The organism is uncultured Brachyspira sp. (genome assembly GCF_944390845.1).
Taxonomy (GTDB): Bacteria; Spirochaetota; Brachyspiria; order Brachyspirales; family Brachyspiraceae; genus Brachyspira; species Brachyspira pulli.
In genome coordinates, this window is the sequence record NZ_CALXRM010000012.1 from 1 (window position 1) to 57,671 (window position 57,671).

The window sequence follows — 57,671 nt, forward strand, 5'->3', positions numbered from 1 at the left end:
AGTTGAAAAACAATTAGAAATTATATATAATTTAGCACAAAAGGAGCTTTTTTAGTTATCTAGGACAGCCCCAAAAAATATATTAATAAGAAAGAGGGTGGGAATGAAAGTAAGTTTTAAAACTTTATTTACATTTGCCCGCCCTTTATTCTTTATAATACATTTAAAAATTTTTGTTCTAATTTTCTTTATATCTAAAATAAAAAAGCATGCCCGCCCAAATTTTTATTATATTTATAATTTCTTTAACGCACGGTTAATGGATTTTTATTTATAATTAGAATTGTATTATTGATTGATTTATATTTATAATTTTGTTTTACGTGCGGTTAAGAATATAAATAGGGAGGAACTTTAAAAAAATCCCTCCCCAAAGTGTTAATAAAACTCTACGGAATTTATTGAATTGGCAATATTATACAAAGAGTCATACTCATTGTCTAATGGAAATGTATAATTTAATACAAGATAATTTGAATGTTTCGATTCAAATATTACATAAAATAAAATGGTATCATCTAATTTTATCTTATATTGTATATTCTTATTTCCATTAACATAAAAATAGTCTTTTAATATATTGTTTTGATGCTCCATACTGTTTAAGTTTATAAGTTTTTTTAAAGAATCTTTTTCAGCTTTCATATAACCTACTAAACATGTTGTTTGAGTATTTTCTTCTAAAAATATACTTTCTATATTATATAAATCTTTAGCATATCCTGTATTTTCTATTATATAATTTTTTTCTTTTTCTGATAATTTGATAGCATTATTCAAAGGTATAAGTTTTGCTTTTATTAATTGTATATCATGTTTATTATTGTATGATATATTATTTCCAAAACTTAATTTCTTGAAATTTATATCTTTATCAGAAAATATATCATTATTAACATTATTGGAGCATGAAATTAAAAATAGTGTTAATATAAAATATAGTGTTTTCATTTTTGTGTTTTATTATTTTCTTACAGTTACAGTTCTGCTTGTAAAACCAAGTATTCCGGTAAGCAAGTTAATAAAGAAATCTCCAGCATTACTTCTAGTGTATATTTCATAATTTTCAGCATTGCCGGCTAGTCTTTCAATATCAACATCATTCATAGGTACTGCTCCCCAGAGGGCATACCATTGTTTTCTTGTTACAGTGACTCCTGTTTGCGGACCATTTCCGATTAAATGCCTATGCTGAGCACAGGATAAGGCAAATATTGAAACAGCCAACAGTAAAACTATAAATTTCATCATAAAAAGCTCCTTAAGTATTATTGATTTTCACCTACATAGTGAACATTGTTCAGTTTAACATAATAAGCATGTTTGTCAATGAAAAACACTAAAAATAAAACATGAATACTAATTTGTTCACTTTGCTTATTAGTAAATAATCTTAATAAAAATTAATTAATAATTTTGTAAAAATTGATTACATATTTTTATAAAATTATTATATTTTTAATATAAAGATGTGATAAACAGTTACAATAAAAATTGATTGTATCACATATAATCCAATATAATTTTTTATAATGGAGGTAAATTATGGCAAATTTTGTAAATTATAATTTTTATTTTTTCACAGATAAAGACTATGCATTGTTACTTAAAGAGTATAATGAAATCATTCGGAAAAGTTTTAAATCAGATGCAGGTAATAAAAATATTAGTACTTCATAATAGTTTTTATATGAAACAAAATCAATGATAATGGTAGCGTAGCATTTAAATTTACGATTAACTTTTCTATTATCTGTATTACAACTCATAACACTTTCAAAAGACATCATATTTATAAGTTTTAATAAAATGCTTCATTGATTTTGTTTCATAAAAAAGAGAAATATTATAAAAATACTTCTCTTTTATAAGCGAAAAAAATTATTGAAAATCAGATACGTATAAAATTATTTACCAAATACTGCTTCATAATCTTTTTTGAATTTTTCAATACCTTGATCAGTTAATGGGTGTTTAGTCATTTGAAGTATAACACTGTATGGAACAGTAGCAATATCAGCACCAGCTAAAGCACATTCAGTAACATGAATAGGGTGGCGTACACTTGCAGAAATAATTTCAGTTTCTATAGCATGAGTAGCAAAGATTTCAGAAATAGTTCTTATAAGTTCAAGTCCGTCCATTGATATATCGTCAAGTCTTCCTATGAAAGGTGAAACATAAGTAGCACCAGCTCTTGCAGCAAGTAATGCCTGATTAGCAGAGAATATTAAAGTAACATTAGTTTTAATTCCTTCTTTAGAAAGAACTTTTACAGCTTTTAATCCTTCATCAGTCATAGGAATTTTAACTACCATGTTTTTATGTATTTTAGCTATTTCTCTAGCTTCTGCTATCATATCTTCAGCTTTAACAGTAGTAGCTTTAACTTCACCAGATATAGGGCCGTCAACAATAGTAGTAATTTCTTCTATAGTTTTTTTAAAATCTCTTCCTTCTTTAGCTATTAAAGATGGATTAGTAGTAACACCGCAAATAACACCCATATCATTAGCTTTTCTAATTTCATCAACATTTGCTGTATCTATGAAAAATTTCATTTAAAAGTCTCCTTAAATAATTTATTTTTGAATGTTATTATATATCTTAGAGTATATTTTATCAATAAAAAATATGAATTACTTTTAAATATTATTTATTAGTTAAATCTTCTATTAAATCATAATAATGCTTTTTGCCTTGAAAAATATCCTGAGATAATATTTTTTGAGCATTTTCATATTTATATATTTCTGAATCTTTGCTAATATCATTTTCTAAAATTAATGTATCATTTGTAATTTTATAAAATTGATGATATGTACTTATTAGTCCGTCAATTTCTTCTTTATAAAGTAAAGATATAACACTATTTTGATAATTAGTAACTCCTGCATTTACAGCTATGAACATAGGTATATTTTCAGGGACAAAATTATTAGGTGCTTTATATGCTCCATTAGTACCGTCCCAAATTAATATAGGATTTGGAGTATTATCATTTAAAAAGCTATTTTTTATATCATTATCCATAGAAGAATTTTCTATTATTCCTCTTAAGTATGGATACAAATGGTCATGTTTAAATATGATCAATGCATTAGGAGAATAATCAAGTATAATGTCTCTTATTTTAATTATTTCCATTGCAGTAATAACAGAATTATCCATAGTTTCAATTAAATTATATACATTTTTCTTATCTATAAGAGAGAAGAAATTATTGTTATTTTTTATAATATTAAAGTCATTTTTTATATGTGATTCTGTATGTCCTAGTAATGTAAAACCATATAAAAATACAGGTTTATCAAAATTATTAATATTTGTACTTAGGTAAGCATCAATATTTGTTGTTCCAATATTAAATATGATATTTTCAAAGCCTATAGCAGGTAGAAAGTTAGCTAAATTATATGAATTTATAGCTTCTTCCAATGCTGTAGTGCTATATCCATTTTTTGAAAGTAAATCAGGTAATGTGTATTCTAGTAAATTATTTTTAGGCTGATTTTTTTGATATAGAGGACTTGATCCGGTGAGTCCTGCAAGTCTTGCATAAAAACTTCCGTTTCCAGTATTGGGACCAATTTTTCTAGAATTATTAGCCCAATCTCTATATTCTTTTGGAAAAGGGTCTTTATCAAAGAGATTAGTAAAGTGAGAATAATCATAAAAAGACTCTAGAAATATTATAAATATATCTCTTTTATCAAAATTGTTTTGCAATTTTAAATTTGAATAATTTCTTTTTTCTTCTTGACTTTTTAAGATATTTAAAGCATTTAGTACTTCATTTTTTGAATGTCTTTTGTTATTAGATCTATCATAATTGATTCTATAATTAATAGTATCTATAATTCCATTTTCATTTGCTTTATTTGCAAAATTATTCCAAGCGATATTAACATCGCCTTTTCTAAAAAATACACCATATATAATAATTATTATCATTACAATCATTACTATAGAAGTACTTTTTTTCATCTTTAATAAATTATAAATTGATAGTCCTATTAATAATATAATAACTGAAAAGTAAATTAAACTGCTTAATATTATTAATATTCTTATCCAAAAAGATGATACTGCTATCAATGAAGGATATAAAGTAGGTATATCTCTAAATAATAGTATACTATTTTGGAAAGTTAATCCTAATGGCTGTATAACAAAAAATGATAGTATATTTATTATTTCAAATAATAGTGTATATAATATTTTTTTATTTAAAAGATTAAAAGCTATAGTCAAAAATATATATGATAAAAGTATATCAGCATAATGATATCTTATTACCATAATTGAAAATTGTTTAAGTATTATTGGCAGTAACAAATAAATAGAACTATTTATTAAAAGCAGCAATATATAATATTTATAATTTCTTTTTATATTTGGTATTATATAAAGATATAAAACAGGGAATATAAATAAGAATAATATAGATAATATAATAACATTTTTTTTCAGTTTTAATTTGTATTGTATATCTATTTTGTCATCGGGTTTTAATTCATTATTGTCAGATGATAAAGTGGCAAAAGGTGTACCATTATCATCTTTAGCAGTGAATATATTTTCAGTTTCATTTTTAAAATATGGGTATACTCCATATATATCACTATGTCTGAATATTTTATTATTATAATAATTTATTTTGCAATTATAATAATTATCTAATATTTTATCAAATTCTGATAGGTATCCAGTTCTTTCTATATTTCCTAATAATGATAAAGATATTAATCCTAATAATATAACAGATACTACAATAGAATATATTATAATAAATTTTTTATGTTTTTGAAATATGGAATGCATTTTAACCTCTATTTTTATCGATAAAAAATAATTTTATAGGAATAATTATATTTGATATTTTTATTTATAAATTAAATATGTACGTACAATATTATAGCACAAAAGAGTATATAGTCAATTATATGTATTATTTATTAGTAATATCTTTGATCAAGTTATAATAATGCTTTTTGCCTTGAAAAATATCCTGGGATAAAATTCTTTGAGCATTCTCATATTCAAATATTGTGAGATTTGATACTTCACTTTGATCTATAGAGGAATCATTTGTAGTATAGTAGAATTTATTATAAGTGCTTATTGTATCTTCAATTTTTTCTTTATACAGTAAAGATATAACACTATTTGTATAATCAATATTTAAATTAACTGCTATAAATAATGGTATATTTTCCGGAGTGAAATTTTCATTTGCTTTATATGCTCCGTTAGTACCGTCCCAAATTAAAATAGGTGAAGGCTTATAATCATTTAAAAAGTTCTGTTTTATTTTTTCATCTAATTTTGAACGCTCTATTATAGCTTTTAAATAAGGGTATAAATGATCATGTTTAAATATTATAATAGCATTTGGAGAATGTTTTAATATTGTATCTCTTATTTCTATAATATTTAAAGCAGTCATTGCAGAGTTATCAAGAGTTTCTATTATATGAAGTTTATCATTTCCTTCAAAATTATCTAAAAACTTTTTATTATTATCAGCTATATTTAAATCATTCGATAAATGTGAATCAGTATGTCCTAATATTGTAAATCCGGCAGCAAATACAGGAGTTGCTAAATTTGAAATATTGGTGCTTAAATAGGTGTTGATATTAGTAGTACCAAGTCCGAATATTTGAGATTTAAATCCTATAGAAGGGTAGAATGTTTTTAAATTATAAGTGTTCAATGCTTCTTCTAAAGCTATAGTATAATATCCATTTTTTGAAAGTAAATCCGGAAGTGTATTTTCTATTTTTTCTGATTGAGTTTTTGGATAAAGAGGACTTGAGGCAGTAAGACCTGCAAGTCTTGCATAGAAGCTTCCATTGTTAACATTAGGTGCTATTTTCCTAGAATTATTTGCCCATTTTCTATATTCTTTAGTGAATGGATCTTTTTGAAATAGCTTTGAAAAATGTGAGTAATCATAGAAGGATTCTAAAAATATTAAGTATACATCTCGTTTAAAACTATTTTTAAGGTTTTCAATTTTTACTAAATTATTTGTTATAGTATTTTCAACATTGCTTGCTACATTAGGATAATTATTTTTTAATATATTTATATAATCATAATCTATTTTTTCATTGTTATATATAAAATTTGTATCCAATTGATTACTTAAAATTGAAATGTTTAATTTTTCAAGTTTTTCAATTTCATTAAAAATATTTTTTGTTGATTTTAAATAAAGTGCTGATACATCTCTTTTTAACTGATACTCTTTTAATAAATCGATAGAATTTGAAACGAGTTCTTTACTTGGTTTTATTTCGTTTAACCTATCATAATTTATTCTATAGTTAATAGTATTTATTATACCTTTCCTATTGGCATTTCTTACAAAATCAATGCTCCATATATCTATATTTTTTGGATTGAAAAATAAATAAAATGCTATAAATATAATAGAAGCACTCATAACTAAAGCTGCTATTTTGCTTTTCTCTTTAAACATCTTGTATATATTGTATATAAATAGTGCTATCAATAATATTATAACAGCGAAATATATTATACTTACAGTTATAGTTATGATTTTCAAATGTATAGGAAGTACTGTAATAAGTGAAGCATAAAGATTTGGAATATCAGAAAATAGTATAACCATATTAAGTACAGTTAAACTTATTGACTCTATTACAAAAAATGAAAATATTGATATAACACAAAATGAGACAGTTAATATCATTTTTATATTTTTATTCTTTATAATAGGATAATACTCAAGTAAATTATATGCTATCATTGTAAACATATAAGTATACAAGAAGTCGTATATATTAAATTGAAGCTTCATCATAGAACATGAAGGCATTATTAATTTTGTTACTAGAATATAAAGCAAGCTATTTAATATAAGAAATAATATATATGCTTTATAGTTTGATATTATATTTGGCATTATATATTGATAAAGTATAGGGAAAAGTATTATCAAAAATAATAAGAATAACAGCACTTCTTTTTTTATTTTTAATTTGTATTTTATATTTTCTATTTTATCATTTTCTTTTAATTGTATGCTGTTATCATCAAGCACTAAATTACCATAGAAACTTCCGCTCCATCTTATATTAGTAACATGATTCGGCATTTCATTTGTATTTGGAGTTACTCTATATATTTGATTATTTTTAAATATGCTGCTTTCAAATTTTAACTGGAAATAGTATTTATTTTCTAATATATGATTGAAATTTGATAAATATCCTTTTCTTTCAATATTTCCAAGTATTGTGAAAGTAATGAAAAAGATAATTATTAAACTTATAAATATTAAATATGATATTATAAAAGTTTTTTTATTTTGCTTCATTTTGATAATTTTACTTTTTGATTTTAATATTATAACAGTAATGTTTATTGAAAGTTAAATTAAATTTTGCGATGTACATTGGGCATAATATAAATATTTTAATAAATAGTATATACCTAAACAACTATATTTTGTCAAAAATAAATTTATATTTTTTTTGATATCTGGGGCTTTGCCCCAGACCCCACTTCTTTTGCGACCGAAGGGAGTACCTTTAGGTATGCCACAAAGAAGCTATATCCTCGACAGGCTCGGATACGCTTCGCGAAAGGCTACATTTTGGCTTTAATTTAATAAATTATTTTACATGTAAGACAATTTTAGTATGATTTAGTACTAATTTTATACTTGCACTTTTTGCAACTTTGACGAAGTCCGCAGAGCGTGTGCGGCGGGAAAAAGTTGAATAAAAAATTGACAAACTTAAAAATTCTTAGTATATACCTAGACAATTGCAATAAAAATATTTCAAATACTATATTTATAAATAATATAATACAAAAAGTAAAATACTATTTATAAATATAATTTTTTTTATTTTTTAATTATCTTTTAATTTAAAGAACTCTATCAATTTATTTAAATTTTGTGCTTCATTAAGAAGTAATTGAGAAGAAGAAGTAGCCTCTTCAACTAAGCTGGCATTTTGCTGAACAGAAGTATCCATTTGATTTATAGTTATATTAATTTGTCCTATTCCAATTTCTTCATCTTTTGCAACTGAGTTTATTTTTTGCATTAAAGTAGCAGCATGATCCATACTTTCAGATATTTTCAAGAATGTATCTTTTGATTCTTTAACACTTGCTGCTGCTATATTAATTTTATCATTACTGTCAGCAATTAATGCGGTAATATTTTTTACAGATTCCTGAGTATTCTGTGCTAGATTTCTAACTTCAGAAGCAACAACAGCAAATCCTCTTCCTTGATCTCCAGCTCTTGCTGCTTCTACAGAGGCATTAAGAGCAAGTATATTAGTTTGAAAAGCAATAGATTCTATTAATTTAGTAATATCCATAATTTTAGAACTTGCTTCATATACATCGTCCATTTTAGAAACACTTTCTTCTATTATCTGACTTGCTTTTTCAGTATATTCTTTTGACTGCATAACTATTTCAGTACCATTATTGATATCAGCAACAGCAAGTTTTACATTATTAGCCATTTCAGCCATAGTAGATGCTGTTTCTTCCAAACTTGAAGCCTGCATTTCTGTTCTGTTTGATAAATCATTGTTTCCGGCAAGTACCTCATTAGCAGCATTTTCAACTGATATTGAAGATTGTTTTACAGTATTCATTACATTATTTAAATTATCTAAAGTATTTTGAACAGCATTGGCTATGATACCCCATTCATCTTTTCTGCTTGTAAATCCTGGAGGTGTTGACCAAGATATATCTCCTTGTGATAATTTTGTTAAATCTTGAGCCAATAATTTTATTATAATAACAACTCTAGTTTTTATGATGAAAGGTGTGATTATAAATACTATTAATAATATAGCTATTGATACTATAATCATCATATTTCTTATATTATTGCTGTCTTTAAGTATTATATAATTAGGAACAAATATTTTCATTCCCCAATTCTGACCAGTTTGAAGTTTTATAGGAACGAAGATATATGTAGACATAGTTTTTAATGTTGCACTGTAATCTTCAAATATTACTGTTTGACCTGCTTTAATTTTATTTAATAGATCATTGTCTTTATAATATGGATAAGCATCATAAACATTTTGACCTACATAAGATTCATTTTCTGCATTATATAGTAAAGATCCATTATGATCGAATAAAGATGTTAAAGTATTTTCAAAAGGGTTTATATTATCCATTATTGGAGCTAATGAACTGATAAAAATATCTACTCCGGCAACACCTATAGTTTTTCCATTATATTTTAATGGTATAGACCAAGTATTCATTTTTACCATTTTTCCTGCAACTTCAAAATCATAAATAGATGTAATATGTGTATTTCCAGAACTTATAGGAGCAGTATAATAATCACTTTTTAATTCTACAGAAGTCATGCCTCTAGCCTCAATAGAAGCTCCATTTCTATATACATAATCAGAGAACATACCGCCGGCCTCTGAATAATTAGGGTCATTAGTATAATCATAATCATTTCCCATAATATTTGGTTCAAATACTAAGAATAAAGCTCCTGTACCTTCTGGTAATGTGCTGAAGAAATCCATTGTTGTAGCTTTGTATGTATCTCTGTTTCTATTGCCTGATCTATATAAATTATCTACAGTATATTTAAATGTATTTAAACTATCAAGAGCCTCCTGAACAAGAGATTCAACTTTTGCTGCTTCTCCTTTGGCACTTTCTTCAAGTACTTTATATGATAGCTTTTTTGTAACATTACTAACAGATAAAATATTGATAGTTCCTGATATCATAAGCATGATAAAAAATGGAACAAGTATTATCATACTTATTTTAAATTGCAGACTATTTAGCCTATTCATAAGATTTCTCCAAATATTGATTATGAAATTTTTATAATGGTATATTTTCGTATTATACAATAGTATGTGTTAATATACAATGTTTAATTAGTATTTTTGTTAAAAATTGTCCATAATATAATCTGTTAAACGAATTTTTCAGATGATAAAAATATAATAAAAAAATTACTTTATTGTAATAATTGTATTTAATATTTTTTAGTATATAATAGTGTCCTATTTTAAGATAACAAAAAAATTATATATAAAAAATTTATGGATAAAGAAAGTATAGTAAATGCTGAAGAAAACTCTTTTGATAAGGAAGAAAATAATAATTCCATAAGACCAAAAGGTTTTGATGATTTTTTAGGACAAAGCAATATAAAATCAAAATTAAAGGTTTTTATAAGCAGTGCTAAAAAAAGAGATGTTTCTTTGGATCATATATTATTTTACGGCCCTCCCGGACTTGGAAAAACTACATTGGCACAAATAATAGCAAATGAAATGGGCAGTAATATAAAAGCAACATCAGCACCTATAATAGAACGTCCCGGTGATTTAGCTTCTATATTAACTACATTAGGTGAAAAAGATATATTATTTATAGATGAGATACACAGATTAAGAACCGTAGTTGAAGAAGTGCTTTATTCAGCAATGGAAGATTTCTTTGTTGATATAAAAGTAGGAGAGGGAACATCTGCTAAAAGTTTTAGAGTGAAACTTCCTCATTTTACTTTGATAGGGGCAACAACTAGAAGCGGTTTATTAAGTACTCCTCTTTATGACAGATTTGGAATAGTGGAAAGACTTGAATTCTATACTAATGAAGATTTAGCGAATATTGTTAAAAGAAGTTCCAAATTTTTAGATATTGATATTACAGATGATGCGGCAATTTCTATAGCTTCAAGATCAAGGGGTACACCTAGAATAGTCAATAGGCTTTTAAGACGTGTTTTTGACTTTGCTACAGTGCATGATGTTTTAAAAATAGATGATAAATTTGCCTCCGATTCTTTGGAAAAATTAGGTATAGATAAGAATGGATTTGAGGCATTAGATAAACTTTATTTAAATACGATCATTAAGCATTATAATGGTGGGCCTGTTGGAGTTGATACTTTATCTGTATCTTTATCCGAACAGATAGAAACTATAGAAGATGTTATAGAACCATATTTGATACAATGCGGATTTGTGAAGAGAACACCTAAAGGAAGGGTGGCGACTAATAAGGCCTATTCATATTTAAATCTTTCTTCTAGGTATGACGATAATTATAATAATGAAGAAAAAGGGCTTTTTGATTTTTAAGGAGGTATATTATTTTAATTACAGATGATAGTACAACAGAAAAGAAATCCAATACCCAATTGGATAAGTATTATTTAGAAGAAACTTCTAAAGATGTTAAAGGTCTTGCTAAACAGTTTGTAAGTAATTTCAAAAATACATCTGCTCCTACTGCTTCTTCTCCTTCTCATTTTGATATTAGTTATAAAAAAGCTGTTAAAATAAAGCCTTCAAGATATAAAGCCCCTAAGGCAAAAATAAAATTTAATAGAACTAAAAGATTCTTTCAGAAAATATATAATGCCACTTATGGTATAAGACATTTCTTTAAATCTATTGTAGATGCTGTAATGAGAAAAGGTAATCATGAAAGAAGTATATTAATATTTTATAATGATGAGGAACATGCTGTAAGACTTCCTATAAATAATTTCATGATAATGTTTTTAGTTTTAGTATTTGCATCTTTAGTTTATACTGGATATGATGCTTATGACAGACAAAAACAGGCTAGAATATTTTATAATACATTATCAGCAAGGGAAGCTAAAACTTATACCTTAATAGAAGATTATAAAAATTCATTGAATAGATTTTCAAAAGCATTAGTAGACTATAATAATGCTATGAAAAGTATATCTTATACAATAGATTATAATGATAATGGTACATTTAATAATAATGTAAATTATGTGGAAGCTACTAACATTAATAAAATGCTTAATGAAGTAGATTCATATCAAAAAAATGTATTGGCATTTATGGAAGTATCTCCAAAAATACATAAAGAAATACCTTTAGGCTGGCCAGTTGCCGGAGGCGGAAGAATATCAAGCGGTTTTGGTGCTAGAGTTTCCCCATTCAATCAAGAGGAGAAAAGCTATCACTATGGCGTAGATATTGCAGGCCCTTATGGAACTCCTATACTTGCTGTTGCTGACGGAGTAGTGACTTTTTCAGGCTGGAGAAATGGATACGGCTGGTTTTTATTAATTACTCATGCTAATGGCTTTCAAACTGCTTACGGACATAACTCTAAACTTTTAGTTGATTATGGTGAAAAAGTTAAGAGAGGTGAAAGAATAGCATTGATTGGAAATACCGGACGTACTACTGGAATACATTGCCATTTTGAAATAAGGGTTGCTGGAGATCATAAAAATCCTATGCCTTATTTAAGTGCTAGATTTTAAAATACTTTTATACTTTTATATTATTTATCAAAAATAAAATATATGAAAAAATAGTGGAGGAGACTATATGAAAAGGATTATTGTAACAGGAGGAGCCGGATTTTTAGGCTCTCATTTATGTGAAAGATTATTAAAAGAAGGCAACTATGTAATTTCAGTTGATAATTTTTATACAGCTTCAAAAGATAATATAAAACATTTAATTGATTATAGAAACTTTGAAAGTATTAGACATGATATAATAGAACCAATACATATTGAATGTGATGAAATATATAATTTTGCTTGTCCGGCATCACCTATACATTATCAAAAAAATCCTGTAGCAACTTTAAAAACAAATGTTTTAGGTATTATTAATATGCTTGATTTAGCTAGAGATTGCAATGCAAGAATACTTCAAGCTTCTACAAGTGAAGTTTATGGAGATCCTTTAGAGCACCCTCAAGATGAGAGCTATTGGGGACATGTTAATCCTAATGGTGTGAGAAGCTGTTATGATGAAGGCAAAAGAAGTGCTGAAACTTTAATGATGGATTATCATAGACAATATAAAACAGATATAAAAATTATAAGAATATTTAATACTTATGGTCCTAGAATGAATGAAAATGATGGAAGAGTGGTTTCTAATTTTATTGTTCAAGCTTTGCAGAATTTACCTATAACTGTTTATGGAGATGGAAGTCAGACTAGAAGTTTCTGTTATTGCGATGATTTAATTGATGGTGCTATAAGAATGATGAATAGTGAAAATTTTATAGGGCCTGTTAATTTAGGTAATCCTTCAGAGATGTCTGTTTTAGAATTTGCTCAAAAAATTATAGATATAACTAATTCAAAATCTGAGATTATATTCAAAGAACTTCCTAAAGATGATCCTATAAAAAGACAGCCTAATATAACTTTAGCTAAAGAAAAGCTTAATTGGCAGCCTCGTTATAGTTTAGATGAAGGTCTAAAGAAAACTATAGAGTATTTTGATAATTATTTAAAAACAAGATAAAATACTGCTTATTATAATATTTGAAATGTGTAAAAATCAAATTTGTAATTATACATAGTAATTATAAATTTGATTTTTTTTTCTTTCATGCTAAAATAGCAAGTAAACATAATATTATAATAGGACAATCGTAGATGAAAGAATTACCCAATTTAATTAATTTAATAAATTCTATTAAAGGTGAAATTTGCTATTCTTACATAAATAAAATAGTAGCTATAGATAAACAATATAAAGAAATGGAAGATGTTGAAGGGCAAAAGATTATAGATGTATTGAGATATGGCGGATATATGCATTTCCAATTTTCACAAGATGCTATGCTTGTAGATTTAGGTCCTAATGGTTCTTTTGTACTTACTGAAGATGATACCTATGAAAATAGTATATTAAAGTTAGAAACTGATCATGGTAACTTCTTTGTGGTAGATGACAGTAAAGACAATGAAGAAATTACAAAAATAATACCTATATGGAAAGACTCCACTACAATGCCTCAAATAGGTTATGACCCTCTAACAAAGCAATTTAATTATAATCTATTTTGTCAGCTTTTAGCGGATAATGATACTACAGTAGAGAAATTAATAAAAAATCCTTTAATATTAAGCGGTATAGGCAATGTATATGGGGATATGATATTAAAAAGGGCATCTATAACTAAAAAGACAAAAACTTCAGAAGTTAGTAAAGCCAAAGCAAGAGAAATATTTGATGCTATAAAGCAGGTTCTTAGAGAGGCTTCTGGAAATATAGAAGAAGAAGATAGCGATTCATCAGAAGAATGATAAAATGATAATAATAAAAAGCCCAATGAAATGCTATTCATTGGGTTTTTTTCATTAATATATTATAATCATAGTAAGTTTTATATTTATTAAATATTAGTAAAATAGCTCAGGTTCAGCCCTTCTTTCAAATTGCTTTTCAAGGTCATGCTGATGGTATAAGAAGCCTTCATCATCATAGTATCTGCAATGCTCAGGGCATTTCTTTATACAAGCTCCGCATTTTATACATTTACCTACATATTTAGTTATATCATCAAAGTCTATTGATGCAAGAGGGCATACATGTGCACATGTTTTACAATTAGTACATTTAGATGTATCTACTTTTGGTTTCACTTTTAATATATCAATAGCATGCTCATGTTCATCTCTAGGTATATAATAAGGTCTGATAGGGTCATTTCCTCTTACTTGTATTGGTTCTGAAGGAATATCATTATTATTTTTTATTTTTTCTGCAACTTTATCAGCAAATAATAGAGCTTTTTGCATATCGCTTTCATCTGGTCTTTTAGCAGCAAGTGTATATGAAAAGGCATGCTCTCCGATAAAAGCAGCTCCTGCTATAGTTCTAAATCCGTTTTCTTCTAAAGTGTTTCTTAACTCTATCAAAGAATCATCAAAATTTCTATTTCCGAATAAAACAATAGGTACAGCTAATGCTCCTGAAGCTTTAATATTATTCTTATAAAAAGGAAGCATAACATTTGGTATTCTTCCTGCATAAGTAGGGCTTCCGCATATTACAAGTTCATTTTCTTTAAACTCCAATACTTTTTCTCTATTTTTTGGAAGGGAGAAATTGTATTTTTCAAAGGGTACATTTAATACTTTAGCTATATGTTCACCTACAAAGGAAACTATTTTCTGCGTAGTTCCAGTGCCGCTATAATATATTGAATAAACTTTATTTACAGTCATATTGTATACCCCCTTAAAGTATTTAAAATGCATGTTAATATTATGTATCTTTATTTTAATATGTCAATACAAAATTAGAAAAAAATAATAAAATTTACATTTATGTTACAAATACATGCTTTATTAAAACAGATAATAATTCAAACAGAAAAATAAAATTACTATATTAAATAATTTTTTTTATGAATCCCGCCCTTTATTCTATATAGTTTTATTTAGAATTTTTGTTTTAATTAAGTTTTTTATTTTTTAAGAAAAAGCAAGCCCACCCAAGTGTTATTTAGATTTATGGTTTCTTTACCGCACGGTGAACAAATTTAAAATATGAACTGATTAATAATTCAATTTTCATTATATATGAAATTTCATTAACCGTGCGTAGAGTAGATTCAAAATTTAATTTAAACTTGGGTGGGAGTGCTTTTTCAAATGAGGCATAAAATATAATTAAAATAAAAAATCTTTAATATACTTCAAAGTATAAAGGGTGGGTTTATAAATAAAGCTATTTTTTAATATATTTTTCATACATAAAATTCATATATATTTAAATTTGATGTTGCATAAAAATCTATTATTATTTAGAATAAACATAATTCTATATTTTATATGGTATTTATATATGAGAAAAGTTGTTTTGTTTATAAGCATATTGACTATATTGTTTTCATGTTCCAAAACAGAAGTGCCTTTACCTGATGATAAAATAGGAGAGCTTGTATTAAATCCAAACGGACAGACTCCATTATCATTGGTATATAAAATGGATACTAATAATAATTATCCTGTTACAGTTATTACAGAGGGCAGATTAGGGGATAATGATATAATTTTTACTTATCCAAAAAATTACGGATCAAATTTTGCAATTCATGGAATGTATTCAGAAAATACAAATACAATTCATATAATTAATGGCACCAATAGAATATCTACTAATATAGTAGTTGATAAACTTTTTATAGACGGACTTTATGTTCCTGCTACAAACAGAGTTATAAGAAATTTAGAAGTAGAGGAAAATGTATATTTTTATAATGATAATGGTGATAGAGTTTTTACTAATTTAAAAGATAATAATGAGGAAATATATTTTGCAAGCCCAGTTATAAATAAAAGCTGGAAAGGTCTTTTTTTAATGGGTGTAAGCAGAAATGGAAATTTACGATATGTGAATTATTCTAATTTTTATCTTACTAATGAAATAGCAAAAGTTATAGATGAAGATAATGATATAGTAATTTATGATACTATGGGTGTAAGTGATTTACTTGGAAATGCTAAACTTGATGTTACTAAATTAGATATAGGTGTTCATCATGATGTTATAAGAAAGAAATCAGATAGTAATTATATAATGCTTGCTAATTCAGCTTGGGGTGTAGAGGATAGAATTTGTGAAGTAGACAGCAACAGCAATATGATAAGAGATTTATATGTAGGCGATTTGATAAAGAAGATAGTTAATGAAAATGGAGATGAGGCAGAAAAAGAGTATTTAAAGAAACTTATATTTGATAAGGACAATAAATATTATAGTATAGGCAGAAAAAAAGATTTTCCTATGGATTGGGCACATTGTAATTCATTAGTTTATGATGAAGCTAATGATATACTTTATTTATCAGTAAGAAGCTTAGCTGTTATGGCAGTAGATTATAGTGAATGGGAACTCATTTGGTATATGGCCGATGATACATTAGATACTATGGAATCATACAATCCTTATGGAAGATATTTGAAAGACTTAAAATCATTCGATCCGTATAAAGTATTAGGAGACGGTAATACAGATGGGCCAAAGAGTCAGCATGCTTTATTTTTAATATCAACTAATGTTATAGCTATGTTTGATAATCAAGGCGATGAAGATGAAAATCCTAATGGTTCAAGATATGTAGAATATAAAATCACAGGATCTCATGGTAATTGGAAGGCTGAAAAGATTTATGAATACAAGACAGCAGATAAATTGTATTCTCATTATATATCCGATGTGGATTATTTAACTAATGGAAATATTTTACTTGATTTTGGGAATAATTCTCAAATAATGGAGGTAAACAAAGAAACTAAAGAAGTACTTTATCAATTGAAATTTGGCTTGAAAACTTGGGGAATTTATAGAATAGATAAGATGCCATTCTACTATTCTCCTGAATATGATTTTAATGAAGACAGTTCTTTAATAAAATAATGAAGCAGTATAAAATGGGGATTGATGCATGCAAGATATATACGAAAAAATAGTAAGCGAAAAACATATAGGTAAGGAAGCAAATCCAATAAATCAATATGATATATTTTCTTTAGCAAGTGATTATGCAAGAAATAATTCCAATAACAAAAGTAATGGAATAGGTTTAGTAATAATAGATATTCAAAGAGATTTTGTAGATCCTAAACGCGGGGCTTTGCCAGTTAAAGGAGCTGTAAAAGATGTGCAGAAAATAATACGCTTTATATATGAGAATTTGGAAGATATATATGGTATTTACATAAGTATGGATACGCATTATTATGATTCTATATTTCACCCGTATATGTGGAAAAAGCCTAATGGTGAAGATGTAGAGCCTTTTACAGAGATTACTTTAGAAAAAATCAATAAGCATGAAATAATACCATTATTCAAAAAAGAGCAAATAGAGTATGTTAAGAGACTTGAAGAAGAAACTGGAAATAAATTAACAATTTGGCCATATCATTGTTTACATGGCACTGACGGCTGGCTTATAGAAAAACAGCTTAATAATATGCTTCTATTTTTTGAGCGTGCTAAAGGAACTAATATCAATAAAATAATTAAAGGTACTGAAAGATTTACAGAGATGGTTGGTGCTATAAGGCCTGAAATAACAACATCAGAAACAAGATTTTTTGATATGGCTTGGATATATGAATTAAAAAACTATAAAGAAATATATATGTGCGGAGAATCCAAGGATTGGGGCCTTTATGAAACAGTGTATCAGCTTTGTGATATGTATTCAGGCGATAAGAATATTACTAAAAAAATTAATGTTATGATGAATTGCTGCAGTGCTGTTGGTGATAATACTAAAGCCAATAAAAAATATGAAGAATTATCAAAAACTTACGGCATTAAACTAATAGAAGTATAATATCCTTTATATAATAATTTTACAAATCACTTTATTTATTAAATTATGTAGCTATAATTAATAAAATATAGTAATATTTTAAATTTTATTTTTTATAATATTTTTACTTTTTTTGACTTTTTCAATTATAATTATATACTATATATTATATAAAAAATAAAAACTCAAAAGGAGTGTAAATATGAAAGGATATGCTATGCTAAAAATAGGGGAATCAGGCTGGATAGAAAAAGACAGACCAGTTTGCGGCCCTGCTGATGCCATTGTAAAACCTTTGGCTGTTGCTATATGTACTTCTGACGTACATACATTATGGGAAGGTGCTATAGGTGAAAGACATAACATGATTTTAGGTCATGAAGCTTGCGGAGAAGTAGTAGAAGTAGGAAGTTTAGTTAAAGATTTTAAACCTGGTGATAAAGTTTTAATACCAGCTATTACTCCTGATTGGAACAGTGTAGAAGCTCAAGCTGGATATTCTATGCACTCTGGCGGTATGCTTGCTGGTTGGAAATTCTCTAACTTTAAAGACGGTGTATTTGGTGAAGTATTCCATGTAAATGATGCTGATGGTAACTTAGCTCTTTTACCTAGCAATATTGATCCTGTAGATGCTTGTATGCTTTCTGATATGGTTCCTACTGGATTCCATGGAGCAGAATTAGCTGATGTACAATATGGTGATAGTGTACTTGTTATAGGTATTGGACCTGTTGGACTTATGGGTGTTGCTGGAGCTGCTTTAAGAGGAGCTGCTAGAATTATTGCTGTTGGTACTAGACCTAATTGTGTTGAAGCTGCTAAGAAATACGGTGCTGAAGAATTTATAAGCTATAAAAATGGCCCTATAGATGAACAAGTTTTGAAAATGACTAATGGAAAAGGTGTTGATAAAGTTATTATTGCTGGCGGCGGAGTTGAAACTTTTGCTGAGGCAGTTCGTTCTTTAAAAGCTGGCGGTAAAATCGGAAACGTTAACTATTTAGGTAAAGGTGATTATATACAAATCCCTAGAGTTGAATGGGGTGTTGGTATGGGTCATAAAGCTATACTTGGCGGACTTATGCCTGGCGGAAGACTCAGAATGGAAAAACTTGGTGCATTAGTTTCTTCTGGAAAATTAAATGTTCATCATTTAGTTTCTCATGTATTTGATGGTTGGGAAAATCTTGAAAAAGCTTTATTTATGATGAGAGATAAACCTGCTGATTTAATCAAACCTGTAGTTAGAATTGAAAAATAATTTTTTATAATTCTTGATATCATAACTGGCAGATATTTTTTAATATCTGTCAGTTTTTTTATACAGTTCTAAAATAATTAAAAAATTAAATTGTTTTTTATGCGGCAGTAAAACATGTTGTTATATTTTTGCTTAGTTTACATACCCCGCCCATTAGTTTTATTGCGTATTTTATTATTTTAGTTTTTAATTTCTTTATTGTGATTATTAAAAAATAGAAATCCCGCCCTAGAATTATTTATATTTTTAATGTTTTCACCGCACGGTGAATGAAATTAAAAATATGAATACTATAAAAATATAATTTAAGCTTAAATATGTGGAATCATTAAACGTGCGTTAAAATATATTTTTATAAAAAGTAAGTTTGTAATTAATTTTAAAATGCTTTGATTTTTAGAATATCATGAATATGAACTATTCCAATAGGTTTGTTATTTTCTTTATTAACAACGATAAGATTTGTGATTTTACCTTCCATTGTATGTAGTGCTTCACCAATTAATGTATCTTCATAAATGACTTTAGGAGAAGTATTCATTATATCTTTAACTTCTTTATGTAAAATATTTGCTATATCATCATCTTTTACAAGCAATCTTTTTAAATCTCCGTCAACAATAACACCTTTTAGAGTATCATTGTCATCTACAACAATGGCAATACCAAGTTTGCATTCTATGATTTTGAATAATGCTTCTTTTAATGTAGTAGTGAGATTTATGATAGGGAGGTTATCAGTATGCATTATAGATTTAACTTTAGCCAATTGTCTTCCCAAACTTCCGCCAGGGTGGAATATAGCAAAATCTTCAGCTTTAAAACCTCTTAATTCCATTAATGCAGTGGCTAATGCATCAGATAAAGCTAAAGATGCTGTAGTACTAACAGTAGGAGCTAATTTTAGAGGACAAGCCTCCTCTTTAACATAAGTTAATATTGTGATTTTCGCATTTTTAGAAAGTGTAGATTTAGGGTCATTTGTAATAGCTATGTATGGAATATTTTGTCTGCATAACCAATTAACAAGTTCTATAATTTCACGCGATTCTCCGCCTTTAGAATAAAGCAGGCAGCAATCATCTTTAGTTATCATACCAAAGTCGCCATGCATACATTCATTAGGATCTACAAAGAAACTAGGCGTACCTGTAGAGGCAAAAGTGGCAGCAGCTTTTCTAGCTATATGCCCGCTTTTACCTACTCCAGATGTTATTACTCTTCCCCTAATTTGAAAAAGCTCTTTTACAGCATTTTCAAAATTACTATCTAGCTTGTCAGATAAATATTTAAGATTTTCACTCTCTAATAAAAGAGTATTTTTGCCGCGTTCTATTATATTCATACAAATCTATTAATAACCTTTTAATTAATCTATTACTGCACTTATCAAGTGACCTGCCAATCTTTCTATTGCTTTATCAATATATTTTTTATCTTTCAGCTTTTTTTTGTATAAGTCAATTTTCTCAGGATTAATTTTTACTGCTGTCTTCATACGATACCTCTAAATAAATATATCTTCGATGAAAGATATTTCACGTTTGTAATGGGTATCGTCTATTAAAACTGCCCCAAAGGAACATTTTTGATTTAAACTTAATCCTTTTGTAATTAAGTATTCCTCAGCCGCCTCATAGAGCCTTTTTTTCTTACGCTCTGATATTGAGCAAGCTGCATATCCAAAACTTCCCTGTCTTCGATATTTAACTTCTATAAACACAATAACAACTCCTTTTGTCATTACTAAATCTATCTCGCCTCTTGTCTTTTTAGCTATAAAATTCCTTTCTAAAAGCGTAAAACCAAGATTCTCGAGATATTTCAAGGCAATGTCCTCTCCTAGATTGCCTATCTCTTTTTTGTTAGCCATTTTTTATATTACTTTTCTTCTTCTGAATCTAATATCTTTGTTTTTACCTCCTCTAAAAAGTCAGTATCTTTATCAACACCAGCTATAAACAATTGGTTTGTTTCTAGTAAATTAATAGTTTCACCGTCCTCTATAAATTCACCATTTTCATTAGACACTATTTTGATTATAGGTCTTATTGGGAAATTAGGATTAGTAGCAAAAACAAAGCCTTTTCTCTTATCATTTAAAAGTACAATACAGCCTATAGGATATACAGTAAATATGCTTACAAAAGTTTTAGATATATTTGGATCATATTTTGTATTAGCTCCATGTATGATCTCTCTTACAGCATCTGATAAAAATATATTCTTTTTGGAATTATCAGTGTTTTTATCAAGCATTAAATTAAAAGTAGATTTCTGTTCATTTATTTTATTTTTAGAAAGAGATATTCTTCTATATTTAAGCATTTTTTCTACAGTATGAGCAATGGCAACTATTTTAGCATATAGATGTATTTGATTACCAACGAGTCCTCTAGGATATCCTTTACCATTAAAGAATTCATGGTGAGCTAATGATATCATTGCTAATTCATCATCAAACCTGAAGCTGGTTTTCATGATTTTATATCCGTAAACTGTATGTTTTTTTACTTCATTATATTCATCTGTGGTGAATCTGCCTATTTTATTTAATATTTTATCTGGTACTTTAATTAAGCCTATATCATAAAGCATAGCACCTACACCAAGTTTTTTTACTCTATTTTCAGAGAATTTCATTGCACGGCCAATAATCATAGATATCATTGATACATTTAAAGACCTTATATAATATTCATCTGCTCTTGGTAAATTAGCTATGTTAAATAATTGAAGTACACTATTAAGATTTCTATTTACTATATCCAATATTTCATCTATTATTTCATTAAGTTCATTGATATTTACTATATTATTATTTTTATAATTACCTAAACTTGTTTTTACTTTCTTTATTATATTTAAATAAATTTTCTTAAATACTTTATACTCTCTTATAAATTTGTCAAAATCAGCATTTACTTCTGGAATATCAGAACTGTTAGTATCTTCAACAAATACTTCGTCTATATCCCATTTTTGGAAACGGGCCATATCAGCATCTTTTAATTCTATAAACCCAGTAGAAGCAAGAAAATTATTATGAAGATATATATCTTTTTTTTCTGCTTTTGTTTTTATATCGTTGATATTTATTTTAGTTAATTTTGCCATTGCCTTATTCTGCCTTTAATTTATATATATATTTTAGTATTATACTTACAGCCTCATATAGTGAATATGGTATTTCTTCTCCTATTTCTAATTGCATTAAATGCTTAGCAGTATCCTCATCAGAAACTATAGGAACCTTATTTTTATGTGCTATTTCAACCATTCTTTTCGCTAAATAGTGGCTTCCCTTAGATATAACAACTGGGGCATTATGTATTTCCCTATCATATAAAAGGGCAACTGCATTTTCTATATCTTGCTTATTATTCATTATTCTTCCCCGCATAATTAATTTCTGTTTCTATATTTTCAAAACTTCTCAGCAATTCATTAATCTCTTCTTTATTACATCTATTATATAACTTTTTGTCAAATAATATAATACTAAGCAAATATTTTTCTTCATTATTATATTTCGTGATTTTTATCTCACATAATTCTTTATTATTGTCATAAGCAGTAAATGTAAATTTATTACTGTTTGTATTTTCATCTTTATTTACATAAAGCAATAGTTCTTTTACTTCCCCATCTATCATAAATGGTATAGGGATCATAAAAGTAGTTTCTTTGAAATTCCTATTTTTTCTATTAGAAGACAATACTTTTAATAGAAGCATAAGCATATTAGAATTATCAGAAGACAATTCATTATGAAGCATGTCAAAGAGCATAAACCATGCATTAAAGTTACCATTTGCATGTATATATTTATTTAAATTCTCTGCTAGATCATCATTATTACCATTTGCTGTAACACTATTAAAAAGCATTAGTAATATTTCGGTTGTTTCATCGTTTTTGTTAGAGTTTTTTATAATACCCAGTAGGTCGTTAAATTTGCTGAAAATATTTCCTAAAGAGTTTATTTCTTCTACCGTTAAATATACACCGTTGGACATTGCATTTAGTATGAACTTTTTTTTATTGCTGTCTAAGTCAGGAAGATATTTTAATACAGTTTCTAAATATTTGATATTTTCATAACTAGGTTTTATTCCTTTTTGTGAAAGTAATGTTGATATTTCTGAATTATTTTCAGCTATATTTACCGATACATTAACTTTATTGGAATGCATATTTTCTCTGGCTTCTTTTAGGCTGGCAGCATCTTTTAAGAGAGTTAAAGTTACTTCTCCGTTTTTCTTACTTACTAATGCAAAGCCTTTATCAGTCATGCCGTTTTTAAAAAGTGCTATGACTTTATTGCCCATAATATTTATTAATGCTTTATTAGAATCTAATTTACGCATTACAGAATATCGTACAATATCACCCTCTTTTATTTGTGATGAGGCTTTATTTTGAATTAGATTAAAATATTTATTATTTATATTAATCATATACCTATTATATATTTTTTTATTTATTTGTTAATACTTATTTTTAAATTAAATTGTATAAACTTTACAAACGCACGGTTATTAGTATAAAAGGTATAATTTTATACTAATATAAAGATTTCATATAAACAAATTGCATTCAGCGTGCGGTGCTATGCATATCAAATTTAAAATCAACTTGGGTGGGCATGCTTTTTTTATTTAAATAATAAGTATATGAAAAATAGAAATTTTAAATTAGCATAAAAAAATTAGAGGGTGGGGTGTGTAAATAAGTTTTAAAACTTAATTACATTTGCCCGCCCTTTATATTTAAAATTTATTTTGTTGTTTTTTGTATTATATTTCTTTTTAACTTTTATTGTTATTTTAACGCCCACCCATAATTTTTTTAATTTATAATGTTTATACCGCACGGTGAATGAAATTAAAAATATAAATTGAGTAATAATATAATTTTTGTTATATATATGGATTTATTTACCGTGCGTTAAATAAATTTAAAATTTGTTATTCAAGACTTTCTTTGTTTTGTTCTTTTAGATAATTTTTTTTATTTTCATCAATATTTATAAATGATTCTATAGTACTGTTTAGATTTGACTTTAATTTTTGCCTTTCTTCAAGAGCCTGTTTTCTATTTTGCTTGAATACTTTTTCATGATTTCTTATGATGTCTAAATCTTTAACTATACCAGCCTGAGCCCTAGCAATATCAACAACTACTTGTAAAATTTCTTTAGCATCATTATAGCCTTGTGCAATTCTTCTGTATGCACCTTCAGGAGAAAAATCAAGTACTCCGGTTATCATATTTCCTAAATCTTCTTTCGGGCATATTTCATAAATGTTAACATTCTCTTTTCTGTATTTTAATATTTCTTTTCCATCAAAATGTATTACTATAATATCAGTGCATCCTATATCAAGTAAAGGTTTAATAGGTGAGTTGTCTTTAATGCCTCCGTCCCAATATGACTGCTTCCCTTCTGAATATACATCTTGTATAGGAAAGATAACAGGTATTGCCGAAGTAGATAAAAGTATTTTTTTGATAGTTTCTTTATCTCTGCCATTTAATTGAAAATATTTAGTTTTGAATGCAGGAAGTTCTGTGCAGGTGGCATATATAGGAAAATACATTTTTGATATAGCATCTAAATCAATATATTTATCTATTAAATCAGAAAGCCCTTTTCTTGAAAAAATGCCTTTAAATACTAAAGTTTTCAAAAAATTAAATATAGCAATAGCAGGGTTATGCGGTATTGAAAGAACATTAACTATTTGATTAAATATAACTTTTATATCTTCTTTTTCAACATCAAGACTTAAAATTTTATCCTGTATTTTCTGCGTCCATAAAGTTTCAGCCAGCCCATAATCATTGAGAGCAAAAAGACAAGCATTAAGCCCTCCTACCGAAGTACCGGAAATAGCCTTTATATTATTATCAAGCCCAACCTCTTTCAAATACTTCCAAACGCCGATTTGATAAGCACCCTTACCGCCTCCGCCGTCCAAAACAAGCCCTATATTATTCATTTAATTTATACCTCTATATTGTTAATATTTGCTTGTATGCTTGTTTCTAAATCAAAAAATGCAGATTCTATTCCTTTATCAAATCTATAATTTGGTATTATTATATTTCCAGATTTGTCTATAAAATATTGCGATAGTTTATTATTTGACGTAATTATTCCATCTATATATTTTTTTATATCATCCTGATTATGACCATTAATCTTATACATTAATTCCACTTGATTTATAAAATTGATTGGAGAATTACTATCTATTTTTTCTGCTTTTTTATAATAAGCCATAGCTTCATCATACATTTCTAATTCTCTATATATAACTCCTAAATTAATATTGGCATAAAAACTATCATTAATTCCTATAGCTTCTTCTAAAGCAGAAACTATAATATTATCATAATCTTCAAATCCTATCTTTTTTATATTATTTTCATCGTAACCATATAAACTTTTTAATAATTGCTTTTTTAATCTAAGTCCTATATTATCATTTATATTTTTTATTTCATTAGATAACTCAGTATTTAATATATTAATTAATTCTTTTCTATTTTTATTTTTTAGTTCTTCTTCCTTCATTTTTTCTATTTCTTTATTAAAAACAAATGATAAACAGTTGTGAATAAATGAAAATAATATATCATTTTCTATTGTATTGATTCTAGGATCAGATAATAAATTATTAACAAATTTTATTTCGTTATTTTCTTTTCTATATTGAATTATAGAATTGATTATGTATTTGTATATTTCTGTATAGTCCTTATATAAACATACTGCTTTCATATAATAATTATAGAATGTTTTTTCTCCATTTTCTATTAATAAATCATAATAATTATAAGCCTCTCTGAAATCATTAAGTTCCATAGATGTTTCAATTAATTTTTTATATATAAAAGAATCAGAAAACTTTTGAATTTTGATAAATTCTTTTTTAGCTTTCTCAAATTGATTATCGTCATAATATTGGCAGCCTTTTTCATAATATGTTAAAATATTGCTTATAGGTATTTTGTGATAATCTTTTGCCTTATCATATTCTATAAGTTTTTTCATTTCGTCTAATATTGATATGGATAAATCAAAATATGAATTCTCTTTTTCCAAATCCATATTCAAATTATTATATGAATAGTTTTTTAATAAATTTAATACTACTTCTTTTCTGTCTTTTGATGACATTTCAACAATGCTGTCTGTAATATATTTTTCTTCATTCTCCAATTTTTCTATTTTATTTATATTTCCTAATATTGGCATTTTGAAATCTTCAATATAATTTAATTTTTCTTTATCGAATGCTTTAAAAAATTTATCTGCAATGCTTGAGTTTGATATCAATGTATCATAAATACTTAAGAGAGAGATTTTATCATCAGATTCAATTCCTATTTCTTTCATAACATATCTTAAATTCATTAAATCTGATTCTATATATAGAGATTTATTTGTCAAAAAGAATTCGGATATAAAATATAAAAACTTTTCATTGCTATTTAAATCTGTAAATTTCACTCCGTTTATATCATGATGTTTTATAAAAATAACTAAATCATGTATATTAACTTTACTTTCTAGTCTCTCCATTTTCTTTGACATTTCAATAAATTTGTCCATAACCTGCTTCATAAACTCATTCATTTGTAAATATATTTGATTAATCTCTTCATCTATTGCATTTACAATGCAATTTAATTTTAAGTTAATATTTTTTATCATTTCAAATGTGAGTTTATTATGCTCCGCCAATTTCTGTATCATTTTTATGCTGGCTATTTGGGAAACAGCAAAATCTCTGTCTATTTCGCCCCTTATTTTTCTGTTTTTTCCTGTTACATTGCATAATAAATTTTTAAAAAATCCCTGTCTGCATAATTCTCTAGCTCTATTTTTTCCTGCATTAATTCCAAAACTTGCCTCCATAGCTAATTGGGTAATTTCTTTAGAATCATCTTTACATTGTTCATATACACTGTCAATAAAATTGTCTATATCTTGTTTTTCTTCATTTGATAAATCGTTTTCATAAGGAAGCGGGAAAGTCATAAATTGATCTCCAGAATTATAAATATAACTTATTATATGTCTTTTTGCTTAAAATTCAAGTTTTATTTATTACACACTCTAATCAATGATTTTGTTTAAGCATAGTTTTTTATAATTTTAAGAATTTAATTACATTTGCCCGCCCTTTATCTTTTTTGAATTATTCTGTAACTTTTAAATTATTTTTCTTTTTTATTTCAAACAGTTATTTTAACAGCCCGCCCAGAATTTTTTTAAATTTGTGATAACTATACCGCACGGTGAATGACATTAAAAATATAAACTGAGTCATAATATAATTTTTGTTATATAATAGGATTTATTTAACGTGCGTTAAAAAAATCACCATAGGGATTATTAGTCCCTATGGCTTTGGAGTAAGTATGATTAAAAAAACTAATTTGTAGGAGAATATCACTTACTAGGTTTGAAAAAATTGAGTCTTAATGCATTACTAACAACACATACAGAACTTAAACTCATAGCTAAAGCAGCAAATATTGGATTTAATAGTAAATCTTTACCCATAATGGAAACTAAAAAATCTCCAATCGCTGAAGCTATTAAAGGTTCTCTAAATATATGTAAAACACCAGCAGCTACAGGAATACCAAGCACATTATAACAAAAAGCCCAGAATAGATTTTGTTTTATATCCCTCATAGTTGCCTTACTTAATTCTATTGCAGTAACAACATCATTAGTATTTGATTTTACTAATACTATATCAGCACTTTCAATAGCAACATCGGTTCCGCTTCCGATTGCTATGCCAACATTCGCTTGGGTTAGGGCAGGGGCATCATTTATGCCATCACCAACCATAGCAACTGTAAATCCTTCATCTTGAAGTTTTTTAACTTCCTTTGACTTATCTTCTGGAAGCACTTCTGAAAATACTATATCGATGCCTGCCTCTTTTGCTACTGATTGGGCTGTGTTTTTGTTGTCGCCTGTAATCATTGCAGTTTTTATTCCAAGTTTATGAAGCCTTTTAACGGCGTCAATACTTTCTTGTTTTAATTTATCAGCACATGCTATTATTCCAAGAAGTTTATTATCATAAGAAACATACATAGGAGTTTTGCCTTCTTTTGAAAGTTTGTCCATATCAGAATTATATTTTTCTATGCTGATGTTTTCTTTAAGCATGAGTTTATCATTTCCCATTAAAACTCTTTTACCTTCAATAAATGTTTCTATACCAAAACCAGCAATGGCTTTGAAATTTTCTATAGGTAAAAGAGTGATATTTTTTTCTTTAGCCTCTCTTACTATAGCTTCTCCTAATGGGTGTTCGCTTCCGTTTTCAGCACTTGCAGATATTAAAAGTAATTTATCTTTATCATCAGAAATAATATCAGTGACATAAGGTTTGCCCTCTGTAAGGGTTCCAGTTTTATCAAACATTACAGTATTTATCTTTTGTGATATTTCCAAAGCCTCAGCATTTTTGAAAAGTATTCCTAGTTCAGCACCTTTTCCAGTACCAACCATTATTGCTGTAGGTGTAGCAAGTCCCAATGCACAAGGACAAGCTATAACAAGTACTGATACAAATACTGTTAAAGAAAATACGAAATTATGAATAGCTATAAACCATATAATTCCTGATATTAAAGCTATAGTAATAACTGCAGGCACAAAATAAGAAGATACAACATCGGCAATATGTGCAATAGGTGCTTTTGAACCTTGAGCATCTTCTACTAATTTTATAATCTGTGCTAATGCAGTGTCTGCTCCTACTTTTGTAGCTTTGAATTTGAAACTTCCTGTTTTATTTATTGAAGCACCAACTACTTTATCTCCTACAGTTTTTTCAACTGGTATGCTTTCTCCTGTAAGCATTGATTCATCAACACTGCTGTATCCTTCTATGATTTCACCGTCTACTGGAATCTTTTCTCCTGGACGAACTAATACTATATCATTAACTTTTACTTCTGAAATTTTAATTTCTTTTTCTTCTCCGTTTTTTATAACAGTTGCAGTTTTTGGCTGAAGTCCCATAAGTCTTTTTATTGCTTCACCAGTTTTTCCTTTACTTCTAGCCTCTAAATATTTTCCGAATTGAACTAATGTTATTATAACTGCAGCAGATTCATAATATAGATTTTCTCCATGAGGATTAAGTCCCATAAATGCCAAAATTGTAGAGTATACGCTATATACAAATGCAGCTGTAGTGCCGATAGCTACAAGCGAATCCATATTTGGAGCACCTCTAAAAAGTGCAGGAAAACCTAATGTATAAAATTTATATCCGGATATCATTACTGGTACGCATAAAAGTATTGCTGCTATAGAAAATACTTGAGGATTTATATGATGCACCAAAAAACTAGGTATCGGGAATTTTACAACACTTACCATTGGCGCCATAGATATATAAAATAGCGGTATAGAAAATATTGCAGAAACTATTAATCTTATCTTTTGTTCTTTTATTTCTTTTGCTTTTCTTTCTGCAGGATCTTCTTCTTTACCAAGAACTTGATATCCAGCCTTTACAATGATATTTACTATATCATTATATTTTAATTTTTTATCATCGAAATTTAGAACAGCTTTTTCAGTAGCTATATTAACATTGGCTTCTTCTATGCCTTCAGTTTTTTTCAATGCTCTTTCTACTGCTCTTGAACAAGCAGCACAATGCATACCGCCTATTCTTAAAGTCATTTTCATAAATACAAACCCCTTTTAAAATAATGCATTATATTATACACTAAAATGTTAAAACAGTCTAACAATAAAAAGTATATCATTTTTTTTATAAATTTCAAGTAGGGTGTATAGGTATATATAAATATGCTGTTTTGTAATAATTTTTAAAAAAATAGTTATTTTCATATATCAAACTTCAATTTATTGTTCTATAGAAATTGATAAAATAAAAATTAAATATATAATAAATAAAAATTTTTGAATATTAATATTATGGATTATGATTATGAATAAGATTTTAAAAGTTTTAATATTATTTTGTTTTGCATATTTTATGATAGGTTGTTTTTCTAATGACCCAATAGAAAAAATTGAAAAATATAGCGGAAGGTATGAAGGTGCTTTGAATACCAGAGAAAATACAAGGCAGATTATTCCTAATAAATGTACTTTAATAGTTAATGACGATAATTCTATAGATCTTACTATAACAGGCGGAAATGAATACGATGATCAATTAAGTATATCAAAAGAAGAATTGACAAAGGTTGAAGATAATTTATATAAAGCAAATAAAAATTCAAAAAATTATACATTTGATTTTTATTCTGATTATATGAATTTAACAATAGAAAATACTGATAATACTATAACAGAAGGTAAATTATCAAAAATGAATTAATTCAAGCATATACTTTTTTAGTACAACTAAATAGTAAAAAATAGGCTACTATTTCTTACTATTTAGATTTTTGTACAAACTATTATTAATCATGATGTTCATGACAATGGTTCTCATGACAATCATCTTCTTTATATTTGATATTTTCTCTATAAATAGGCTGGAACTCCTCGCGTAAAAGTTTCCTATTTAAATCTTTTCCTATAAATACTATTTCAAGTTCATCATTTTCAGTGGCACCCGTAACGGCATATCTGTCGCCTACAACATCATATCTTAAATAATTATTTCCGCATTTTATGAAGCCTTTTGATCTTGCAATGTATCCAAACCTTCCATGTATTATATCTTCCAACAATGTCATAAATTTATTTTCATTAACTACACTGCAGCCTTTCATACTTATAGAATCCGGCATTTCTTCATTTTGGGAATTTTCCAATTCTTTTGTTTTATATTTATCATCTAAGAATGATTTTAAAATACTTTCCCACCAATCCTTATTTTTATTAGAGTAATGCTCATTTAGAATTTCTACATTATCACAAGACACTTCATTTTTTGACATTAATGCCTTTATTTTTTTTATAAGTTCATCTGTTTCGTACTGCTCTTTAGATTCCATTTTTGAGATGATTATCTTTGAAGTATTTAAAATTTGATCAACATAGATATCATCATAAGAATTCACAAAGCTGTCAAAGGCATTCCCATCTATAATAGTGATTGGTTTAAGAAGTACTATTCTGTCATATTCAATTTGTTTTATATTATTTATAATATTGCTAAGTTTAGCAACTCCGGTAGGTTCTACTATTAAATATTCCGGGTCTAGTGAATTAGCTATAGTAAGAATTGAAGTTGCAAAGTCTTGCTTCATACTGCAGCAGACACAGCCTTCAGTTAATTCCCAAATATTCATGCCTTCATCTTTAAGCATATTAGAATCTATATCAACATCGCCATATTCATTTTCCATAACTACAAAATCTCTTTTAGTTTTGTTAGCCATTTCTTTTATGAGTGTTGTTTTTCCTGCACCTAAAAAACCTGAAACTATTAATATTTTCATTATCATCTCTCCTTAAAAATTATTGTAATTATATAATAGTTTATTTATTAAATCTATATTTTCCATAATTTTATTCCTTTATGACTTTATTGACATTCCCCGCCCTCTATATTTCATTATGTAATTTTAAAATTTATATTTTAATTTTCTTTTTAGTTAATAAAGAAAAAGCATGCCCGCCCTAGCAGAATTTAGATTTTTAATTTAGCTTCACGCACGTTAAACAAAATTATAAATATAGATATATTAATAATATAATTTTATTTATAAAGAATATTTTATTAACCGTGCGTAGAGTATATTAAAAATTTAATTTAAACTTGGGTGGGTGTGTTTTTTAGAGTTTAGCAGTATGTATAATGAAAACAGAAATTTAAAATAAATTTTTAAAATTTAAAGGGTGGGGTTTAAAATAAAGCTTTTAATTTGTTTAATCAAATTTTATTTAAAGTATATAAAAAATAATAGATTGTAAAAATAATAATTGTAAATTTTTTTATTTATTTATTTTAAATAGTATTGATATAAAGTGTAATTTCATTTATAATATAGCCCATTCAATAGGGAAATGTAAGTGAGAATCTTACGCTGGCACGCAACCGTAAAGTTTAATTTTGAATAATTAACAAAGTCGGATTACCTAAAATTAATAATCAAGTCGAGAGCACTGATTATATATAAGTATTTATTCAAATATTTTGAATCATATTAATATATTTCTATATCAAGATTTGATTATCAAAAATATTTTTGTTTTGAAAACTCAATTAATTCTCATACATAAATAAACCAAATATCTAAAAACAAAAGGAATGCAAATTGTATTCCTTTTGTGATATTATATTTCTTTTTAATTTCGCTATTTATATAAATTTTATGAAGGTATGAATTAGTACTATATATTTTAGGAATCAGTTACAGAATAATAGTAAGTTTGTAAATATAATTTGGCTTTTATAATTGACTCAATATATAATTAAATTAAATTAAATATCAAGTTTAACATTTCCCTGTCTAAGTACTTTATTTTCTATACAATCATATAAAGTAGAAGGAAGTTTATTTTCTAATATTCCAGCATTAACTATTAAATCGACTTTGTCTTTATAAAGTTCTTCAAGTTTATTTCCATCAAGTATAACTCCAGCACCGCTTGGATTTGCAGAAGGAGCTACAAGAGGCGGAGTATTTTGTAATATTAATTGCATATATTCATCATTTGGAACTCTTAAAGCAACTGTTGATTTAAGATAAATAAAATGTTTTTTTAATGAATTAGATAAAGGCATTATAAAAGTTAATTCGCCTGGTACATTTTTTTTAACTATATCAGATACTTTTTCATCACAGAATTTTTCAGAATATTTTATATCTTTTAATAATATTAAAAGAGGTTTATTTCTTTCTCTCTCTTTAATTTCATATATTCTATCTATAGCTTCCACATTCAAGGCGTCTGCAAGCATTCCATAAACAGTATCAGTAGGAGAAATTACTACTCCGCCGTCATTAATAACTTTTGTAACCTCATTAGCTACATATTCCATACTTTCTTTATTATTTCTATCAAGATGAATTACCATAATATTACCTCTTAATGATTGTAGGGTGTATAAAAAGACTTGCGAATCCTCTTCTTTTAGCATTATGCAAAGCCAAAAGTACAGGGGCTACTTCTTTTTCCATATTCTCAATATGATAATTTTTTTTGTATGCTGTGTATGCTATACCTGCGGATATTGTATATTTGATAATCATACCATTATATTCTAGTTCGTTTTTATCAACAAAATCTCTTATTTCATCAACTTTTTTATCATATAGTCTTATATTCATTCTGTTAAAAGCAACCATAAATTGATTATTGTCAAAACGTGCAATAATATCTTCTTTCCTAGTTGATTTTCTTAAAACTTCAGTGAATTTCAGCATTATTTCTTCTGCTGCTATAATACCAAATTCATTAATAATACTGTCTAATCCGTCTATTGAAAAACAAGCCAAAACTATAGTTTCTTCATGTCTTACAGTTTCATAAAGTAATCTGCTGAATTGAGAATAGAACTCTTTCTTGTTCCAAAGTCCAGTTTCTAAATCTACGTTCAATATATCATCATATTTTTTTTGAGCTTCTTTATAGGACTGATAATTTCTATTTGAAACTTCTGTCATATCTGCCAAAGAATTTTGAAGATAATCAGCCTGTTTAAGTAATTTCTGATGTTCTACATATAATTTTCTGTATTTAAGACAGCTATTTACTCTTACAATCAATTCCATTTCATCGAAAGGTATGAATATAAGTCCGTCTATACCTAAACTTAAAGCTTCTTCTATAAACTCCATTTTTCTATAAGGAGTACTTAAAAGTATTATAGGAGTACCTTTAGTAGATTCTTGATTTTTAAAAGTATCAAGGAGCTGCAAACCCTGAGAGTCTCCTATATCAGCATCTAATAATATTAAGTCTAATGTACTTTCATTAGATATATTAACAGCTTGAGAACGTGATTTAGTTGCTATAGGATTATAATGTCTTTCTCTTAAGAGGTCAACGAACCTGTCTAAAAGGTCTGTTCTATGCTCTACTACTAAAATGTTTTCATTCATAATTGCTTAATCTTCTAAAGTTTATAGTTCTTATAAAGTAGTATCGTAAATTTACTGAATATATTGAATAAAAAATAGGCTTCAAAATATTTACTATGAAATTAAGAAAAATCTTCTTTTGATAAGTTTATGTTTTTTATTTTAGCAGTTATTTTTTGGTTAATATATTTAAATATATATCGAAATTTTTATGTTAAATATGCTTTATTTAGTAATGATGTGAAAAAAATACTAATATTGCAGATATATAATTGAAATAAAAATTGCTTTATGTTATTATTGACAGTAATTTTTATTAACATAATTTTACTAATATGGAGGATAAGTAAAATGAAAGTAGCAAAATTTGGTGGCTCTTCGGTTGCAAATGCAAGTCAAATAAAAAAGGTGGTAGATATAGTTCTAGCTGATAAAGATAGAAGAATAGTTGTAGTATCTGCTCCAGGAAAGAGACTTAAAGAAGACACCAAGGTAACCGATTTGCTTATTACTCTAGCTGAAACTATTATTTCTGGTAAAGATGGAAAATTAGAGTTAAAAATTATTATAGAAAGATTTAAAAATATTATAGATGAACTTTCACTCTCACATGATTTATTAAAAGAGATACAATCAGATATACAAGAGAGAATATCTAGTGATAAATCACTTCCTACAAAATTTATAGATGGTGTTAAAGCATTAGGGGAAGATTTGAGTGCTAAAGTTATAGCAGCTTATATTAATTCTCTTGGAGTAGAAGCTAAATATGTTAATCCTAAAGATGCAGGACTTTTACTTTCTGAAGAATTTGGAAACGCTACTGTATTGGAAAAATCTTATGATAATTTAGCTAAATTAAAAGATGAAGAAGCTATAGTAATATTTCCAGGATTTTTTGGATATACTGAAAAAGGCGATGTAGTAACTTTCCCTAGAGGAGGAAGTGATATTACTGGTGCTATACTTGCAAAAGCAGTTCAGGCAGAAGTTTATGAAAACTTTACTGATGTTGACGGAGTATTTGCAGCAGCACCTAATATAGTAGATAATCCAAAACTTATAGATGAGTTTACATACAGAGAAATGAGAGAATTAAGTTACGGCGGTTTCAATGTTCTTCATGCTGAAGCTTTACAGCCGGTATATGAAGCAAATATTCCAGTTCATATACTTAATACTAATAATCCTTCTGCAAAAGGTACTAGAATTGTAGCTTCAAGAAATAAAAACATTAATCCTGTTGTAGGTGTATCTGGAGAGGGTGATTTCTCTTGTCTTTATGTAAGTAAATATTTGATGAACAGAGAGGTTGGTTTCGGAAGAAAATTATTAGAGATAATAGAAGATGAAAATATTCCTTATCAGCACGCTCCTTCAGGAATAGACAATATATCTGTAATTGTTAGAAACTCTGCTATCACAGAAGAAAAAGAGAAACGTATTTATGAAAGAGTACGTGATGAGCTTCATGTTGATAATATATATTTTGAACATGGTCTTGCTTTAATTATGCTTGTTGGTGAAGGTATGCAGCAGTGTATAGGGGTTTCAGCAAGAGCTATGCATGCTATGGAAAAATGTAATATCAATATTGAAATGCTTAACCAAGGTATAAGCGAAGTAAGTATTATGATAGGCGTAAAAGATGATGATTTAAATAGAGCTATAAAAAGTATATATAAATCATTCTTTGAAGAGCAGTTATTATAAAACAACAATTATTATAATAATATATAAATTATTTACTAAAGAAGTGTCAGTTTATACTGGCACTTCTTTTTATTATTAATATTTATGTAATTTTTATACAAAGTGAATTATTTTTGTAAATTATTCAATTGATTATTTTTTTAAATATAGTATTATTGTGAAAAATTAATCTTTTTGTAAAGCATATATAGGAGGTAAAAACAATGCAAAAAGGTACTGTTAGAAGTATACCAATGTTGGTAATATTGAGCATTGTAACATGCGGTATTTATTATTTTTATTGGATTTACAAAACTACTGATGAAATCAAAAAATTTATGGAATCTGAAGAGATAAATCCAACATTAGAATTGATATTATCTATAGTAACTTGCGGTATATATACTTATTATTGGTATTATAAATATGGCAAAATAGTTTATTTAGAAATGACTAAAAAAGCAGGATTAGACAGTACAGAAGATAGTACTATATTATTGGTAATTTTAAACTTATTTATGTATGTAATATCTGCAGCTATACTTCAAGATAAATTGAATACTATATGGAATAGCATACCAGATGATACTTCATCAAATAATTATTTACCTGGTGAAACTTCAGATCAATAATTTTTAATTTATTGATTTTGCAATAAAGGGACTTAGTCTTTAATTAGGCTGGTCCTTTTATTTTTGCATAAATAAATCATTTTAATTTTTCTTTTTTATACATTTTTCCGATACTAATAGAAAATATTTAGTTTTATAAATTTTATAAAAGGAGGGTGAGTTTATGAGAAAATTTTTAGTATTGCTTATAATACTTAGCAATGTTCTAGTTTTAAATGCTTATGATAGTTTAAATGAAGTATTGCAAACTCCTGTAAGTTATAATATTTATAAAGGGAAGAATGCAGAAAAGACATTCAATGCTGTAAGATACATAAATAATAATTATTCCAAAGAAAATTTCAAAGCTAGAAATATATATTCCACATCAAAGATAGACATATATTTAGAAAATGGATTAGAAGTTAATGATAGAAATTTGCAGGAGATAATATTAGAGACTTCAAAAATATATGAGATGGAAGAATATCTATACGGTAAAATAGGAAATGGAAGATTAACTCTTTTAATAATGGATATAAACGGCGGCTATACTGGAGACAAGCCATATATGCAAGGCTATTCCATATTAGACGGACTTGATGAAATAAAAAATGATACCCCAAATATAATATTTTTAGATTATATAAATGGCTGGGAAAATATAGATTCTGTAATAAACACAATAGCACATGAGCTTCATCATGTTATACATTATAACAGTTTGGAAAATAAGAGTACTGATTCATTTGATATATGGGTAGATGAGGCATTATCAGAGGCAGCAGTAATTGCCTACAGAGGAAAAGTTCCAAAGAACAGACTTGATTATTATAATACAGATTCAATGTATTTAATAACAAAAGGCGATTATTTTGTAAATTGGAATCAAGGTTATACAGTTCATAAATATGCTACAGTCTCTTTATTTATGTATTGGCTTGGACTTCATTCTAAAAATGGTTTTGAAATATATAAAGATATAGCGAATGCTCCTGCAGAATATAAAGGCACTTATAAAGCTATACTTTATGCGGCAAATAAAAATATTAGAGAGTTTCAAGATTGGAGTGAGCTTTATGCTACTTGGTTGGAAGCCAATTATAAAAATGATTTAAATGGTATTTATGGATATAATGGAAAAATAACCACAAAGCCAAAGATTATCACTACTCAATATAATTGTCCTATGGCTCCGGGTTCTGCTATTTATGTACAGGGCGATTTTATGTCAGATGATAAACTTTTAAGATATGTAGATTTAGGCGATAATATATATGTGGTTTATAATCCAGATGTTAATACAAAGGGGAAGGATAGATACTTAATAGTTAATTCTTCGTTTTATGGTTATTGATGAAATTATTAGTACTTTTTAGCTATTTTTATAACTCCTAAAAAATGAGTATATGGGAAAAAGCTAATGCATATCTACAGCTTAGGTATGCATTAGCTTTTACTTATTTTTTTAAATTAATCTTCTGTGAGATCAACTTCTACATTAGAAATTTTCTTTAATATTTCATCATAGCTCATTTTAGCCAAAGAACTATCGCTTCCGCAGGCTATATAAAGGTCATCAAAACGCTTCATACTTTTATCAACTAAAATATCTATATTTTCAACACCAAAAGGACAAACTCCTCCAAATGTGAAGCCTGTCAAATTGAAAGTATCCTCTGCATTGGCAAAACTGGTTTTACATTCAAAATAAGCACGCATTTTTTTGGAAGATATTTTTTTATCTCCTGAAGCTATAATCATAGCAAAGTTCTTTTTTGAAGGCTTTACTAATATTGATTTTGCTACCTGACCTCTTTCTATATTTAGAGTTTTGGCAGCATCATCAACAGTTTTTGTAGCTCCAGCCTCTTCAAATTCCTTGTATTCTATATTTAATTTTTTTAAAGCATTGAGTACTTTTTCGTTCATCATAATAATAGCCTATATATTTTTAATTTGCTGGTTCATAATTATTTTTTTTAGCATATTCAAGCAGGCTTGCTATACGGTCTTTACAGCCGCCGCATCCAGTAGAAGCCTGTGTTTTCTCTACAACTTCCTCAAGAGTTGTTAATTTACCATCGCATATAGCTTTATAAGCCTGTTTGTAAGATACATTCTTACAGTAACATAATGTTTTATCATAATTGATTGAAGTTTGATTTTTTAAATATTCTACATCATATTCCATAGTTAATTATCCCCCGTTTATATTTTATATATTATATTATAAATACATAAATTACAAATATGTAAAATAGTTTTTTAATAATATGCCCTCATTATTATATCTTGAGGATAATCACCAAATTTTGAACCGAATATATTAACTCCTCCGACATGCTTAGCATTTTCATTTACTTCTATTATAAATGATATGTAGTCTTCATTGTTTATATTTAAATCATCTATTGTTATATTTTCATCAAATAAATCTCCATTGATAAAGCAGCCGCTTTTATTTACAGAGAAAGTTGTTAATATCCCATATTGTGTAGAATATGAACTCCAATTTGAAGGGGTTAATAGTCCTCTTCTTTCTCCATAGTCTCCATGGGAATGATAAATGCCTATTAATTTTTTATTAACTATTACTGATATATCTGAAGGCCATTCTTCCATATAGCCTGGAGCTTCTGAGCATAATTCTAATGTAAACGAAATAGTTTTTATTTCAATATCAGCTAAATCTTTATTCGGGAATCTATACTCAATAAATCCTTTATGAAACCATATAAGCTGTGCATTAATTTTTTTTGGATCATAGAAACCTTTAGGAGAATCATAAGCACCTATTATTCCTTCTTCATCAGCCATACCGCAAGTAGGATATACTTTAAAATCATAAAATAAACCTATAGGCATACTCATTGATATATTTTGTTCTTTCTCTTTTATATATTCTGATGATAATTCCATTTCAATTTTTTCAATATTGTGACTGCATAATCTCATGGAACCTCTCATTCCCGGTTTTACTTCTGTTAATATTAAATCAGCATCTTCTAAGGCTTTTATATGGAATGCGGCAGAAGATACCGCTATTGATAATTTGTTTGCAATTTCGACTACGGACATAGACTTAGTTCTTAATAATTTTATAATATCTAACCTTTCTTTAACAGATAATGCTTTACATATTTTTATTATTGTATCATATTGTTCCTCATTGGCTATATCAAATATTCTATTTCTGTCTCCTATTATTTTTTCTTTATTGTCATCATTGGTCATTAATAAACTCCTTTAATTATTACAGTAGTATTGTAACAAATATGCTGTATATTGCTAGTATAACTGTAATAATTAAAAAAATCAACAAAAAAAGGCCAAAATATTGACTTTAAAGCCAAAATTTCTATAATATTTATTATCGTATTACTGTAATAAATTGATAAAGGACTATGAAATTATGAATGCAGGTATTAGAGAAAATCACCCAAATCCGCAATTTATGAGAAGAAATTATGAACTTTTAGACGGAGAGTGGGATTTCTGTTTCGACAATGAAAATGTTGGTTTAAAAGAATCTTATTACAACAATTCTAAATGGGGTAATAATCTTACTATTAATGTTCCTTACTGTTATCAGAGTAAAAATTCATCAATAGGTATAAGTGATTCTTGTCAGGTTGTTTGGTACAAAAAAGTATGGAATTTGCCTTCAAATTGGAACAATAATTTAAATAAAAATAGAATATTGTTTCATATAGAAGCATCAGATTATAAGACAACAGTATTTGTTAATGGTTCGGCTGTAGGTACTCATGAAGGAGGACATACACCTTTTGCTTTTGATATTACTGATTTTGTAAAAGAAAAAAATAATTTGATTGCAATTAGGGTAGAAGATGAATCAACTCAAAGATTTATTTTAGGAAAGCAAAGCTACACAAATAAAAATTTCGGCTGCTGGTATACTAGAACTACTGGTATATGGCAAAGTGTATGGGCAGAACTTGTTCCGGAAACATATATATCTAAATTTAGATTTGTTCCTCACACTTCTACTGGAGAATTAGAAGTTATAGCTGAGGTAAGAGGAAGATTTGCTAATGAATCTTTACTTTCTATAAATATAACAAGTGAAGATATATTTATGGATAAGTCTGTTCCTTTGAATAGATCTTTAACTGCAACAGTACATAATAATTTGGCCAAATTTAGAATATCTGTACATGATACTAATTTCCAAATTCCTGTATGGAGTGTTGAATCTCCTAATTTATGTAATGTTGTATTTAAATTGCAGTCTAATTCGGGAGAAGATGAGGTTTTAAGTTATTTCGGATATAGAAATATAAAAATATTCGGCAATCAAGTATATATAAATGATAAGCCTTATTATCAAAAATTAATATTGAATCAAGGATATTATCTTAATGGCTTATTAACAGGAAGTGAAGAAGAGTTCCTTCATGATTGTAATATGATAAAAAGTATGGGCTTTAATGGTATGAGAATACATCAAAAAATAGAAAGCTCAAGATTATTATATCATGCTGACAGATTAGGTATTTTGGTATGGGCAGAATTACCAAGTTTCTATTCAAATGATCCATTCAATACTGTAAATATTTTTAATGAATTATCAGAATTAGTATTGAAGCATGCTAATCACCCTTCTGTTATTACTTGGACACCATTCAATGAATCTTGGGGAGTTAATAGCATTTTAACAAATGTTAGAGATCAGCAAATAACAATAGCAGGCAGGGAATTAATAAGAGCTTTAGATTATGAGCATAGACCTGTAATTTGTAATGACGGCTGGGAACATACTTTAAGTGATATTTTAACTATACATGATTACAATCAAGACAGCAAATATTTAGAAGCTATTTATCATAAAAGATTAGAAGATATGAATTTTGATTTACCTCAAACTAATTCTTCAAAAAGATTTTATGCTGAAGGTTTTGAATACAGCGGAGAGCCTATAATACTTAGTGAATACGGCGGAATAGGATTTATAATAAGCAAGTTCTCAGATTCTGATTGGGGATACGGAAATATTGCTAAGAGTGAAGCTGAATTCTATCAAAGATTTGAAGATATGCATAAAGTTATATTTGATTTGGATTATCTTTGCGGTGTTTGCTATACTCAGCTTACAGATGTAGAGCAGGAGATAAATGGTCTATTAGATAGAGATCATAAACCTAAATTTGATGTTGCAAAAATAGCAGATATTTTGAATGCAAAAAGATCTGTTTGAATAAAATAATAAAAAACAAAAATAAAAAAGGAGTAAAAAAATGAAAAAAATTATTTTGTCATTTGTGTTGGTATTTATGAGTATAATATTCATAAATTGTGGCGGATCTAAATCTGCATCTAATAAAGATTTAGAGTATTGGACTTTCTTTACAGGCGGTGACGGAGAGTTCATGAGAGAGCTTGTCAATAAATATAATGATGAAAACCCAGATAATAAAGTTAATATGATAATAGTAGATTGGGGTACATATTATACTAAATTATCTACTGCATATTTAGGAAATACTTTACCTGATATAGGAGTTGCACATTTACATATGTTATCATCAATATTAACTTATGGTGATTTAACTCCAATAGATGAAATAGATCCTGCTTTTGATTGGAAACAGTTCCCAGATCAAACTGTTGATAATATTACAATAGACGGAAAACATTTAGCAGTACCTTTTGATACACATGGTTGGATAATGTATTATAATCCTGATCTAGTAAAAGGAACAAGTTTAGTTGATGCTAATGGTAATTGGGTATGCAATAGCTGGGAAGGCTTAGAAAAAGGTTTAGCAGAAATCAAAGCTTTACACCCAGATGTAATGCCTATATCTATTAACAATCCAGATACAGCATTCCAATGGACTTGGTATTCTTTATATAAACAAGCTGGCGGAGAGAAATTCTTAAATAAAGACGGATTATTGGAATTAGATGAAGAACCAGCTAAAAAAAGTTTAGATGCTTTAAAAAGTATTTTTGACAAAGGCTTTGCTTCAAAAGGACATAACTCTACTTTAGATTTTATGAAAGAGAGAAAAGCTGCTATAGCTTTTGAAGGAGTATGGACTTTCGGTGCTATGAAAGCTGCTGTAAGTAATATGCAAGCTACAAGAATACCTAATTTCTTTGGTAAAGATGTAGCTTGGGGTACTGGTCATGCATTTATATTCCCTAAAGGAAATAATGTAGATCCTGAAAGACAAAAGAAAGCTTTGAAATTTGCTCAATATTTAGTTGATAATGGTGTTTTATGGTCTCAAGCTGGTCATATACCTGCTAAAATAGCTGTTCAAGAATCTGAAGAATATAAAAACAGTCCTAATTCTGTATATAAAGATTTAGCTGTTAAATTAGCTCCTTGGCCAAAAAGTCAATATATAGATATAGCTATAGGCGGACAAATAAGTATTGTAGCTAATTATATAGATCAATATTTAAATGGCTCTATAACAGATATAAAAGATTTAGTTTCTAAAATAAATGCAGAAATAGAAGCAAAAAAATAATAGTGTAAATTATATATAAAAAAATTAAAGATGCTCTTGAAAAATAGAGTGTCTTTAATTTTATTAATAAAAAGAGAATATATATGTTTAAGAATTTATTAAGAGAAGAAAAATATCAAGCCTATTTATTTATAGCACCTTTTTTCATCTTGTATATTATCTTTACTTTGTATCCTATTATAGGAGATGTAATAATGTCTTTTTATACGGGTACATTTACAAGATTACAATTTACAGGATTGGATAATTATAAAAGGTTATTTACAGATAAGGTATTACTTGAAACTATAAAAAACACATTTTTATTCGTTATAGTTTCTACTATAATATATTTAGCTTTCGCCTTGCTTTTTGCTTTATGGGGACAGCATCAAAACAGATTATCAAGTATGATAAGAATATGTATATATATTCCTACAATACTAATAATAAGTGTTATGACTAATATATGGACTTTAATGTTCAGACCAGAATTAGGCCTTTGGAGTTTTATATTTAAAGGTACTAGCTTGGCAGATTGGAACTGGCTTAGAGATGCTACTTTAGCTAGATGGACAATAGTACTTTCTACTTTATGGTGGACTGTTGGAACTAATATGCTTATAATGATTTCAGCTTTGAGATCAATTCCTAAAGAATTATACGAGGCATCTAGTTTAGATGGGGCAGGGGAGATAAAACAATTTTTTATGATAACACTTCCTCATTTATATTCAGTATTTAAAATTTTGATAATACTTCAAACTTTAGCAAGTTTTAAATTATTTGGTCAGTCTATGCTTATAACAGGCGGAGCACCTGGACATTCTACAAGATCTATTGTACTTTATATATATGATGTTGGTTTTGGTTCTAGGAATCCTGGTTATGCTGCAGCTATAAGTGTGCTTCTTATGCTTATACTGATATTCTTTAGTGTAATACAGGCTAGATTATTAAAAGAAAAATAATTATTATTGGAGATATTAAAATGAAAAGAAAAATATGGATTGCTGTTGGGGTTATATTAGCTTTGATTTGGATATTTCCTATAATATGGCTAGTAGTTGTACCTTTTAAACCTAGAGGATTTTCTGCTTCTTCTTTGGATAAGCTTTTTACAGGCGGTTTTACTATTAATAATTTTCAAAGACTTATTTCAGAATCGCAGTTTTTATTATGGTTTGTAAATAGTGTTGTTATAGCTTTTATACAAACTATATTATCTACTTCTCTTGCTTCATTTGCTGCTTATGTATTTTCTCAAATGAAATTTCCTGGAAAAAAGTTTTTGTATGCTATTTTATTCATTTCTTTTATGGTTCCGGGAGAGGCTATACTTATACCTTTATTTAAAATTGTAGCCATAGATATGAATTTAAGTAATACTATAATGGGTATTATTTTGCCTGGTATAACAAATGTATTCTCATTTGTTATTATTAAAAGTTTTTATGATTCTGTGCCTAATGCATATAAAGAATCTGCTCAAATTGACGGAGCAGGTAATTTTAAGATTTGGTATAAGGTTTATTTACCTATGAGTTTAGGTATTACTATGACTATGGGAGTTTTGAATTTTATAGGTTCTTGGAATTCTTATACTTGGCCTTTGCTTGTAATAAATTCACCAGAAAAATATACGCTTCCTATAGCATTGCCTCAATTCCAAACTGCATATACTGCAATAGATTTAGCATTGCCTATGGCAGCTAACTTGCTTGCAACTTTACCTATAATTATATTCTTCCTGATATTCCAGAAACAAATAATGGAAATACAGATGGATGGCGGTATAAAATAATACTTCTTAAAAATTATATATTCTTTTATTTATTATTTATATATAGGCTTGCATAAAAATTATGCAGGCCTATTGTGTTTTTTTTTATTGACAATAATAAAATTTAATGTAGTTTATATAGTAATAAATTCTATATTGGAAATCATAATGGATAATAAAGAAAATCAAAATATTTCTGTAAATAAAAAACCTAGTTGGTATACTATGTTTTTTTCTTTTTTTTATATAGGTCTTGTTACAATAGGCGGAGGACTTGCTATGCTTCCTATTATGGAAGATGAGTTTGTGAACAAAAAGAAGTTTTTAACCAAAGACGAGATAATAGATGTATTTGCTCTTGCTCAGAGCATACCAGGTGTTATTGCTGTTAATACTTCATTGCTTACTGGTTTTAAAATTGCTGGGATTTTTGGAGGTATAATGGCTGGTATTGGGGTTATGATGCCTTCATTTATAATAATACTTATGATAGCTCCTATATTTGAGAGATTTCAAGATACTGAGTATGTTCATAAAGCTTTTTTAGGTATTAGAGGTGCTATTGCAGGACTTATACTTTTATCAGCTTATGGTATGGGAAAGCAGGTTATGAAGGATAAATTTACAGTCGCTTTATTTATCTTAAGTTTTATATTAGTTGTATTTTTAAATTTCAATGTTATATATGCTTTGCTTCTTTCTGCATTGATCGGCTGGATTTATTATCTTGTTAATAAATATGTTATAAAAAAACAATCTTGATTTGGACTTTATATTATGATATATGCTAGACTTTTTTATATATTTGCTAAACTAGGACTTTTTACTTACGGCGGAGGATATGCTATTATTGCTTTGCTTCTTGGAATATTAGAGGAGTATGGTTGGGTAAGTTCTGCTGAATTTTCTAATCTTGTGGCAATATCCCAAATAACTCCAGGCCCTATTGCTATTAATTCTGCAACATTTGTTGGTTATAAAGTTGCCGGTGTATTAGGTTCTGCTGTGGCAACATTTGGAATATTTTTACCTGCTTTTGTTATTACTATGATAGTTTCTAAATTCTTTTATACTTTGAAGGATAATGAACAGTTCAATAGTATAATGAATGCTTTGCGTGTATGTGCTGTTGCTTTGATTGCTTCTGCTGTTGTTACATTTACTAAAGATGCTTTTTTTGTTCAGCTTACTGAAACATCAATACTTAGAAATATAGATTTTATACAAGCTATTTTTAAATATATAAGTCCTATAGGAATATTTATATTTGCTTTATCTATATTTTTGAAAATAAAAAAAGTACCAATACTCGTTATAATAATAATATCAGCTGTTTTGGGTATAGTTTTATATTAATATATACTAAAAATTTTTAAGTTTGTCATTTTTTTATTCAACTTTTTCCCGCCGCACACGCTCTGCGGACTTCGTCAAAGTTGCAAAAAGTGCAATTACATAATTAGTACTAAATCATACTAAAATTGTTTTACATGTAAGATAGGTTATTAATTTAAGCTAAATTATAGTCCTTTTGCTTCTTTGGGTCACCAAAAGAAGTGGGGTGCTGCATAGCACACAGAGTGGTGGGCAAAGCCCTGCAGATATTTAAAATTTAAAAAAATTATTTTTGACAAAATATAGTTGTTTAGGTATATATTATCTTACTTTTGTTAAAGTTCCGCTGCTTACAGTATTATCACTTCTTGTGAATTGTAAGTTCATAGCAGATTGTGAAAAAGCAAAAGTAAAATTATATATATATCCTCTTGACGAGAAAGAGGCAGTGTATAGAGTATCAGATACTTTTACTAGATTATCTTTATATATATTATTATAAAATGAAATGTATCCATATATATTTACTGATATAACACTTCCAGAAGAAACGGTTACAGTAGCTGTACTTTGATAGCTTGTTTGATCATTATGTATTGTAGTTATTGTGCCTTCATAAGTTCCAAAATATTGACTGTCTATTTCATTGCTTTCTGAAGATGAAGAACTTGTGAAGAAATTTAAACAGCCGCATAAAAATAATATTGGTATTATTGATATTATTCTAAATATAGTTTTCATTTTTTAACCCTACGATTTTATTATATTATAAAATTATTCTTTGTCAAAATATAAGTATATGAAAAAGTCAGTTATATATTGAAAATAATTATAACTTTATTGTGTTTATTATATACTTAAGCAAAATTATATATACTTATAAATACCTATATTGTTTTAGAAAGTAAAATATTATTCTTGAATTATACTAAATATGTTATTGAAAATATCTATATTATATATAAAAAATAATTGACTAATAAGAAATATAAAATATAATATTTTACAATAAAAAAAATATAATTAATAGGAAACTCATTATGAAACGTGTATTATTATTAATACTGTCATTGGCTTTAATGATATTTGCTATATCATGCGGCGGCAGTAAAACAGACGAGGGAGCAATATATATAAATGTTGGCCCTGAACCAAAAACAATAGACCCTGCTTTAAATTCAACAGTAGATGGAAGCATTTATATTCAGCATGCTTTTGAAGGTTTAGCAACAAGAGATAAAAACAATCATATAATACCTGGTGTTGCTGAAAGCTGGGATATAAGCGAAGATGGTTTAACTTATACTTTCCATATAAGGGATAATGCTAAATGGTCTGACGGACAAAAAGTAACAGCTGAAGATTTTGTTTATGCTTGGCAAAGAGCAGTAGATCCTATAACAGCTTGTGAATATGCTTATCAATTTGAACCAGTATTAAATGCTATGGATATTAATTCAGGAAAGAAACCTGTTACTGATTTAGGTGTTAAGGCAATAGATGAAAAAACTTTTGAAGTAAAATTAGCAGCTCCTACAGCTTATTTCTTGGAGCTTGCTGCTTTCCCTACTTTTTACCCTATTAGAAAAGATGTTGTAGAAGAAAATGGTGATAATTGGACTTTATCTCCTGAAACTTATATAGGAAATGGTCCTTTTGTTATGGTTGAAAGAAGAACTGATGACAGACTTATAATGACAAAAAACACTAATTATTGGAATGCTTCTAATATAATACCTGAGAAATTAGTATTTATACTTATGCAAAATGGTACTGCAGCTGTTGCTGGTATAAAAGAAGGTTCTATACATTTTGGTAATAATCCTCCGCTTCAGGATATTGAAAATTTAAAAAGTGAAGGTTTAATGTATATCTCACCATACTTAGGTACATATTATTATTGTTTAAATTATACTAATGAAGTATTAAAAGATCCTAAAGTAAGAAAAGCTTTAACTTTGGCTATAGATAGAAATTATTTAGTAGAACAGGTTACAAGAGGAGGACAGCTTCCTGCTAGTGCTTGGGTTCCTAGCGGAGTAAGCGATGTAGATGGTGCTGACGGAGATTTCAGAAAAGTAGGCGGCGACTATTATAGCGTAAAAGCAGAAGATTATCAGAAAAATCTTGAAGAAGCTAAAAAACTTTTAGCAGAAGCAGGATATGCTGATGGTGCTGGTTTCCCTGTTATAGAGTTTAAATCAAATTCTGGAGAGCATATACAAATATTTGAGGCAGTACAGCAGATGTGGAAAGAAGGTTTAAATATAGATTCTACTATAGCTCAGGAAGAATGGGCTACTTTCCAAGATACAAGACAGCATAAAAATTTTGTTGTGGCTCGTCATGGTTGGATTGCTGATTATAATGATCCTATGAGTTTCTTAGGTGTATTTTTAAGTTACAGCGTACAGAATAATGGCGGATATTCTAATAAGGCTTATGATGATAAATTAAAGCTTGCTATGTCTACAATAGATCAAAATGTTAGAATGAAAGCTATGCATGAAGCTGAAGATATACTTATGAATGATATGGGTTTAATACCTCTTTATTTCTATACTGATCCTATTATGATTAGTAAGAAATTATCTGATGTAATTTTTGACCCTCTTGGAGCTCATAAATTCTATTACGCTAAATTAGCTGAGTAATTATATTTTATTAAAAACATAATTAAGAGGAGTTTCTAATAATTTTAGGAACTCCTCTTTTATATTCATAATTTTTTATGATTAATTTATAAAATATTAAAAATAGACGTTTTTTTAAATTTGTCTTTTTTTGAAAATATGTTATCATTATACTTAACAAAAATATTGGAGATTATATTATGTTATTAAAAGAGAGAGCAGGTGTCTATAAAGGAAAGATTACTATTAAAACTTTTCTAACATTGGATATAGACATTGATGTTGTTATTACTGAAGATGGAAATATTACTACTGCAACTGTAGCACCAATAGTAGGAAAAATAAGTCATAGTATAGCATTAGGTGCTGATTATGACAAAGATGATTATGATATGGAATTTGGCAGTGATGTTTTTCATATAAAGTTTAATTCTAATACTTCCATAAGCATAGAACTTCCTGAGAAGATTAATGGCAGTTTTATAGTAACTAGAAATGTAACGTTGGAAAGAGTATAATATTTCTAGGAAAAATAAAAAAAGACACTAAATTAATAGTGTCTTTTTTGAACACCGACATTAACCTTATAATTAAATTAAAGGAGATAATAATAAAACATATTACAACAAGGAAAAATAGGGGGTATTGGGCCAGCAGGGACTTGAACCCCGGACCCGATGATTATGAGTCATCTGCTCTAACCGACTGAGCTACTGGCCCCTAAAATCTAACTGAATTTATCTTTAGATTTTAGTATAATACTATAAATGCTTAAAAATGTCAATACCCAATAATAAAAAAAGATAATTTTTTATACTCAATTATTAAGATAAATGCTTTATTTTAAATCCCACCCTTATTCTATATTGTTTTGTTTGTTACTTCTATTTTCATTAGCTTTATTACTTACACTAAAAAGGTATTGCCCACCCAGGTTTAAATTATATAAGCATGCATTTCAACGCACGGTTAATGCATCTTTATATATGATAGTAGTTAGAATTATTGATTAATTTATATTTATAGCTTCGTTCACCGTGCGGTATGAAAGCAACAAAGTAAATTCCCATTTGGGCGGGTATGCTTTTTCTTTATTAGGTAAAAAAGAAATTTAAAATAAAAATATTCAAATTTAAATAATAAAGAATATAGGGCGGGGATTAGAAAAAAATTTAAAAGATTATTTATTTAATTCTTTTAAATATTTTCTAGCTTCCTTATTATCAAAATTGTCTGCTAATATTTCAAGGAAAGAAATTGCATGATCATAATGACCTATATAATAGTTATGATTATGCTTCTTTTCTAATTCTTTTATTGTTTCTATTAATAGCTTGCTATATTTATATACTAAATCATAGTCTTTGAATGTGAAACAGATATTAACTAATCTTAAAATATTATCTGGAATAGGATCTAAATTAAAACTCATTTCATAATATTCTATAACTTTATCTAAGTTTTTTTCATAAAAATAGCATTCAGCTATTTGACAATAACATTTTATAATATCATTTTTAGATTTATCCAAAATAGAAAAGTATATAGTTTTAGAGTCTTCATAATTTTTTTCTTTAAAAAGCTCATCTGCTTTATCAAACATTTCTTTTGTTGTATACATAATTAAACCTCAATTTTTTAATGATATTAAAAATAATTGTTTTTATTATATCACTTAATAAATGAATGTCTATAGTTTATTTTGTTTCGATAGTCCATTCAAATATTCTTTTGCTTCTTTATAGTTAAAACTATCTGATAAATACTCTAAAATATTAATAGCTTCTTCATAATAAGATATGAAACTGGAGTAATTATTATATTTCTTTTCTAAATTCTTTGTAGTTTCTATTAAGAAAGTAGTATATTTGTAAACATTATCAAGATCTTTAGATATAAAGCATATATTAATTAATCTAAGAATATTATCAGCTACAGGTTCTAATTCAAAACTCATTTCATAATATTTTTTAGCATTATCAAAATCATTTTCATGGAAATAACATTCAGCTAATTGTATATAACATTTTATTAAATCATATTTATCTTTAGTGATATCTAATATTGATAAATAAACATCTTTGGATTGACTGTAATTTTCTTTTTGAAAAAGAACATCAGCTTTATTAAAAACTTCTTTTATACTATCCATTTTGTCCCCATAAAAAATTAATATTTAGCCTAAACTTATAACTAAAGTTCCAGCCACTATAAGTAAAGCTCCTATTATAGTTTTGATAGTGAGAGCTTCCTGCAAAAACATAGCTGCTAATATTATCGTAAATACTATAGAAAGTTTATCTATTACTATAACTTTATTAACATTTCCTATTTGTAGGGCTTTGAAATAAAATAGCCATGATAATCCAGTGGCTATTCCTGAAAGCATGATAAATACTATTGTTTTTGTATTAAGATTTTTTATAGTTTCTATAGTATTTTGATGATTTACAGAATTGGTATAAAAAACTATTATCCAAGACATTATTAATATTATAATAGTTCTAATAGCAGTGGCTAAATTGGAATTTATATTGGCAAGACCTATTTTTATTAATATTGCAGTTAATGCAGCAAATATTGATGATAGCAGAGCATAGAAAATATACATAAGAAAGTCCTTTTAAATAAGTGTTCATATATAAAAGTGAATGATATGAATAAATGTAAAAATTTGAATATGTTAAAAAACAGCATAAAAATACTAACTTTTCATAATTTTTAATAAATTTTCTTGATTTTTTAATTAAAATGTTATAGCCTATTAGTAGTAATAAAATATAGGACATTCTTATGAGCAAAAAACTTCCATTAATTATAATAACTTCAGCAATAGTAACAGCATCAGCAGCACTTTTAGTAATAAAGAAAAGAAATGACAGAGGTTTTTTACATATTAAAAGCTATGATGGAAAATTTGATATAGCATTTACAAATGAATGGAAATTAAGCAGAGAAAAAAATGAACTTAATGAAAACTCAAATTTAGAAGCAGTTAATAGCAGAAATGGTGTATGCTTTATAATGTTTTCAAAAACAAAAGATTCATTGAATAATATTTCATTAGATGATTATAATGAAAATATTTTAAATAGCATAAAAGGTGAAAATATAATATCTAGTAAAAAGATATCAGTAAATAATAAAGAATTTTATCTAACAGAATTTGATTCTTATTATGAGAATATGTTAGTACATTATTTATTATACACATTAGAAACAGAGAACTATCATCATCAAGTAATGGTTGCTTTAATAAATAACAATAATAATAATAATTATAAGAAACAATGTAAGGATATTAATAATATTTTATCTACTATAAAAGAGATATAATTTATAAATGAATAAATTTATATTAATATTTTTATTAATTATTAATGCTGCATTATCAGCAGAGCAAAAGATATTTGTATCAACTAAATTAAAAGGCAATGATCTCCGTAAAGAAATACTGAAATGGGTAAAAAATAAAGCCAATGATAATAAATTCAGCAGTTATGATAACGGACTTGTTTATTTATTTTTCGTTTCTAATAATATAAAGAAAAATCAATCTCTATGTTTTGATATAAGGTTTCATTTGGAATATGATAAGTTTATTGTTGATTTCTCTAATACAAAATTATTGAATAATACTACAGGAGAAACTAAAGATTTAAAATTCAGTACTTGGTCTACTTTAACCAATAGCGGTTGGTTTAAAGAATATAATGAAACAATAAGTTCAATAATAGAAGAACTTGAATATATAGTTAATTCTGCTTAAATATATTTAAATATCTATACCTAAAAACTGTTTAACTAAAAGTCCAACCAAGAAACTTATTCCAGCAACTGTTAAACTAATACCAGCCATTTCCAAGAATCTCTTCTTAAAAGGTAAACTTTTAGCAACTGACACATAGTAAGTGAAGAAAAATATTATAAATACTACAACACAAAGCATAGTAATTAAAGCATAAAGATAATGATTATTAGGATATATCAAATAAGGCAGTATTAATAAAGTAACTGTTATTAAATACATTATTCCTGTATAAGCACATGATTTCAAAGCATTTTTATCGCCTTCAGCTTTAGCGGATAAATATTCTGATGATGCCATAGAAAGTGTAGCTGATATTCCTGTAATAATTCCAGACAATGCTACAAGTTTATTATTTTGTAATGCAAAACTAAGTCCGGCCAATGTACCGCTTATTTCTACTAAAGCATCGCTTAATCCTAAAACCATAGAGCCTACATATTTAAGCCTGTCCTCATCTAATATGGATATGAGTTTATTTTCATGTTCTTCTTCTTCAAATGCTATTTTTTTTGCATCCGGTACTTCTTTAAATATTTTTGAATATATATATTCTGCGTCTTTTTCTCCGCCTTCCATTATTTTAATGACAAAAGTATATCCGAATATGAAACTTAATATGAAAAATTTTAATACTTTTAATTTTTGAGGTTTTAATTTTTTGCCTGTATATTTTTCTAAAACTTTGGCATGAGCATATTCTTCTCTTGCTATTTTTATAAGTATATTTTTATCATCTTCTTTTTTTACAAACTTGGCAAGATTCAAATATACTGCATGTTCTGTTACTTCATTCTGCTGCATATTTATTAAAATTTTTAAAGTTTCTTTTGATATATTATTATCCATTTTTTGTTCCCGTATATTCAATTATATTTACAGTCTTACATTGATATTATTTTTATGCAGATACTCTTTTAATTCTTTTATATCTATTTCTTTGAAGTGGAATATTGAGGCAGCAAGTCCTGCATCAACACCTTTAACTTGAAATACATCTTTAAAATGCTCCATATTACCGGCACCGCCTGATGCTATTAAAGGTATGGATACATTCTTTCCAATTTCAGTAAGGAGTTCTATATCAAATCCATTTTTTACTCCGTCAGTATCAATACTATTTATAACAAGTTCTCCGGCACCATTTTTTTCTCCAGTTATTGCCCATTCTATAGCGTCCATTCCTGTATCTTCTCTGCCGCCTTTAGCAAATACAGAATATTTTCCATTTACTCTTTTTATATCTATAGAAAGCACTACACATTGATTGCCGTATTTTTCAGCAGCTTCTCTTATTAAACTAGGGTTCTTTATAGCTCCGGAATTGATGCTAACCTTATCAGCTCCGGATTTTAGAACTATATCAAAATCTTTTATACTGTTTATACCGCCGCCTACTGTAAGTGGTATGAATATTTCCTTAGCAACTTTTTCCAATACATTAACAAATAAACTTCTATCCTCATAAGAAGCTGTTATATCATAAAATACAAGTTCATCAGCTAATGAATTATTATAATATTTAGCAAGCTCTACAGGGTCGTCAACATCTTTTAGTCCTTCAAAGTTAGTTCCTTTTACAACTCTGCCGTCTCTTACATCTAAACATGGTATAATTCTTTTTGTTATCATATAAAAACACCTAATTTTACTTTTATGAAATTATATAGTAAAACTTTTATTTCGTAAAGCAAAAATTAAAACAAGTAAAGAATTTAGTTATATGATTTTTCTTTAAATCCCGCCCTTTCTTCTTTATTATTTCAAATTGAACATTTTTATTTTAACTTCTTATTAACTTAAATAAGAAAAAGCATGTCCGCCCAAGTGGGAATTTGTTTTGTTGCTTTCTTACCGCACGGTGAACGAATCTATAAATATAAATTAATTAATATTCTAATTATTATTATAAATAAGTATGCATTTAACCGTGCGTTGAAATGCATGCTTATATATTTAAACTAGGGTGGGTGTGCTTTTTTGTTTTAGGCAATAAGGAATAAGATAACAAAAAATTAAAATATGATTTTAAAATCTTGAGGGTGGGGTATTAGAGCAATTTTTTTATTACAGTAATCTAAATAAAAATAGACAAATTTAAATACTTTTTTCATATTATAGTAACTTGAAAAAAAATTGAAATTCATATAAAATAAACATAATATTTTAAAAAATTACTTTAATAATTAGGATTAATAAATATGGAATATGAAGCAGTCATAGGATTAGAAGTGCATGTTCAGCTTAATACTAAAACTAAAGCATTCTGTTCATGCCCAAATACTTTCGGTGCTCCTGCAAACACTCTTACTTGTCCAAGATGTCAGGCTCACCCAGGTACTTTGCCTATAGTTAATAAAGAAATGGTACATAAAACTATTAAAGCAGGACTTGCTACTAATTGTACTATACAAAAGAAAAGTAGATTTGCTAGAAAACACTATTTTTATCCAGATTTGCCTTCTTACTATCAAATTACTCAAATGGACGAGCCTATTTGTACAGAAGGTCATCTTGATATAACAGTAATTAATGATGATGGTACTTCTTACAATAAGAGTATAAGAATAAACAGAATACACATGGAAGAAGATGCAGGTAAACTTGTGCATGATGATACAGGAAGACCTTTAAGTTATGTAGATTTAAACCGTGCAGGCTGCTGTTTGATTGAATGTGTAAGCGAACCTGATATTTCTAGCGGTGAAGAAGCTTATCAATATTTAACTGAACTTAAAAAAATATTTAAATATATTGATGTTTCCGACTGTAACATGGAAGAAGGTTCTTTAAGATGCGATGCTAACGTTTCTATACGTCCTAAAGGAAGCAAAGAATTAGGAACTAAAACTGAAGTGAAAAACATGAACAGTTTTAGAAATGTTAGACTTGCTATTGACTATGAAATCAAAAGACAAATAAAAGCTTTAAACAATGGTGAGAAGATCTTACAAGAAACTAGACTTTACGATGCTAAAGAAAACACTACTAAAGGTATGCGTTCAAAAGAGGGTGCTGCAGATTACAGATATTTCCCAGATCCAGATATACCACTTTTAGTTCTTAAAGATGAAGAAATTGAGCAGGCTAAGAAAGAGCTTCCAGAACTTCCACAGCAGAAACGTGAAAGACTTAAAAAAGATTATGATTTACCAGATCAGGATATAGTTGTACTTACAGAAGATGCTGCATTAGCTGATTATTATGAGGCAGCAGTAAAAGCTTATCCTAAACAGCCTAAGAAAATAAGCAACTGGATAATGGTAGAAGTTAATGCTTACTTAAACAAAAAACTTCAAACTATAAAAGATTTTAAACCAAAACCAGAACATATTGCTGAGATTTTCAAACTTATAGATGAAAATGTTATAAGCGGTAAAATAGCAAAAGAGATTTTTGAAGATATGTGCGAAACAGGAGAAGCTCCATCTGTTATAGTAGAGAAAAAAGGTATCAAACAAGTTAGCGATACTGGAGAGCTTGAAACTATCATAAGAAAAGTTTTAGAAGAAAATCCTAAATCAGTAGCAGACTTCAAAGCAGGTAAAGAAAAATCATTCGGCTTCTTAGTAGGTCAGACAATGAAAGCTACTAAAGGTCAAGGTAACCCTAAACTTGTTAATGAAGTTTTAAGAAAAATTTTAAGCGAATAATTTTATAAATATAATTTTTTATAATTAAATCACCTCTGAAATAATTTTTAGGGGGTGATTTATTTTTATGTAAGGAATAATTTATGAATAATAATAAAATGATAAATAATGTATATCATTTAAGTTTAATTGAATTATTATCAAATACAGCTAACAATGAATTCTATTTCTCAATACCATTATATCAAAGGGATTATTCTTGGAAAAAGGATAATATAAGTGAATTTATAAATGACATATTTGAAGCATATGATGCATATATAAATGGATATCATAATAATTATTTTTTTGGTTCTATAATAACAGTAGTAGATGATAATGATCATAATAAACATAATTTGATAGATGGGCAGCAAAGGTTGACAACATTTATTTTATTTTTAAAAATAATGCAAAAAGATTTTAATGAAGAGTGTTTATCTAAAATTACTTCATATTCAGAAGATGATCAGGAAACAATTTCAGAATTAAGTACATATTTAAGAAATTGTTTATGGGCAAAGAAAAAAGAAATATGCAAAATTATGTCTGAAAAGTCTAATGATTCATCTTATTTAATAGATTTACTATTAGATAAAGATTTAGATAATAAAATATTAATACACAAAAATTATGAGTTATTAAAAGATTTTTATGATGATTTGAAAAAAGAATATTCAAATGACTTCAATATTATAAAATTTATAAGTTTTGTTTTATCAAATATAGAATTTGTCAAAGTTGAAACTTCATCTAGAAGCAGTGCTTTAAAAATATTTTCTGTTTTAAATACAAGAGGACTTGAGTTAAATTCTACTGATATTATTAAAGCAGAAATGATGTATTATTTAAATGATAACAGACATAAAGACTTTGAATCTAAATGGAGAGCTTTAGATAAAAAATCTTCTGAATTAAATACATCATTGGAGTCTTTATTTAAATATTATATTACTATGTACAAACCTGATAGTATTAAAGGTACAAATGATGAAAATATTAGAGAGTTATGGAAAGATAAAGATAAATGGGATGCTATAATAGAATTTGAAAATTTTATATCTTGTTATGAGCATATCATGAACATGAGGAATGCTTATATTTGGTGCTTAAGACATTTGTTAATAATGGGTAAAAATGCATATACTTGGATTCCTGTGCTCACCTCTATGAAGTTTAAAAACTATAGTGATGATGATATTATGTGTATTGCTAAAT

At 27.2% G+C, this 57,671-nt stretch carries 52 protein-coding genes and 1 tRNA gene (1 of these 53 running past the window's edge); 24 read left to right on the plus strand and 29 right to left on the minus strand.

The features are described from left to right. Positions 1-378: 378 nt before the first annotated feature. Positions 379-951 (minus strand): hypothetical protein, encoded by a 573-nt coding sequence (locus Q0K52_RS03880; protein ID WP_297296665.1) that lies wholly within the window; start codon positions 949-951, stop codon positions 379-381. Between the two features lie 12 nt (positions 952-963). After that, complete coding sequence (locus tag Q0K52_RS03885) at positions 964-1,251, minus strand: hypothetical protein (protein WP_297296667.1); 288 nt, start codon at positions 1,249-1,251, stop codon at positions 964-966. A gap of 294 nt (positions 1,252-1,545) precedes the next feature. On the opposite strand from Q0K52_RS03885, the gene Q0K52_RS03890 reads away from it, so the two are divergent. Then, positions 1,546-1,680: a hypothetical protein gene (locus Q0K52_RS03890; protein WP_297296669.1), complete on the plus strand. Its 135-nt coding sequence runs from the start codon at positions 1,546-1,548 to the stop codon at positions 1,678-1,680. Between the two features lie 227 nt (positions 1,681-1,907). On the opposite strand, the gene fsa is transcribed toward Q0K52_RS03890, so the two are convergent. The 4 genes from fsa to Q0K52_RS03910 all read right to left on the minus strand — a co-directional run bounded on the left by fsa (position 1,908) and on the right by Q0K52_RS03910 (position 9,848). After that, positions 1,908-2,561, minus strand: coding sequence for a fructose-6-phosphate aldolase (fsa, locus tag Q0K52_RS03895; RefSeq protein WP_297296671.1), 654 nt, complete (start codon positions 2,559-2,561; stop codon positions 1,908-1,910). A 91-nt stretch (positions 2,562-2,652) separates the two neighbouring features. Continuing rightward, positions 2,653-4,824 carry a hypothetical protein gene (locus Q0K52_RS03900; protein WP_297296673.1) on the minus strand — a complete coding sequence of 724 codons (2,172 nt, stop codon included), beginning with the start codon at positions 4,822-4,824 and terminating at the stop codon, positions 2,653-2,655. A 127-nt stretch (positions 4,825-4,951) separates the two neighbouring features. Then, a complete protein-coding gene (locus Q0K52_RS03905; RefSeq protein WP_297296675.1) occupies positions 4,952-7,351 on the minus strand; it encodes a hypothetical protein in 2,400 nt (799 codons plus the stop codon). 541 nt (positions 7,352-7,892) lie between these two features. Next, positions 7,893-9,848 (minus strand): methyl-accepting chemotaxis protein, encoded by a 1,956-nt coding sequence (locus tag Q0K52_RS03910; protein ID WP_297296677.1) that lies wholly within the window; start codon positions 9,846-9,848, stop codon positions 7,893-7,895. Between the two features lie 255 nt (positions 9,849-10,103). Between Q0K52_RS03910 and ruvB the strand changes: the two genes are divergently transcribed. From ruvB to Q0K52_RS03930, 4 genes are all read left to right on the plus strand, one after another. Continuing rightward, on the plus strand, positions 10,104-11,150 hold the full coding sequence (gene ruvB, locus Q0K52_RS03915) for a Holliday junction branch migration DNA helicase RuvB (RefSeq protein ID WP_297296679.1): 1,047 nt from the start codon (positions 10,104-10,106) through the stop codon (positions 11,148-11,150). A 59-nt stretch (positions 11,151-11,209) separates the two neighbouring features. Then, the gene (locus Q0K52_RS03920; RefSeq protein WP_297296680.1) at positions 11,210-12,322 is read left to right on the plus strand and encodes a M23 family metallopeptidase; all 1,113 of its coding nucleotides are present in this window, start codon (positions 11,210-11,212) and stop codon (positions 12,320-12,322) included. A 67-nt stretch (positions 12,323-12,389) separates the two neighbouring features. Beyond that, entirely contained in the window at positions 12,390-13,328 is a 939-nt protein-coding gene (locus Q0K52_RS03925; protein WP_297296682.1) for a UDP-glucuronic acid decarboxylase family protein, read from the plus strand. A 134-nt stretch (positions 13,329-13,462) separates the two neighbouring features. Beyond that, a complete protein-coding gene (locus Q0K52_RS03930; RefSeq protein WP_297296684.1) occupies positions 13,463-14,116 on the plus strand; it encodes a formamidopyrimidine-DNA glycosylase in 654 nt (217 codons plus the stop codon). A gap of 96 nt (positions 14,117-14,212) precedes the next feature. On the opposite strand, the gene Q0K52_RS03935 is transcribed toward Q0K52_RS03930, so the two are convergent. Further along, positions 14,213-15,040: an EFR1 family ferrodoxin gene (locus Q0K52_RS03935; protein ID WP_297296686.1), complete on the minus strand. Its 828-nt coding sequence runs from the start codon at positions 15,038-15,040 to the stop codon at positions 14,213-14,215. A gap of 622 nt (positions 15,041-15,662) precedes the next feature. Here Q0K52_RS03935 and Q0K52_RS03940 point away from each other — a divergent pair. The 3 genes from Q0K52_RS03940 (at position 15,663) to Q0K52_RS03950 (ending at position 19,408) form a co-directional block, all read left to right on the plus strand. After that, positions 15,663-17,237: an aryl-sulfate sulfotransferase gene (locus tag Q0K52_RS03940; RefSeq protein WP_297296688.1), complete on the plus strand. Its 1,575-nt coding sequence runs from the start codon at positions 15,663-15,665 to the stop codon at positions 17,235-17,237. 28 nt (positions 17,238-17,265) lie between these two features. Continuing rightward, complete coding sequence (locus tag Q0K52_RS03945) at positions 17,266-18,165, plus strand: nicotinamidase (protein ID WP_297296690.1); 900 nt, start codon at positions 17,266-17,268, stop codon at positions 18,163-18,165. 181 nt (positions 18,166-18,346) lie between these two features. Continuing rightward, positions 18,347-19,408 carry an NAD(P)-dependent alcohol dehydrogenase gene (locus Q0K52_RS03950; protein WP_297296692.1) on the plus strand — a complete coding sequence of 354 codons (1,062 nt, stop codon included), beginning with the start codon at positions 18,347-18,349 and terminating at the stop codon, positions 19,406-19,408. Between the two features lie 379 nt (positions 19,409-19,787). Here the strand turns inward: Q0K52_RS03950 and Q0K52_RS03955 are convergent, their stop codons facing one another. The 9 genes from Q0K52_RS03955 to Q0K52_RS03995 form a co-directional block, all read right to left on the minus strand. Next, positions 19,788-20,753 (minus strand): SIS domain-containing protein, encoded by a 966-nt coding sequence (locus Q0K52_RS03955; RefSeq protein WP_297296694.1) that lies wholly within the window; start codon positions 20,751-20,753, stop codon positions 19,788-19,790. 24 nt (positions 20,754-20,777) lie between these two features. Further along, positions 20,778-20,906: a hypothetical protein gene (locus Q0K52_RS03960; RefSeq protein ID WP_297296696.1), complete on the minus strand. Its 129-nt coding sequence runs from the start codon at positions 20,904-20,906 to the stop codon at positions 20,778-20,780. A 9-nt stretch (positions 20,907-20,915) separates the two neighbouring features. Then, a complete protein-coding gene (locus Q0K52_RS03965) occupies positions 20,916-21,281 on the minus strand; it encodes a YraN family protein (protein ID WP_297296698.1) in 366 nt (121 codons plus the stop codon). A gap of 8 nt (positions 21,282-21,289) precedes the next feature. Next, positions 21,290-22,525, minus strand: a complete 1,236-nt coding sequence (locus Q0K52_RS03970) for an HD domain-containing phosphohydrolase (protein ID WP_297296700.1) — start codon at positions 22,523-22,525, stop codon at positions 21,290-21,292. A 4-nt stretch (positions 22,526-22,529) separates the two neighbouring features. Beyond that, positions 22,530-22,796, minus strand: coding sequence for an EscU/YscU/HrcU family type III secretion system export apparatus switch protein (locus Q0K52_RS03975; RefSeq protein ID WP_297296702.1), 267 nt, complete (start codon positions 22,794-22,796; stop codon positions 22,530-22,532). Next, positions 22,789-23,868 carry a hypothetical protein gene (locus Q0K52_RS03980; protein WP_297296704.1) on the minus strand — a complete coding sequence of 360 codons (1,080 nt, stop codon included), beginning with the start codon at positions 23,866-23,868 and terminating at the stop codon, positions 22,789-22,791. The genes Q0K52_RS03975 and Q0K52_RS03980 overlap by 8 nt, the downstream gene beginning before the upstream one ends. Positions 23,869-24,378: 510 nt before the next feature. Further along, the gene (locus Q0K52_RS03985; protein ID WP_297296706.1) at positions 24,379-25,413 is read right to left on the minus strand and encodes a patatin-like phospholipase family protein; all 1,035 of its coding nucleotides are present in this window, start codon (positions 25,411-25,413) and stop codon (positions 24,379-24,381) included. A gap of 5 nt (positions 25,414-25,418) precedes the next feature. Next, positions 25,419-27,461, minus strand: coding sequence for a tetratricopeptide repeat protein (locus Q0K52_RS03990; RefSeq protein ID WP_297296708.1), 2,043 nt, complete (start codon positions 27,459-27,461; stop codon positions 25,419-25,421). A 414-nt stretch (positions 27,462-27,875) separates the two neighbouring features. Beyond that, the gene (locus tag Q0K52_RS03995) at positions 27,876-30,152 is read right to left on the minus strand and encodes a cation-translocating P-type ATPase (protein WP_297296710.1); all 2,277 of its coding nucleotides are present in this window, start codon (positions 30,150-30,152) and stop codon (positions 27,876-27,878) included. A gap of 265 nt (positions 30,153-30,417) precedes the next feature. Here Q0K52_RS03995 and Q0K52_RS04000 point away from each other — a divergent pair, with 265 nt between their 5' ends. Next, entirely contained in the window at positions 30,418-30,813 is a 396-nt protein-coding gene (locus Q0K52_RS04000; RefSeq protein WP_297296712.1) for a hypothetical protein, read from the plus strand. Positions 30,814-30,898: 85 nt separating this feature from the next. Here the strand turns inward: Q0K52_RS04000 and Q0K52_RS04005 are convergent, their stop codons facing one another. From Q0K52_RS04005 to Q0K52_RS04015, 3 genes are all read right to left on the minus strand, one after another. After that, positions 30,899-31,885: a GTP-binding protein gene (locus Q0K52_RS04005; protein ID WP_297296714.1), complete on the minus strand. Its 987-nt coding sequence runs from the start codon at positions 31,883-31,885 to the stop codon at positions 30,899-30,901. Between the two features lie 986 nt (positions 31,886-32,871). After that, on the minus strand, positions 32,872-33,468 hold the full coding sequence (locus Q0K52_RS04010) for an L-threonylcarbamoyladenylate synthase (RefSeq protein WP_297296717.1): 597 nt from the start codon (positions 33,466-33,468) through the stop codon (positions 32,872-32,874). A gap of 4 nt (positions 33,469-33,472) precedes the next feature. Further along, positions 33,473-34,495 (minus strand): diguanylate cyclase, encoded by a 1,023-nt coding sequence (locus Q0K52_RS04015; protein WP_297296719.1) that lies wholly within the window; start codon positions 34,493-34,495, stop codon positions 33,473-33,475. Between the two features lie 330 nt (positions 34,496-34,825). Between Q0K52_RS04015 and Q0K52_RS04020 the strand changes: the two genes are divergently transcribed. From Q0K52_RS04020 to Q0K52_RS04030, 3 genes are all read left to right on the plus strand, one after another. Beyond that, a complete protein-coding gene (locus tag Q0K52_RS04020; RefSeq protein WP_297296721.1) occupies positions 34,826-36,187 on the plus strand; it encodes an aspartate kinase in 1,362 nt (453 codons plus the stop codon). 203 nt (positions 36,188-36,390) lie between these two features. Beyond that, positions 36,391-36,798, plus strand: coding sequence for a DUF4234 domain-containing protein (locus Q0K52_RS04025; RefSeq protein WP_297296723.1), 408 nt, complete (start codon positions 36,391-36,393; stop codon positions 36,796-36,798). Between the two features lie 163 nt (positions 36,799-36,961). Continuing rightward, positions 36,962-38,134, plus strand: a complete 1,173-nt coding sequence (locus tag Q0K52_RS04030) for a peptidase M30, hyicolysin (protein ID WP_297296725.1) — start codon at positions 36,962-36,964, stop codon at positions 38,132-38,134. A 116-nt stretch (positions 38,135-38,250) separates the two neighbouring features. Here the strand turns inward: Q0K52_RS04030 and Q0K52_RS04035 are convergent, their stop codons facing one another. The 3 genes from Q0K52_RS04035 to Q0K52_RS04045 all read right to left on the minus strand — a co-directional run bounded on the left by Q0K52_RS04035 (position 38,251) and on the right by Q0K52_RS04045 (position 40,014). Further along, positions 38,251-38,709 (minus strand): YbaK/EbsC family protein, encoded by a 459-nt coding sequence (locus Q0K52_RS04035; protein ID WP_367270958.1) that lies wholly within the window; start codon positions 38,707-38,709, stop codon positions 38,251-38,253. Between the two features lie 22 nt (positions 38,710-38,731). Beyond that, positions 38,732-38,971, minus strand: coding sequence for a (2Fe-2S)-binding protein (locus tag Q0K52_RS04040; RefSeq protein WP_297296729.1), 240 nt, complete (start codon positions 38,969-38,971; stop codon positions 38,732-38,734). Between the two features lie 74 nt (positions 38,972-39,045). Beyond that, on the minus strand, positions 39,046-40,014 hold the full coding sequence (locus tag Q0K52_RS04045) for a helix-turn-helix domain-containing protein (protein ID WP_297296731.1): 969 nt from the start codon (positions 40,012-40,014) through the stop codon (positions 39,046-39,048). Between the two features lie 178 nt (positions 40,015-40,192). Between Q0K52_RS04045 and Q0K52_RS04050 the strand changes: the two genes are divergently transcribed. From Q0K52_RS04050 to Q0K52_RS04075, 6 genes are all read left to right on the plus strand, one after another. After that, positions 40,193-41,998, plus strand: a complete 1,806-nt coding sequence (locus Q0K52_RS04050) for a glycoside hydrolase family 2 protein (RefSeq protein ID WP_297296733.1) — start codon at positions 40,193-40,195, stop codon at positions 41,996-41,998. A 40-nt stretch (positions 41,999-42,038) separates the two neighbouring features. Next, positions 42,039-43,283, plus strand: a complete 1,245-nt coding sequence (locus Q0K52_RS04055; RefSeq protein ID WP_297296735.1) for an extracellular solute-binding protein — start codon at positions 42,039-42,041, stop codon at positions 43,281-43,283. A gap of 83 nt (positions 43,284-43,366) precedes the next feature. After that, entirely contained in the window at positions 43,367-44,233 is an 867-nt protein-coding gene (locus Q0K52_RS04060; protein WP_297296737.1) for a carbohydrate ABC transporter permease, read from the plus strand. A gap of 20 nt (positions 44,234-44,253) precedes the next feature. Then, positions 44,254-45,066: a carbohydrate ABC transporter permease gene (locus tag Q0K52_RS04065; protein WP_297296739.1), complete on the plus strand. Its 813-nt coding sequence runs from the start codon at positions 44,254-44,256 to the stop codon at positions 45,064-45,066. A 147-nt stretch (positions 45,067-45,213) separates the two neighbouring features. Then, positions 45,214-45,807 (plus strand): chromate transporter, encoded by a 594-nt coding sequence (locus Q0K52_RS04070; protein ID WP_297296741.1) that lies wholly within the window; start codon positions 45,214-45,216, stop codon positions 45,805-45,807. Positions 45,808-45,822: 15 nt separating this feature from the next. Next, positions 45,823-46,401, plus strand: coding sequence for a chromate transporter (locus tag Q0K52_RS04075; RefSeq protein WP_297296743.1), 579 nt, complete (start codon positions 45,823-45,825; stop codon positions 46,399-46,401). A 300-nt stretch (positions 46,402-46,701) separates the two neighbouring features. Here Q0K52_RS04075 and Q0K52_RS04080 read toward each other — a convergent pair whose 3' ends face one another. Beyond that, positions 46,702-47,121: a hypothetical protein gene (locus Q0K52_RS04080; RefSeq protein ID WP_297296745.1), complete on the minus strand. Its 420-nt coding sequence runs from the start codon at positions 47,119-47,121 to the stop codon at positions 46,702-46,704. Between the two features lie 299 nt (positions 47,122-47,420). Between Q0K52_RS04080 and Q0K52_RS04085 the strand changes: the two genes are divergently transcribed. Together Q0K52_RS04085 and Q0K52_RS04090 are read left to right on the plus strand one after the other, a co-directional pair. Further along, positions 47,421-49,034, plus strand: coding sequence for a peptide ABC transporter substrate-binding protein (locus Q0K52_RS04085; RefSeq protein ID WP_297296747.1), 1,614 nt, complete (start codon positions 47,421-47,423; stop codon positions 49,032-49,034). Between the two features lie 179 nt (positions 49,035-49,213). Next, entirely contained in the window at positions 49,214-49,531 is a 318-nt protein-coding gene (locus Q0K52_RS04090) for a hypothetical protein (protein WP_297296749.1), read from the plus strand. Between the two features lie 128 nt (positions 49,532-49,659). Here the strand turns inward: Q0K52_RS04090 and Q0K52_RS04095 are convergent. The 4 genes from Q0K52_RS04095 to Q0K52_RS04110 form a co-directional block, all read right to left on the minus strand. Then, positions 49,660-49,733, minus strand: a tRNA-Ile gene (locus Q0K52_RS04095). Positions 49,734-50,193: 460 nt separating this feature from the next. Beyond that, positions 50,194-50,634 carry a hypothetical protein gene (locus tag Q0K52_RS04100; RefSeq protein ID WP_297296751.1) on the minus strand — a complete coding sequence of 147 codons (441 nt, stop codon included), beginning with the start codon at positions 50,632-50,634 and terminating at the stop codon, positions 50,194-50,196. A 69-nt stretch (positions 50,635-50,703) separates the two neighbouring features. Further along, positions 50,704-51,165 (minus strand): lipopolysaccharide assembly protein LapB, encoded by a 462-nt coding sequence (locus Q0K52_RS04105; protein WP_297296753.1) that lies wholly within the window; start codon positions 51,163-51,165, stop codon positions 50,704-50,706. A 24-nt stretch (positions 51,166-51,189) separates the two neighbouring features. Beyond that, complete coding sequence (locus Q0K52_RS04110) at positions 51,190-51,624, minus strand: EamA family transporter (protein WP_297296755.1); 435 nt, start codon at positions 51,622-51,624, stop codon at positions 51,190-51,192. Positions 51,625-51,806: 182 nt separating this feature from the next. Here Q0K52_RS04110 and Q0K52_RS04115 point away from each other — a divergent pair, with 182 nt between their 5' ends. Next, entirely contained in the window at positions 51,807-52,349 is a 543-nt protein-coding gene (locus Q0K52_RS04115; protein WP_297296757.1) for a hypothetical protein, read from the plus strand. A 7-nt stretch (positions 52,350-52,356) separates the two neighbouring features. Next, positions 52,357-52,782 carry a hypothetical protein gene (locus tag Q0K52_RS04120; RefSeq protein ID WP_297296759.1) on the plus strand — a complete coding sequence of 142 codons (426 nt, stop codon included), beginning with the start codon at positions 52,357-52,359 and terminating at the stop codon, positions 52,780-52,782. Between the two features lie 6 nt (positions 52,783-52,788). On the opposite strand, the gene Q0K52_RS04125 is transcribed toward Q0K52_RS04120, so the two are convergent. Together Q0K52_RS04125 and hisF are read right to left on the minus strand one after the other, a co-directional pair. Beyond that, the gene (locus Q0K52_RS04125; RefSeq protein ID WP_297296761.1) at positions 52,789-53,670 is read right to left on the minus strand and encodes a VIT1/CCC1 transporter family protein; all 882 of its coding nucleotides are present in this window, start codon (positions 53,668-53,670) and stop codon (positions 52,789-52,791) included. A gap of 27 nt (positions 53,671-53,697) precedes the next feature. Beyond that, positions 53,698-54,453 carry an imidazole glycerol phosphate synthase subunit HisF gene (gene hisF, locus Q0K52_RS04130; protein ID WP_297296763.1) on the minus strand — a complete coding sequence of 252 codons (756 nt, stop codon included), beginning with the start codon at positions 54,451-54,453 and terminating at the stop codon, positions 53,698-53,700. A 569-nt stretch (positions 54,454-55,022) separates the two neighbouring features. Here hisF and gatB point away from each other — a divergent pair. Both gatB and Q0K52_RS04140 read left to right on the plus strand, forming a co-directional pair. Then, positions 55,023-56,474 carry an Asp-tRNA(Asn)/Glu-tRNA(Gln) amidotransferase subunit GatB gene (gatB, locus tag Q0K52_RS04135; protein ID WP_297296765.1) on the plus strand — a complete coding sequence of 484 codons (1,452 nt, stop codon included), beginning with the start codon at positions 55,023-55,025 and terminating at the stop codon, positions 56,472-56,474. Between the two features lie 83 nt (positions 56,475-56,557). After that, positions 56,558-57,671: the 5' portion of a DUF262 domain-containing HNH endonuclease family protein gene (locus Q0K52_RS04140; protein WP_297296767.1), read on the plus strand. Its footprint extends 602 nt past the window's final position; 1,114 of the gene's 1,716 nt are visible here — the first part of the coding sequence; the start codon lies at positions 56,558-56,560; its stop codon lies off the right edge, out of view.

Bases quoted from the DNA above. Each gene is read 5' to 3' on its own strand.
- Q0K52_RS03880 (WP_297296665.1), bottom strand. From the start codon at position 951: ATGAAAACACTATATTTTATATTAACACTATTTTTAATTTCATGCTCC.
- Q0K52_RS03885 (WP_297296667.1), bottom strand. From the start codon at position 1,251: ATGATGAAATTTATAGTTTTACTGTTGGCTGTTTCAATATTTGCCTTA.
- Q0K52_RS03890 (WP_297296669.1), top strand. From the start codon at position 1,546: ATGGCAAATTTTGTAAATTATAATTTTTATTTTTTCACAGATAAAGAC.
- fsa (WP_297296671.1), bottom strand. From the start codon at position 2,561: ATGAAATTTTTCATAGATACAGCAAATGTTGATGAAATTAGAAAAGCT.
- Q0K52_RS03900 (WP_297296673.1), bottom strand. From the start codon at position 4,824: ATGCATTCCATATTTCAAAAACATAAAAAATTTATTATAATATATTCT.
- Q0K52_RS03905 (WP_297296675.1), bottom strand. From the start codon at position 7,351: ATGAAGCAAAATAAAAAAACTTTTATAATATCATATTTAATATTTATA.
- Q0K52_RS03910 (WP_297296677.1), bottom strand. From the start codon at position 9,848: ATGAATAGGCTAAATAGTCTGCAATTTAAAATAAGTATGATAATACTT.
- ruvB (WP_297296679.1), top strand. From the start codon at position 10,104: ATGGATAAAGAAAGTATAGTAAATGCTGAAGAAAACTCTTTTGATAAG.
- Q0K52_RS03925 (WP_297296682.1), top strand. From the start codon at position 12,390: ATGAAAAGGATTATTGTAACAGGAGGAGCCGGATTTTTAGGCTCTCAT.
- Q0K52_RS03930 (WP_297296684.1), top strand. From the start codon at position 13,463: ATGAAAGAATTACCCAATTTAATTAATTTAATAAATTCTATTAAAGGT.
- Q0K52_RS03935 (WP_297296686.1), bottom strand. From the start codon at position 15,040: ATGACTGTAAATAAAGTTTATTCAATATATTATAGCGGCACTGGAACT.
- Q0K52_RS03940 (WP_297296688.1), top strand. From the start codon at position 15,663: ATGAGAAAAGTTGTTTTGTTTATAAGCATATTGACTATATTGTTTTCA.
- Q0K52_RS03945 (WP_297296690.1), top strand. From the start codon at position 17,266: ATGCAAGATATATACGAAAAAATAGTAAGCGAAAAACATATAGGTAAG.
- Q0K52_RS03950 (WP_297296692.1), top strand. From the start codon at position 18,347: ATGAAAGGATATGCTATGCTAAAAATAGGGGAATCAGGCTGGATAGAA.
- Q0K52_RS03955 (WP_297296694.1), bottom strand. From the start codon at position 20,753: ATGAATATAATAGAACGCGGCAAAAATACTCTTTTATTAGAGAGTGAA.
- Q0K52_RS03960 (WP_297296696.1), bottom strand. From the start codon at position 20,906: ATGAAGACAGCAGTAAAAATTAATCCTGAGAAAATTGACTTATACAAA.
- Q0K52_RS03965 (WP_297296698.1), bottom strand. From the start codon at position 21,281: ATGGCTAACAAAAAAGAGATAGGCAATCTAGGAGAGGACATTGCCTTG.
- Q0K52_RS03970 (WP_297296700.1), bottom strand. From the start codon at position 22,525: ATGGCAAAATTAACTAAAATAAATATCAACGATATAAAAACAAAAGCA.
- Q0K52_RS03975 (WP_297296702.1), bottom strand. From the start codon at position 22,796: ATGAATAATAAGCAAGATATAGAAAATGCAGTTGCCCTTTTATATGAT.
- Q0K52_RS03980 (WP_297296704.1), bottom strand. From the start codon at position 23,868: ATGATTAATATAAATAATAAATATTTTAATCTAATTCAAAATAAAGCC.
- Q0K52_RS03985 (WP_297296706.1), bottom strand. From the start codon at position 25,413: ATGAATAATATAGGGCTTGTTTTGGACGGCGGAGGCGGTAAGGGTGCT.
- Q0K52_RS03990 (WP_297296708.1), bottom strand. From the start codon at position 27,461: ATGACTTTCCCGCTTCCTTATGAAAACGATTTATCAAATGAAGAAAAA.
- Q0K52_RS03995 (WP_297296710.1), bottom strand. From the start codon at position 30,152: ATGAAAATGACTTTAAGAATAGGCGGTATGCATTGTGCTGCTTGTTCA.
- Q0K52_RS04000 (WP_297296712.1), top strand. From the start codon at position 30,418: ATGAATAAGATTTTAAAAGTTTTAATATTATTTTGTTTTGCATATTTT.
- Q0K52_RS04005 (WP_297296714.1), bottom strand. From the start codon at position 31,885: ATGAAAATATTAATAGTTTCAGGTTTTTTAGGTGCAGGAAAAACAACA.
- Q0K52_RS04010 (WP_297296717.1), bottom strand. From the start codon at position 33,468: ATGGTAATTCATCTTGATAGAAATAATAAAGAAAGTATGGAATATGTA.
- Q0K52_RS04015 (WP_297296719.1), bottom strand. From the start codon at position 34,495: ATGAATGAAAACATTTTAGTAGTAGAGCATAGAACAGACCTTTTAGAC.
- Q0K52_RS04020 (WP_297296721.1), top strand. From the start codon at position 34,826: ATGAAAGTAGCAAAATTTGGTGGCTCTTCGGTTGCAAATGCAAGTCAA.
- Q0K52_RS04025 (WP_297296723.1), top strand. From the start codon at position 36,391: ATGCAAAAAGGTACTGTTAGAAGTATACCAATGTTGGTAATATTGAGC.
- Q0K52_RS04030 (WP_297296725.1), top strand. From the start codon at position 36,962: ATGAGAAAATTTTTAGTATTGCTTATAATACTTAGCAATGTTCTAGTT.
- Q0K52_RS04035 (WP_367270958.1), bottom strand. From the start codon at position 38,709: ATGAACGAAAAAGTACTCAATGCTTTAAAAAAATTAAATATAGAATAC.
- Q0K52_RS04040 (WP_297296729.1), bottom strand. From the start codon at position 38,971: ATGGAATATGATGTAGAATATTTAAAAAATCAAACTTCAATCAATTAT.
- Q0K52_RS04045 (WP_297296731.1), bottom strand. From the start codon at position 40,014: ATGACCAATGATGACAATAAAGAAAAAATAATAGGAGACAGAAATAGA.
- Q0K52_RS04050 (WP_297296733.1), top strand. From the start codon at position 40,193: ATGAATGCAGGTATTAGAGAAAATCACCCAAATCCGCAATTTATGAGA.
- Q0K52_RS04055 (WP_297296735.1), top strand. From the start codon at position 42,039: ATGAAAAAAATTATTTTGTCATTTGTGTTGGTATTTATGAGTATAATA.
- Q0K52_RS04060 (WP_297296737.1), top strand. From the start codon at position 43,367: ATGTTTAAGAATTTATTAAGAGAAGAAAAATATCAAGCCTATTTATTT.
- Q0K52_RS04065 (WP_297296739.1), top strand. From the start codon at position 44,254: ATGAAAAGAAAAATATGGATTGCTGTTGGGGTTATATTAGCTTTGATT.
- Q0K52_RS04070 (WP_297296741.1), top strand. From the start codon at position 45,214: ATGGATAATAAAGAAAATCAAAATATTTCTGTAAATAAAAAACCTAGT.
- Q0K52_RS04075 (WP_297296743.1), top strand. From the start codon at position 45,823: ATGATATATGCTAGACTTTTTTATATATTTGCTAAACTAGGACTTTTT.
- Q0K52_RS04080 (WP_297296745.1), bottom strand. From the start codon at position 47,121: ATGAAAACTATATTTAGAATAATATCAATAATACCAATATTATTTTTA.
- Q0K52_RS04085 (WP_297296747.1), top strand. From the start codon at position 47,421: ATGAAACGTGTATTATTATTAATACTGTCATTGGCTTTAATGATATTT.
- Q0K52_RS04090 (WP_297296749.1), top strand. From the start codon at position 49,214: ATGTTATTAAAAGAGAGAGCAGGTGTCTATAAAGGAAAGATTACTATT.
- Q0K52_RS04100 (WP_297296751.1), bottom strand. From the start codon at position 50,634: ATGTATACAACAAAAGAAATGTTTGATAAAGCAGATGAGCTTTTTAAA.
- Q0K52_RS04105 (WP_297296753.1), bottom strand. From the start codon at position 51,165: ATGGATAGTATAAAAGAAGTTTTTAATAAAGCTGATGTTCTTTTTCAA.
- Q0K52_RS04110 (WP_297296755.1), bottom strand. From the start codon at position 51,624: ATGTATATTTTCTATGCTCTGCTATCATCAATATTTGCTGCATTAACT.
- Q0K52_RS04115 (WP_297296757.1), top strand. From the start codon at position 51,807: ATGAGCAAAAAACTTCCATTAATTATAATAACTTCAGCAATAGTAACA.
- Q0K52_RS04120 (WP_297296759.1), top strand. From the start codon at position 52,357: ATGAATAAATTTATATTAATATTTTTATTAATTATTAATGCTGCATTA.
- Q0K52_RS04125 (WP_297296761.1), bottom strand. From the start codon at position 53,670: ATGGATAATAATATATCAAAAGAAACTTTAAAAATTTTAATAAATATG.
- hisF (WP_297296763.1), bottom strand. From the start codon at position 54,453: ATGATAACAAAAAGAATTATACCATGTTTAGATGTAAGAGACGGCAGA.
- gatB (WP_297296765.1), top strand. From the start codon at position 55,023: ATGGAATATGAAGCAGTCATAGGATTAGAAGTGCATGTTCAGCTTAAT.